Source organism: Kitasatospora sp. GAS204B (genome assembly GCF_029892155.1).
In the GTDB taxonomy this organism is placed as follows: Bacteria; Actinomycetota; Actinomycetes; order Streptomycetales; family Streptomycetaceae; genus Kitasatospora.
In genome coordinates this window covers 1-55287 of record NZ_JARZAG010000040.1, presented here as the reverse complement: position 1 = coordinate 55287, position 55287 = coordinate 1, and the positions used below count along the sequence as shown (strand labels likewise).

General features: G+C 73.5%; 50 protein-coding genes and 3 pseudogenes. 20 read left to right on the top strand and 33 right to left on the bottom strand.

What is annotated here, in order from left to right; all coding sequences use genetic code 11:
- Window positions 1-186: 186 nt before the first annotated feature.
- The 5 genes from P3T41_RS34095 to P3T41_RS34075 all read right to left on the bottom strand — a co-directional run bounded on the left by P3T41_RS34095 (window position 187) and on the right by P3T41_RS34075 (window position 4852).
- The gene (locus P3T41_RS34095) at window positions 187-1437 is read right to left on the bottom strand and encodes an MFS transporter (protein WP_280694507.1); all 1251 of its coding nucleotides are present in this window, start codon (window positions 1435-1437) and stop codon (window positions 187-189) included.
- Window positions 1438-1441: 4 nt separating this feature from the next.
- Window positions 1442-2488: a MerR family transcriptional regulator gene (locus tag P3T41_RS34090; protein WP_280694506.1), complete on the bottom strand. Its 1047-nt coding sequence runs from the start codon at window positions 2486-2488 to the stop codon at window positions 1442-1444.
- 80 nt (window positions 2489-2568) lie between these two features.
- Complete coding sequence (locus P3T41_RS34085) at window positions 2569-3444, bottom strand: biotin-dependent carboxyltransferase family protein (RefSeq protein ID WP_280694505.1); 876 nt, start codon at window positions 3442-3444, stop codon at window positions 2569-2571.
- Window positions 3432-4076 carry an allophanate hydrolase subunit 1 gene (locus tag P3T41_RS34080; protein WP_280694504.1) on the bottom strand — a complete coding sequence of 215 codons (645 nt, stop codon included), beginning with the start codon at window positions 4074-4076 and terminating at the stop codon, window positions 3432-3434. Before P3T41_RS34080 ends, P3T41_RS34085 begins: the two co-directional genes overlap by 13 nt.
- A complete protein-coding gene (locus tag P3T41_RS34075; protein WP_280694503.1) occupies window positions 4076-4852 on the bottom strand; it encodes a 5-oxoprolinase subunit PxpA in 777 nt (258 codons plus the stop codon). The genes P3T41_RS34080 and P3T41_RS34075 overlap by 1 nt, the downstream gene beginning before the upstream one ends.
- Before the next feature lie 143 nt (window positions 4853-4995).
- Between P3T41_RS34075 and P3T41_RS34070 the strand changes: the two genes are divergently transcribed.
- Window positions 4996-5787, top strand: coding sequence for an inositol monophosphatase (locus P3T41_RS34070; RefSeq protein WP_280694502.1), 792 nt, complete (start codon window positions 4996-4998; stop codon window positions 5785-5787).
- Here P3T41_RS34070 and P3T41_RS34065 read toward each other — a convergent pair.
- The gene (locus P3T41_RS34065) at window positions 5770-6291 is read right to left on the bottom strand and encodes a hypothetical protein (RefSeq protein WP_280694501.1); all 522 of its coding nucleotides are present in this window, start codon (window positions 6289-6291) and stop codon (window positions 5770-5772) included. The two genes, P3T41_RS34070 and P3T41_RS34065, sit on opposite strands and share 18 nt — an antisense overlap.
- A 172-nt stretch (window positions 6292-6463) precedes the next feature.
- On the opposite strand from P3T41_RS34065, the gene P3T41_RS34060 reads away from it, so the two are divergent.
- From P3T41_RS34060 to P3T41_RS34040, 5 genes are all read left to right on the top strand, one after another.
- On the top strand, window positions 6464-7987 hold the full coding sequence (locus P3T41_RS34060; RefSeq protein ID WP_280694511.1) for a hypothetical protein: 1524 nt from the start codon (window positions 6464-6466) through the stop codon (window positions 7985-7987).
- A 32-nt stretch (window positions 7988-8019) separates the two neighbouring features.
- The gene (locus P3T41_RS34055) at window positions 8020-8874 is read left to right on the top strand and encodes a hypothetical protein (protein WP_280694500.1); all 855 of its coding nucleotides are present in this window, start codon (window positions 8020-8022) and stop codon (window positions 8872-8874) included.
- A gap of 21 nt (window positions 8875-8895) precedes the next feature.
- Window positions 8896-13461 (top strand): hypothetical protein, encoded by a 4566-nt coding sequence (locus tag P3T41_RS34050; RefSeq protein ID WP_280694499.1) that lies wholly within the window; start codon window positions 8896-8898, stop codon window positions 13459-13461.
- Between the two features lie 62 nt (window positions 13462-13523).
- Entirely contained in the window at window positions 13524-14300 is a 777-nt protein-coding gene (locus P3T41_RS34045) for an antibiotic biosynthesis monooxygenase (protein WP_280694498.1), read from the top strand.
- 91 nt (window positions 14301-14391) lie between these two features.
- Complete coding sequence (locus P3T41_RS34040) at window positions 14392-15246, top strand: hypothetical protein (RefSeq protein ID WP_280694497.1); 855 nt, start codon at window positions 14392-14394, stop codon at window positions 15244-15246.
- Between the two features lie 7 nt (window positions 15247-15253).
- Here the strand turns inward: P3T41_RS34040 and P3T41_RS34035 are convergent, their stop codons facing one another.
- Together P3T41_RS34035 and P3T41_RS34030 are read right to left on the bottom strand one after the other, a co-directional pair.
- Window positions 15254-15799, bottom strand: coding sequence for a HEAT repeat domain-containing protein (locus P3T41_RS34035; protein WP_280694496.1), 546 nt, complete (start codon window positions 15797-15799; stop codon window positions 15254-15256).
- 179 nt (window positions 15800-15978) lie between these two features.
- Window positions 15979-16746 carry an alpha/beta hydrolase gene (locus tag P3T41_RS34030; protein WP_280694495.1) on the bottom strand — a complete coding sequence of 256 codons (768 nt, stop codon included), beginning with the start codon at window positions 16744-16746 and terminating at the stop codon, window positions 15979-15981.
- A gap of 246 nt (window positions 16747-16992) precedes the next feature.
- On the opposite strand from P3T41_RS34030, the gene P3T41_RS34025 reads away from it, so the two are divergent.
- Window positions 16993-18057 carry a HEAT repeat domain-containing protein gene (locus P3T41_RS34025; protein ID WP_280694494.1) on the top strand — a complete coding sequence of 355 codons (1065 nt, stop codon included), beginning with the start codon at window positions 16993-16995 and terminating at the stop codon, window positions 18055-18057.
- On the opposite strand, the gene P3T41_RS34020 is transcribed toward P3T41_RS34025, so the two are convergent.
- The 4 genes and pseudogenes from P3T41_RS34020 to P3T41_RS34005 form a co-directional block, all read right to left on the bottom strand.
- The gene (locus P3T41_RS34020) at window positions 18029-19471 is read right to left on the bottom strand and encodes a M1 family metallopeptidase (protein ID WP_280694493.1); all 1443 of its coding nucleotides are present in this window, start codon (window positions 19469-19471) and stop codon (window positions 18029-18031) included. The two genes, P3T41_RS34025 and P3T41_RS34020, sit on opposite strands and share 29 nt — an antisense overlap.
- A gap of 51 nt (window positions 19472-19522) precedes the next feature.
- Window positions 19523-23440, bottom strand: a complete 3918-nt coding sequence (locus P3T41_RS34015) for a Pls/PosA family non-ribosomal peptide synthetase (RefSeq protein ID WP_280694492.1) — start codon at window positions 23438-23440, stop codon at window positions 19523-19525.
- A 371-nt stretch (window positions 23441-23811) separates the two neighbouring features.
- The gene (locus P3T41_RS34010) at window positions 23812-24207 is read right to left on the bottom strand and encodes an SSI family serine proteinase inhibitor (protein ID WP_280694491.1); all 396 of its coding nucleotides are present in this window, start codon (window positions 24205-24207) and stop codon (window positions 23812-23814) included.
- A gap of 180 nt (window positions 24208-24387) precedes the next feature.
- Window positions 24388-24714 (bottom strand): annotated as a pseudogene (locus tag P3T41_RS34005) (metalloregulator ArsR/SmtB family transcription factor); the annotation flags it as partial.
- A gap of 109 nt (window positions 24715-24823) precedes the next feature.
- Here P3T41_RS34005 and P3T41_RS34000 point away from each other — a divergent pair.
- Window positions 24824-25930 (top strand): NADH:flavin oxidoreductase/NADH oxidase, encoded by a 1107-nt coding sequence (locus P3T41_RS34000; protein WP_280694510.1) that lies wholly within the window; start codon window positions 24824-24826, stop codon window positions 25928-25930.
- Between the two features lie 61 nt (window positions 25931-25991).
- On the opposite strand, the gene P3T41_RS33995 is transcribed toward P3T41_RS34000, so the two are convergent.
- Together P3T41_RS33995 and P3T41_RS33990 are read right to left on the bottom strand one after the other, a co-directional pair.
- Complete coding sequence (locus P3T41_RS33995; protein WP_280694490.1) at window positions 25992-26273, bottom strand: hypothetical protein; 282 nt, start codon at window positions 26271-26273, stop codon at window positions 25992-25994.
- A gap of 111 nt (window positions 26274-26384) precedes the next feature.
- The gene (locus P3T41_RS33990; RefSeq protein ID WP_280694489.1) at window positions 26385-27080 is read right to left on the bottom strand and encodes an FCD domain-containing protein; all 696 of its coding nucleotides are present in this window, start codon (window positions 27078-27080) and stop codon (window positions 26385-26387) included.
- Between the two features lie 167 nt (window positions 27081-27247).
- Between P3T41_RS33990 and P3T41_RS33985 the strand changes: the two genes are divergently transcribed.
- On the top strand, window positions 27248-27817 hold the full coding sequence (locus P3T41_RS33985) for a gluconokinase (protein ID WP_280694488.1): 570 nt from the start codon (window positions 27248-27250) through the stop codon (window positions 27815-27817).
- Window positions 27814-29190 carry a gluconate:H+ symporter gene (locus P3T41_RS33980; protein ID WP_280694487.1) on the top strand — a complete coding sequence of 459 codons (1377 nt, stop codon included), beginning with the start codon at window positions 27814-27816 and terminating at the stop codon, window positions 29188-29190. Before P3T41_RS33985 ends, P3T41_RS33980 begins: the two co-directional genes overlap by 4 nt.
- Window positions 29191-29219: 29 nt before the next feature.
- On the opposite strand, the gene P3T41_RS33975 is transcribed toward P3T41_RS33980, so the two are convergent.
- Window positions 29220-29543 (bottom strand): hypothetical protein, encoded by a 324-nt coding sequence (locus P3T41_RS33975; RefSeq protein WP_280694486.1) that lies wholly within the window; start codon window positions 29541-29543, stop codon window positions 29220-29222.
- 53 nt (window positions 29544-29596) lie between these two features.
- Window positions 29597-30001, bottom strand: coding sequence for an ATP-binding protein (locus P3T41_RS33970; protein ID WP_280694485.1), 405 nt, complete (start codon window positions 29999-30001; stop codon window positions 29597-29599).
- A gap of 268 nt (window positions 30002-30269) precedes the next feature.
- Between P3T41_RS33970 and P3T41_RS33965 the strand changes: the two genes are divergently transcribed.
- On the top strand, window positions 30270-30578 hold the full coding sequence (locus P3T41_RS33965) for a helix-turn-helix transcriptional regulator (protein ID WP_280694484.1): 309 nt from the start codon (window positions 30270-30272) through the stop codon (window positions 30576-30578).
- A 176-nt stretch (window positions 30579-30754) separates the two neighbouring features.
- Here P3T41_RS33965 and cutA read toward each other — a convergent pair whose 3' ends face one another.
- Window positions 30755-31087, bottom strand: a complete 333-nt coding sequence (gene cutA, locus P3T41_RS33960; RefSeq protein WP_280694483.1) for a divalent-cation tolerance protein CutA — start codon at window positions 31085-31087, stop codon at window positions 30755-30757.
- 59 nt (window positions 31088-31146) lie between these two features.
- On the opposite strand from cutA, the pseudogene P3T41_RS33955 reads away from it, so the two are divergent.
- Window positions 31147-31392 (top strand): annotated as a pseudogene (locus P3T41_RS33955) (creatininase family protein); the annotation flags it as partial.
- A gap of 20 nt (window positions 31393-31412) precedes the next feature.
- On the opposite strand, the gene P3T41_RS33950 reads toward P3T41_RS33955, so the two are convergent.
- The 3 genes from P3T41_RS33950 to P3T41_RS33940 all read right to left on the bottom strand — a co-directional run bounded on the left by P3T41_RS33950 (window position 31413) and on the right by P3T41_RS33940 (window position 33885).
- Window positions 31413-31793 (bottom strand): hypothetical protein, encoded by a 381-nt coding sequence (locus P3T41_RS33950; RefSeq protein WP_280694513.1) that lies wholly within the window; start codon window positions 31791-31793, stop codon window positions 31413-31415.
- Window positions 31794-32052: 259 nt separating this feature from the next.
- Entirely contained in the window at window positions 32053-33237 is a 1185-nt protein-coding gene (locus P3T41_RS33945) for an SGNH/GDSL hydrolase family protein (RefSeq protein ID WP_280694482.1), read from the bottom strand.
- Window positions 33238-33315: 78 nt separating this feature from the next.
- Window positions 33316-33885 (bottom strand): TetR/AcrR family transcriptional regulator, encoded by a 570-nt coding sequence (locus P3T41_RS33940; protein WP_280694481.1) that lies wholly within the window; start codon window positions 33883-33885, stop codon window positions 33316-33318.
- Between the two features lie 191 nt (window positions 33886-34076).
- Between P3T41_RS33940 and P3T41_RS33935 the strand changes: the two genes are divergently transcribed.
- Both P3T41_RS33935 and P3T41_RS33930 read left to right on the top strand, forming a co-directional pair.
- Window positions 34077-34817 (top strand): SDR family oxidoreductase, encoded by a 741-nt coding sequence (locus tag P3T41_RS33935; protein WP_280694480.1) that lies wholly within the window; start codon window positions 34077-34079, stop codon window positions 34815-34817.
- A gap of 61 nt (window positions 34818-34878) precedes the next feature.
- Window positions 34879-35841: an RNA polymerase subunit sigma-70 gene (locus tag P3T41_RS33930; RefSeq protein ID WP_280694479.1), complete on the top strand. Its 963-nt coding sequence runs from the start codon at window positions 34879-34881 to the stop codon at window positions 35839-35841.
- A 33-nt stretch (window positions 35842-35874) separates the two neighbouring features.
- Here P3T41_RS33930 and P3T41_RS33925 read toward each other — a convergent pair whose 3' ends face one another.
- From P3T41_RS33925 to P3T41_RS33910, 4 genes and pseudogenes are all read right to left on the bottom strand, one after another.
- Complete coding sequence (locus P3T41_RS33925) at window positions 35875-36300, bottom strand: cytidine deaminase (RefSeq protein ID WP_280694477.1); 426 nt, start codon at window positions 36298-36300, stop codon at window positions 35875-35877.
- On the bottom strand, window positions 36301-36588 hold the full coding sequence (locus tag P3T41_RS33920) for a hypothetical protein (RefSeq protein WP_280694476.1): 288 nt from the start codon (window positions 36586-36588) through the stop codon (window positions 36301-36303). It lies immediately after the preceding gene.
- A gap of 109 nt (window positions 36589-36697) precedes the next feature.
- Window positions 36698-37228: an alkyl sulfatase dimerization domain-containing protein gene (locus tag P3T41_RS33915; RefSeq protein ID WP_280694475.1), complete on the bottom strand. Its 531-nt coding sequence runs from the start codon at window positions 37226-37228 to the stop codon at window positions 36698-36700.
- A gap of 68 nt (window positions 37229-37296) precedes the next feature.
- Window positions 37297-37998, bottom strand: a pseudogene (locus P3T41_RS33910) (MBL fold metallo-hydrolase); the annotation flags it as partial.
- A gap of 143 nt (window positions 37999-38141) precedes the next feature.
- On the opposite strand from P3T41_RS33910, the gene P3T41_RS33905 reads away from it, so the two are divergent.
- The 3 genes from P3T41_RS33905 (at window position 38142) to P3T41_RS33895 (ending at window position 40487) form a co-directional block, all read left to right on the top strand.
- Window positions 38142-39392, top strand: coding sequence for a helix-turn-helix domain-containing protein (locus tag P3T41_RS33905; RefSeq protein WP_280694474.1), 1251 nt, complete (start codon window positions 38142-38144; stop codon window positions 39390-39392).
- 51 nt (window positions 39393-39443) lie between these two features.
- Window positions 39444-39905: a pyridoxamine 5'-phosphate oxidase family protein gene (locus P3T41_RS33900; protein WP_280694473.1), complete on the top strand. Its 462-nt coding sequence runs from the start codon at window positions 39444-39446 to the stop codon at window positions 39903-39905.
- 135 nt (window positions 39906-40040) lie between these two features.
- Window positions 40041-40487 (top strand): nitroreductase family deazaflavin-dependent oxidoreductase, encoded by a 447-nt coding sequence (locus P3T41_RS33895; protein WP_280694472.1) that lies wholly within the window; start codon window positions 40041-40043, stop codon window positions 40485-40487.
- 64 nt (window positions 40488-40551) lie between these two features.
- Here P3T41_RS33895 and P3T41_RS33890 read toward each other — a convergent pair whose 3' ends face one another.
- The 6 genes from P3T41_RS33890 to mmuM form a co-directional block, all read right to left on the bottom strand.
- Window positions 40552-41118 carry a YbhB/YbcL family Raf kinase inhibitor-like protein gene (locus P3T41_RS33890; RefSeq protein WP_280694509.1) on the bottom strand — a complete coding sequence of 189 codons (567 nt, stop codon included), beginning with the start codon at window positions 41116-41118 and terminating at the stop codon, window positions 40552-40554.
- Window positions 41119-41247: 129 nt separating this feature from the next.
- Window positions 41248-42843 carry a glycerol-3-phosphate dehydrogenase/oxidase gene (locus P3T41_RS33885; protein ID WP_280694471.1) on the bottom strand — a complete coding sequence of 532 codons (1596 nt, stop codon included), beginning with the start codon at window positions 42841-42843 and terminating at the stop codon, window positions 41248-41250.
- A 133-nt stretch (window positions 42844-42976) separates the two neighbouring features.
- Window positions 42977-44494, bottom strand: a complete 1518-nt coding sequence (gene glpK / locus P3T41_RS33880) for a glycerol kinase GlpK (protein WP_280694470.1) — start codon at window positions 44492-44494, stop codon at window positions 42977-42979.
- A gap of 61 nt (window positions 44495-44555) precedes the next feature.
- Window positions 44556-45275 (bottom strand): MIP/aquaporin family protein, encoded by a 720-nt coding sequence (locus P3T41_RS33875; protein WP_280694469.1) that lies wholly within the window; start codon window positions 45273-45275, stop codon window positions 44556-44558.
- A 421-nt stretch (window positions 45276-45696) separates the two neighbouring features.
- On the bottom strand, window positions 45697-46461 hold the full coding sequence (locus P3T41_RS33870) for an IclR family transcriptional regulator (protein ID WP_280694468.1): 765 nt from the start codon (window positions 46459-46461) through the stop codon (window positions 45697-45699).
- Between the two features lie 188 nt (window positions 46462-46649).
- Window positions 46650-47624, bottom strand: coding sequence for a homocysteine S-methyltransferase (gene mmuM, locus P3T41_RS33865; RefSeq protein ID WP_280694467.1), 975 nt, complete (start codon window positions 47622-47624; stop codon window positions 46650-46652).
- Between the two features lie 68 nt (window positions 47625-47692).
- Between mmuM and P3T41_RS33860 the strand changes: the two genes are divergently transcribed.
- Window positions 47693-48256, top strand: coding sequence for an NUDIX domain-containing protein (locus P3T41_RS33860; RefSeq protein WP_280694465.1), 564 nt, complete (start codon window positions 47693-47695; stop codon window positions 48254-48256).
- A 25-nt stretch (window positions 48257-48281) separates the two neighbouring features.
- On the opposite strand, the gene P3T41_RS33855 is transcribed toward P3T41_RS33860, so the two are convergent.
- Entirely contained in the window at window positions 48282-48923 is a 642-nt protein-coding gene (locus tag P3T41_RS33855; RefSeq protein ID WP_280694464.1) for a TIGR03085 family metal-binding protein, read from the bottom strand.
- Between the two features lie 147 nt (window positions 48924-49070).
- Here P3T41_RS33855 and P3T41_RS33850 point away from each other — a divergent pair, with 147 nt between their 5' ends.
- Window positions 49071-50270 carry a M20 family metallopeptidase gene (locus tag P3T41_RS33850; RefSeq protein WP_280694463.1) on the top strand — a complete coding sequence of 400 codons (1200 nt, stop codon included), beginning with the start codon at window positions 49071-49073 and terminating at the stop codon, window positions 50268-50270.
- A gap of 130 nt (window positions 50271-50400) precedes the next feature.
- On the top strand, window positions 50401-52443 hold the full coding sequence (locus tag P3T41_RS33845) for an acetoacetate--CoA ligase (RefSeq protein WP_280694462.1): 2043 nt from the start codon (window positions 50401-50403) through the stop codon (window positions 52441-52443).
- Window positions 52444-52500: 57 nt separating this feature from the next.
- Here the strand turns inward: P3T41_RS33845 and ptsP are convergent, their stop codons facing one another.
- Both ptsP and P3T41_RS33835 read right to left on the bottom strand, forming a co-directional pair.
- Window positions 52501-54171, bottom strand: a complete 1671-nt coding sequence (gene ptsP, locus P3T41_RS33840) for a phosphoenolpyruvate--protein phosphotransferase (protein WP_280694508.1) — start codon at window positions 54169-54171, stop codon at window positions 52501-52503.
- Window positions 54172-54257: 86 nt separating this feature from the next.
- The gene (locus P3T41_RS33835) at window positions 54258-54707 is read right to left on the bottom strand and encodes a PTS glucose transporter subunit IIA (protein WP_280694461.1); all 450 of its coding nucleotides are present in this window, start codon (window positions 54705-54707) and stop codon (window positions 54258-54260) included.
- Between the last annotated feature and the right edge of the window lie 580 nt (window positions 54708-55287).

Genomic DNA, 55287 nt, shown 5'->3' with positions numbered 1-55287 from the left:
AGCAACCCCGCCCCTTCGTCTGGACCAAGACCGCCGACGAGATCCTCGACAAGGTCGCCGCCTACTGCCGACGAATCTCCGACTCAGGTCACTAGGGCCTGCACGGCGGATCCTTCCGGGCCCGCGACGCCGGGCATCCGCCCCCAGCCTGGCGGCCGGGGGTAGCCGCGGCCTGATCCGACAAGGTCAGCCGGCCAGGGCCTGCGCCGGGGCGTAGCGCCAGAAGGCGGGGACCGCCGCGACGGTGCCGAGCATCACCAGCACCACCAGCACCCCGCCGCCGCTGATCGCCCAGCCGGTGCCGAAGGCGGCGCCCGCCGTCCCGTGCGCCAGCCCCGCGAGTCTGGGCCCGCCGGCCGCGATCACGGTGTCCGCGCCCTGCAGCCGACCGCGCATCGCGTCGGTGGCGGCGCCCTGGAGGATGGTCTTGCGGAACACGCTCAGCACCACGATCGCCGCCCCGCCGAGTGCGAGCAGCACCGCCGCCGGCCAGAGCGAGTGGACCAGGCCGAAGCCGGTGATCGCCAGGCCCCAGCCGCAGACCCCCAGGGTCACCAGCGCGCCGTGCCGCCGCAGCCGGGTGAAGCTGCCGGAGCAGGCGCCCGCGAGCAGCGCGCCCAGCGAGATCGCGGCCGAGAAGACCCCGATCGCCGGTGTCCCGAGGCCCTGCTGGGCCAGCTGCGGGAAGAGCGCGACGGGCATGCCGAAGAACATCGCGGTGAAGTCGGCCAGGTAGGCGACCAGCAGGATCCGTTGCCCCGTCAGATAGCGCAGGCCGGCCGCGATACCGCGCAGCGCCGAGCCGTCCGGCCCGCTGCCGGTCGCCCCGCCGCCGGTCGGCGGCAGCGCCGGCAGCCGGTGGGCGAGGATCAGCGCGGCGAGCAGCGCGAGACCGTCCAGCAGGTACAGCGGACCGAGGCCGGTGACCACGACCAGGGTGCCCGCCAGCAGCGGGCCGCCGATGCCGCCCAGCCAACTGACCGTGGACTGCAGCGCGTTGGCCGCCGGCAGCAGCTCGGCCGGCACCAGGCGGGGCACGATCGCGCCCCGGAGGGTGGAGTTGGCGCCGAAGCAGGCCTGCTGCCCGGCGATCAGGAGTAGCAGCACGGTGGCCGATCCCAGGCCCGCGGCCGCCTGGGTCCAGAGCAGCAGCGAGCAGAGCGCGATCCCGGCGTTGCCGAGCAGCAGCACCCGGCGCCGGTCCACGCGGTCGGCCACCGCCCCGCCCCAGAGCGCGGCGAGCACCATCGGCAGCAGGCCGGCCGCGCTGCCGAGCCCCACCCAGAGGGAGGAGCCGGTGAGCCGGTAGAGCTGGATCGGGACGGCGAACGCGGTGAGCTGGCCGCCGACGGCGGTGACCGCGGAGGAGAGGAAGAGCCGGCGGAACGCGGGCAGTCGAAGCGGGCGGACGTCGAGCAGGGCGAGGCGCGGCGGCACGGCGTCAGCCCTCGGTCACCACATCGGTCACCACATCGGCCACCGCGCAGGCGATGTTGTCCGGACCGCCCGCCCGGTTGGCGAGGCCGATCAGCTGCTGCACCGCCTGTTCGGGGGCGGCGACGGTGCCCAGCACCGTGTGCACGACGGCTTGTGGGACGACCGCGCTGAGCCCGTCCGAGCAGAGCAGGTAGCGGTCGCCGGGCCGGGCGGTGTGCAGCGAGACATCGGGCCGCGCCTCGGCGTCCGGGCCGGTGAGCGCGCGCAGCAGCATGCTGCGCTGCGGGTGCGAGGCGGCCTCGGCGGCGGTGATCCGGCCCTCGTCGACCATCGCCTGCACCAGCGTGTGGTCGTGGGTGATCTGGAACAGCTCGCCGTCCCGCAGCAGGTAGGCCCGCGAGTCCCCGATGTGCACCAGGGCCAGCCGCGAGCCGGACAGCAGCAGGGCGGTGAGCGTGGTCCCGGTTTCGTCCGGCGCTCCGTCGACCCCGGCCCGCACCGCCTCGGCCAGTGCGTTCAGCAGGTCGCCGGGGCCGACGGCGGCCGGGTCGAAGCGCTTGAGCGCCTCGACCGCGGCCCCGGCCGCCTCCGGTCCGCCGAAGCCGTCCGCGACGGCCAGCAGCCCGCCGTCCGCGTAGGCGGCGTCCTCGTTGCGGGCCCGGACCAGGCCCTGATCGGTGCGGGCCGCGTAGCGCAGCCCCAGTGTGGTGTTCATCCCCGTACTCCCGGTGAGGTGATCGAGGAGGAGGGTGACCAGGTCCTGCCGCGCGGCCGTGTCGGCCAGCACACCGTCCCAGTAGGCGCCGAGCTCGGCGGCCGCCTGACGGGGCGTCAGCTCGCAGAGCGGCTGGATCCGGGCCAGCGGCAGGCCGATCCGGCGCAGGTGGGCGACCAGCCGGGCGCGGTCCAACTGCTCGGGCGCGTAGAAGCGGTAGCCGGAGAGCGGGTCCACCTCGGCCGGGCGCAGCAGGCCCAGCTCGTCGTAGAGCCGCAGCGCTTTCGGCGTCAGCCCGCAGGCCCGGGCGAAGGCCCCGATGGTCAGCCGGTCCACCTGCTCGTCCCCCTCTTCCTCCCGGGCACCGTGCCCGGTACCGAGGATGCTGGGGCTTCCCCCTGGGGCAAGGTCAACCCTCAGGATCGCCGCCGGGTCGGGACGAACCGTACCGGTGTCCCCGGCCTGGCCTGCCCGGCGGCCGCCAGGTCGGCCTCCGGCACCACGCCGAGCACGGGGTAGCCGCCGGTGGTCGGATGGTCGGCGAGGAAGACCACCGGCTGCCCGTCCGGCGGCACCTGCACCGCGCCCAGCACCATGCCCTCGCTCGCCAGTTCCTGGTGCCGCCGCCGAATCAGCCCGGGACCCTCGGTGCGCAGCGCGACCCGGTTGCTGGCCGGCGCCACCCAGTAGCGGGCCTTGGCCAGCGCGACCAGCGAGTCCGGCAGGAACCAGTCGGCGCGCGGTCCCGGCAGCAGCCGCAGCACCAGTTCGCGCGGCATCTCGGGCAGCGGCAGCAGGTCGATGCCCGGCACCCCGGGCCCGCCGGCGGCCGCGCCGACCGGCAGCAGGTCGCCGACCCGCAGGGGGGCCGGCCCGAGCCCGGTCAGCAGATCCGCCGAGCGGCTGCCCAGCACCGGCGGCACCGCGATCCCGCCGCGCACCGCGAGGTAGCTGCGCACGCCGAAGTCGGCCGGTCCGACGTCCAGCGTCGCGCCCGCCGGCAGCCGCACGGCCGCGCCCCAGGCCACCGGATGCCCGTCGATCCGCACCGCGGCCGGCGCGCCGGTGACGGCGACCACCAGTGGGGCGTCCACCGCCCGCACCGCGAGGCCGCCGAGCGTGGTCTCCACGGCGGCGGCGCCGGGCGGGTTGCCGACCAGCCGGTTGGCCGCCGCGTACGCGGGCTGGTCCAGCGCCCCGGCCCGGGGCACCCCCTGGTGCGCGACGCCGAACCGGCCCAGGTCCTGCACCGTGCTCAGCGGCCCGGGGCGCAGCACGATCAACTCGGCCACGGACCGCCCCCGACCGGGACGAACCTGACCCGCACGCCCGGCGTCAGCAGCGCGGCCGGTTCGCGCGCGGTGTCCCAGAGCACCAGCCCGGTGCGGCCGAGCAGTTGCCAGCCGCCGGGGGAGGAGCGCGGGTACACCCCGGTGTACGGGCCCGCCAGCGCCACCGAACCGGCCGGGACGGCGGGGCGCGCGGTGGCCCGGCGCGGCACCTCGCGCTCGGGCGGCAGGCCGGTCAGGTAGCCGAAGCCCGGCACGAAGCCGCAGAACGCCACCCGGTACTCGATCCCGCTGTGCAGGGCCACCGCCTCGGCGGGCGTGACTCCCCAGTGCGCGGCGACCTCGGCCAGGTCGGCGCCGTCGTAGACGGTCGGCACCTCCAGCAGTGGCCCGGCGGGCGGGGCCGTCGCGGGCACCCGCCAGCCGGCCAGCAGCGCGGCCACCTCGGCCGGCCGCGGCAGCCCGTCCAGCAGCACCGTCCGCGCGGCGGGGACGATCTCCGTCACCGGGCCGAGCCCGCCCCGCTCCCGTTCGGCCAGCAGCCGCTGGTACAGCGCGGCCACCCGCTCGCCGCCGGCCACCTCCAGCAGCAGCGCGTGGCTGCCGACCTGATGGATCATCAGTTGATCAGTCATCAGGTGAACGCTTCCACCCGGATCCCCGCCGACGCCAGCGCTCCCCGCACCCGCCAGGCCAGTTGCGCCGCCCCGGGGGTGTCCCCGTGCACGCAGAGCGAGCGGGCGTCGACCGCCACCGGCTCGCCGCCGATCGCGGTGACCAGCCCGTCCCTGGCGATCCCCACCGCCCGCGCGATCACCGTCTCCGGATCGTGCACCACCGCGTCCGGCTCCCGGCGCGGCACCAGGGTGCCCGCCCAGGTGTAGGCGCGGTCGGCGAACGCCTCGGTCACCACCGGCAGTCCGACCCCCTCGGCGACCTGGAGCAGCTTGGAGCCCGGCAGTCCGAGCACCGGCAGCGGGCCGTCGCAGACGGCCCCGGCCCGGAGCACTCCGGCGACCACGGCCTCGGCCTGCTCGCTGTCCGCCACCACTTTGTTGTAGAGCGCGCCGTGCGACTTGACGTAGCTCACCCGGGATCCGGCGGCCCGGGCGAACACCTGCAACGCCCCGATCTGGTAGGCGATCTCGTCGGCCAACTCGTCCGGCGGCACCTCCATCGCCCGCCGCCCGAAGCCGGCCAGGTCCCGGTAGGACACCTGGGCGCCGATCCGCACCCCCCGTTCGGCCGCCAGCGCGCAGACCCGCCGCATCGTGGACGGGTCACCGGCATGGAACCCGCAGGCCACATTCGCGCTGGTCACCACCGAGAGCAGCGCTTCGTCGTCGGTCAGCGTCCAGCGTCCGAACCCCTCACCGAGATCCGCGTTGAGATCGATCACCCCATCGGTCACGAGCCACTGCCTCCCAGAGCTGCTGTGGATGCCTGAGGGGATGTTAGGGCTTCCCGGTTGGCCCGGTCCGCTCCGGTCACCCCGTTCGGCCGCACCCGGTTCGGCCGGGTGCCCGCCGACGCGTGCCGCCTATCATGCTCGGCATGATGGACCAGGTCACCCAGATCCTCCGCGAGGCGGCGGCCGTCGCGATCCTGCCCCGGTTCCAGGCGCTGGCCGAGGGGGAGGTGAGCGAGAAGAGCCCGGGCGAGGTGGTCACCGCCGCCGACCGGGAGGCCGAGCAACTGATCACCCGTCGGCTGCGCGAGGTGCTCGACGCGCCGGTGGTGGGGGAGGAGGCGAGCGCCGCCGACCCGGGCCTGCCGGCCGCGCTGCGCGCGGCGCCGACCGCCTGGTTGGTCGACCCGCTGGACGGCACCGCCAACTTCGTCGCGGGGCGGCCGCATTACGCGGTGATGGCGGCGCTGGTGCGGGCGGGCGAGGCGGTGGCCTGCTGGATCGTGCAGCCCGCGACCGGTCACGCCTATCTCGCGGAGCGGGGCGCGGGCGCCTGGCGCGACGGCGTGCGCCTGCGGCGCGCACCAGCGCCCGGCGCGCTCGACGAGCTCCGCGGGGCGGCGCTCAGCCGGTTCCTGGATCCGGCCGCGCGCGAGCGGGTGGCGCGGGCCGCCGAGCGGGTCGCCGAGTTGGGTTCCGGCACCGGCAGCGCCGGTGTGGACTATCCGGAACTGGCAACGGGGCGGCTCGACTTCCTGCGCTACCACCGCACCCTGCCCTGGGACCACGCGCCCGGCACGCTGCTGGTGCGCGAGACGGGCGGGGTGGCGCGGCGGCTGGACGGCGCCGAGTACGGGGTGGCCGACGAGCGCACCGGACTGCTGGTCGCGGCCGACCCGCACTGCTGGGACACGGTGCGCTCAGCCCTGGAGGACTGACCCGCACGGCGCCTGAGCCCGTTCCAGGCGCCGGATCGCCCGCAGCACCAGCAGCAGCGGGATCGCCCCGAAGACGCCGAACGACATGTCGATGAATCGCCAGAACACCGGGATCCCGCGCAGCGGCCCGCAGATCAGGGCGAGCGGCAGGATCGCGACGCAGGCCCCGAGTGCCCACTGCACGACCCAGACATTGCGCACCGGATCGCGCAGCGGCCCCCAGAACGCCCCCGCGATGACCAGATGGGCGAAGGCCAGCCAGTCCGTGCCGTAGGCGATGAACGGGTAGCGGGTGCCGGTGTCGGCCAGTCCGGCGCGGATCCGGTCCAGCCAGGCCAGCAGCGGCTCCGGGGTGGGCGCGTGGTGGGCCAGCCTGCCCAGCCAGTCGGTCTCGGTGCGCAGCGGGAACGCGGTCAGGCCGCTCAGCGCCAGGCAGACGATGAAGATCCAGAGCCAGCGGCGGACGGTGCGCAGCTCGGCGGCCCCGACAGCTTCGACGGGCATGAGATTCCCCCCTCGGGCCGGACCCGTTGTCCGGCGAGGCTGACTGTAGACCTGGATTTGAACACGTTCAACTCGTGCCGCGCCGGCTCGCCGGCTCGCGGACAAACCAGGATGACCACCCCATTTCAGGCCCTGTCGGTCCATGGCCCTAGGCTTGTCCACCGTGACCGTCATCGCTGATCAGCCCGCCGAGCGCGAGTTCCGCGCGCCCACCGGCGGCGCCCGCCCCGCGCCGGGCCCGGCCGCCGACGAGGGCCTGGCCCGGCGGCTCAAGGCGCTGGCCTGCACCGCACCGCTGCACGACCTGGACAACCGCAAGGTCAACCTGGCCGGTGAGTACGGCGGCTACGCGATGGCCGAGGTCGGCCTGGCGGCGATCGACCTGGTCACCCTGCACATGGACTTCGACACCGGCGCCGACCGCGAGATAGTGCTGGCCCGCCTGCTGCCCCGGGTCGCCGCCCAGCGCCCCGAGCGCCCCGGCGGCGAGCACCAGCGGGTGGCCCGCTGGGTGCTGGAGTCGCTGATCAACGTCGGCAGCGTCGACCGCGGGTTCCGCGCCGTCTACGGGACCTTCGGTGCGGACGGCGGCTACATCCGCCGGGACTACGACTTCAAGCTGATCGAGGAGGTCCCGGGCCCGGACGGCGGGGTCTACCTGCGCACCACCGACGAGGCGGTCAACGTCCTGGTCGGCGCGCTGGACACCGATGTGACCTCGGCGCAGATCGCCGCCGAGGTCAAGCTGGAGGTGCTGATCCGCCGCGGCCGCCTCGCCGACGCCCAACTCGCCGCCGAGCAGGCCCGCTACCGCACCGTCCAGTACGCCGAGACGCTGCGCCGCGCGCTGGACGCCACCCGGCGCAACGTGCGCGCGGTGGACTGGATGCAGGCCATCCCCGACCTGATCGACGAGGCGCTCGACCACATCGCCGACCGCTACCGGCACGAGAACGCGATCCTCACCAACATCCGCCGGGCCCGCGACGAGGCCGAGGGAGCGGACCACAAGCGGCAGGCCGCCGAGCTGGTCGACATCGTCAAGGACTGCATCCGTCGGCACACCCAGCTGCAGACCCGGCTGCTCGAAGCCGGCCCGCTGTTCCGCGCCGAGCAGGACCGCCAGGCCTTCGCCGCGCCCGCCGCCCGCTCCGGCGTCGACCTCTACGGCCAGCTGCTCGCGCCCGTGTTGCGGCTGCCGATAGAGCAGGCGCTCCGGCCCACCGACGCCTTCTTCGCCCGTGGCATCGGCCTGCGCACCCCCACCGCCGTGCGGCTGACCGACCTGGTCGATCTGCTGCTCACCCCGCCGGTCGAGCGCGAGCACCTGGGCGCCGAGCTGCCCGACCCCGACCTGGTCGCCACGCCCGACGACAGCCGGTTCTCCGAGGCCCAGCTGGAGGCCGCCCTGGTGCTGCTCGACCTGCCCGCCGACGCGCCCCGCCGGCTCTCCGGCCTGCTCGCCGACGCCCGCGACCAGGACCCCGAACTGCCCTACCTGGTCGCGCTGCTCGCCGTGCACGCCGCCAGCCCCCCGGTCGGCACCGCCTATCGCCAGGGCGAGGAGCGACTGCTCTTCGCGGTGGACGACGGCACCCAGCTGGCCGACCCCGAGTTCGGCGGCGCCGACCTGATCGTCGGCAGCGCGCTGCTGGACGCGGTGGGCATGGCGGCGGGTCGGCAGGACGCGCAGTGACGTTGCATCAGTACGACCGAGGAGCAAGCCACGTGACCACCCCTCAGGACGAGCTGCCGCGCGAGGCCGCGGTCACCCCCGCCGACGTCGCCGACGCCGCCCGGCTGGTCTCCTTCGGCTTGCAGGCCAAGCTGCTGCCGGCCCGGGACGCCGAGTACGCCGAGCTGGTCCGGCGCCACCGCGAGGACCCGCCGTTCGCCCGGCTGGCCGACGCGGTCGCCGCCGGGCTCGGCTTGGTGGTCCTGGAGGTCTCGGCCCGGGCCGGCATGGCGGTGGCGGCCGCCGAGGACTCGGTCTTCGCCGTCAAGATGGGCGACTACTCGCGCCGCGCCGCCTCCGAGACCGCCGACCGCTTCCTGCACGGCCTGGCCCACCTCGCGGTCGCCGCCCTCGCCTTCCCCCGCCCCGAGGACCTGGCCGACGACGGCTACCTCGGCCGGATCACCGTCAACGGCGTGGATGCTTTCGTGCGCCAGGCCTGCCGCCGCCTGGAGGAGCAGGCCGAGCAGGCCGGCGACAACACCGACCCGACCACGGACGCGCCCGGCCTGGAGGCCGCCTGGCGGGTCTGGGCCCGCCGCTCCACCACCGGTGCCACCAAGGACGCCCGCCGGCTCGCCGGCTCCACCATCGGCATCACCGGCAAGGCGGTGGCCTTCCTGGTCGACTCCGGCTTCCTGCAGAAGACCTCGGACGACGCCGGCGGCACCTACCGCACCACCGCCCGCTACCAGCTCCAGGTCCGCGACCTGGCCGGCAGCGCCGCGATGGCCGAGCTGCTCGACCTCGGCGTGGTCCCGGTCAGCGACGGCACGGCCACCCTGCTGCCCGCCGACCACTCCGAGGAACTGGTCGCCGACGCCGGCCTGCCGTTCCACTCCCTCTGAACCTGCTAAGGGCAAGACTTCATGTACGAGCTCAACCGGGTCCGCCTCTACTCCATCGGCCCGGCCGGCGCCCGCTACGCCGACACCGTCCTGGACCTGCGCGGTGTCGGCGAGCCGGTGGCCGACCCCGCCCCGCAGCAGCCGGGCCTGTTCGGCGAGGAGCCCGAGGGGCCGCAGCGCCGCCCGGCCCCGGCCGGCGTGCTCTTCCTGGAGAACGGCGGCGGCAAGTCGGTGCTGCTCAAGCTGATCTTCTCGGTGATGCTGCCCGGCCACCGCAACACCCTGGGCGGCGCCAGCTCCGGTGTGCTGCGCAAGTTCCTGCTCGCCGACGACTGCGGGCACGTCGCGCTGGAGTGGCAGCACACCGTCACCGGCGAGCTGATCGTGGTCGGCAAGGTCAGCGAGTGGCGCGGCCGTCAGGTCTCCTCCGACCCGCGCAAGTTCGCCGAGACCTGGTACTCCTTCCGCCCGGGCCCCGGCCTGACGCTGGACTCGCTGCCGGTCGCCGAACGCGCCACCCTCGGTGACCCGAACGCCCGCCCGCGCGGCCGGCGCCGCACCATGAAGGGCTTCCGCGACGCCCTGACCGAGGCCGGCAAGGCCTACCCGTACCTCGACCTCACCTTCGAGGACGGCCACGACCGCTGGACCGAGCACCTCGGCGAGCTCGGCCTGGACCCCGAACTCTTCCGCTACCAGCGCGAGATGAACGCCGACGAGGGCGAGGCGGCCGGCCTCTTCGCGGTCAAGCACGACGCCGACTTCACCGATCTGCTGCTGCGCGCCGTCACCGACACCAGGGACACCGACGGCCTGGCCGACCTGGTGCACGGCTTCGCCGCCAAGCTCGGCCGGCGCGCCGAGCTGACCGCCGAACGCGACTTCACCGGCGGTTCGTTGGAGCTGCTGGAGCGGATCGTGGCCGCCACCGGCGCGCGCGAGAGCGTGCGCGAGGCGCACCGCGTCGCCGAGCGCCGCACCCGCCGCCTGGCCCAGGCGCTAGCCGCCCGGGCCGGCGCCGAGCGCGAGCGGGCCCAGGACCTGGCGATCGAGGTGGCCGCCGCCGCGAGCGCGGTCACCGCCGCCGAGGCCGACCGCACCCGCCACGCGCTGATCACCGCCGAGCTGACCCACCGGCACGCCACCCTCTCGCTGGCCGCCGCCACCGCCGAGGCCGCCGGGCTGCGCCGCGAACTGCTCGACGCCCGCACCCTGCACGCCGCCTGGCAGGCTGCCGAGGCCGCGCTGCGCCACCGCGCCGCCGCCGACCGGGCGGCCCGGGTCGCCGCCGCGATCCGCGAGGCCGAGCTGGACGCGGCCCCGGCGCTCGCCGCCCGGGCCCAGGCCGCCGGCGCGCTCGCCCACGCGCTGGAGGCCGCCGCCGGCACCGCCGAGGAGCGCGCCGAGGCCGAGGAGACCCGCGCCGCCGAGCTCCAGCAGGACGGCGCGCGTGCCCAGGCCGACTCGGTGGCCGCCGCCACCGCCGGTCAGAAAGCCCGCTCCGACGCCGACCACCTGCGCCAGCGGCTGGCCGAGGTCGAGCAGGAGACCCAGGCAGCGGTGGCCGCCGGCTGGATCGACACCGCAGGAGACGTTGACCCCGCGCGCGCCGCGCTGCACGCCGCCGACGCCGAGAAGGCCGCCACCGCGGGCCTGGAGCAGGCCCGCGCCACCGCCGAGCAGGCCACCGCCCGCACCCGCGAGGCGGCCGCCGCCGAGGGCCGGGCCGAGCTGGCCGCCGCCCGCGCCAGCGACGCGCGCGCCGCCGCCCAGCGCGCGCTGGCCGCCGAGCGCCGCACTGCCGCGCAGCTGGCGGGGGAGCCGCGGCTGGCCGAACTGCTCGGGCTGGCCCCGTACTACGACGGTGACGCCGACGAGACCTCGGACGCCCTGACCCCCGACGTCCTGGACCGCGCCGCCGAGGACCTCACCGAGCTGCTCGAAGGCGCCGTCGCCACCGCCGAACGCACCCTCTTCGACCTGCGCACCACCGCCGCCGACGACTCCCGGATCCTGGCCGCCCTCGGCGACGGCGGCCTGCTGCCGCCGGGCCCCGACGTGCTCGCCACCGTCGAGTACCTCGGCGAGCAGGGCATCCCGGCGCTGCCCGGCTGGCGCTACCTGGCCCAGTCCGTCGACCCGTTGGACCACGAGGCGATCCTGGCCGCCCGTCCCGAGCTGGTCGACGGCGTGGTGGTCACCGACCCGTCCTCGCTGGACCGGGCCCGCGAGGCGCTGCAGGCCGCCGCGCTGCTGCCGCGCTCCACCGTCGCGGTGGGCACCGCCGCCGCGCTGATCGCCCCGATCACGGACGAGCCGGCCTTCTTTCTGGTGCCGCCGAACCCGGCCATGCACGACGAGTCCGCGGCCGACACCGAGCGCCGCGAGCTGCGCGCGCGGGCGGGCGCCCGCGACGAGCACATCCGCGAGCTGGCCGCCCGGCTCGGCGCCGACCGCGCGCTGGCCGCCCGGCTCGCGTCCTGGCAGGCCAGTTGCCCGCCCGGCACGCTGGCCGAGCTGACCGACGCGGTGTCGACCGCCGCCGAGCAGGCCGAGATCGCCACAGCCCAGCTGGCCGCCGCCCGTGCCGAGCACACCGAGGCCGAGGCCGACCGGGTGAGCGCGGTGAGCGTCCACGAGGAGCGCCGGGAGGCCGCCCAGCAGACCCGCCGCCGCGCCGACGCGCTGGCAGGGCTGGCGTTCCGGCTGCGCGAGCGGGCCAGCTGGACCAGGTCGCTGCGCGAACTCGCCGAGGACGCCGCCGAGTGCGAGCGCCGCCAGGCGGCCTGCGCCGAGCGGGCCCAGGCCTGCGACGAGGACCGCCGGGCCGCCCAGCGGGCCGCCGACGACGCCCGCCGCACCGCGCGCACGCTGCGCGCCGAGCGGGCCGAGCTGTCCGGCACCGTCGCGGTCAGCGACGAGCTGCCGACCGCCTCGCTGCCCGCGCTGCGCGAGGCCTACCGGGCCGCCGCCCAGCTCTACGAGAAGGTCGGCGTCGGGGCCGACCTGCGCGCCGAGCAGGCCCGTGCGGAGAGCGACGAGACCGCCGCCCGGGCCGAGTTGGACCGCCTGACCAACAAGGTCAGGACCCGCGCCGAGGAGTTGCTGAACAGCCCCGACGGCGCCGACGGCCCGGCCCGCCAGGCCGCCGCCGCCCGCGCCGAGGAGCTGGTCGCCACCATCGAGGCCCGCTCCGCCGCCGCCAGCGAGCAACTCGGCCGGCTGCGCGCCGAGGTGGAGCGCTCGGCGCCCGCCGCCGGCGAGGCGCACACCGAGCTGCCCGAAGAGCTCGTCCCCACCGACCCCGAGCACGCCCAGCAGCTGCTGCGCGTGGCCACCGGCGAACTCGCCGAGCGGCGCGAGGCGTTGGAGAGCACCCGGATCGAGCACAGCGAGCTGCTGCGCACCCTGCAGTCCGCGCAGTCCGCCGCCGCCGATTTCGACGAGGCGGCCGCCCAGCTGCGCGACGGCCTGCGCGACCACACCGCGGAGGACGGCGAGGCGAGTGCCGAGCCGTACCTGGACTCACTGGCCGAGGCCCGCACCGCCGCCACCGAGACCCGCCGCGCGCTGCGCACCGCCTCCGCCGAGCTGTCCGCCGCCGACCTCGCCGTCCGCGACGCCAGCGACGGGCTGGTCCGGCACGCCAACGCGGCCCGCTACGAGGCCGTCCGCACCCCCGCCCGCCAGCAGATCCGCGAGCTGCCGGCCGCCGCGCTGCCCGAGCACGCCGCCGCCTGGGCCGTCGCCTTCGCGCCCCGGCTGCGGGTGCTGACCGACGAGCTGACCCAGCTGGAGCGCAACCGCGGCTCGATCGTGGACCGGCTGCGCGGCCTGGTGGAGACCTCGCTCGCCACCCTGCGCGCCGCCCAGCGGCTCTCCCGGCTGCCCGAGGGCCTGGGCGAGTGGTCGGGCCAGGAGTTCCTGCGGATCCGCTTCGAGGACCCGGACCAGACGGTGCTCGCCGAGCGCCTCGGCGAGGTGATCGACGAGGCCACCCGCGCCGCCGTGCGGAAGAACTCCGACCTTCGCCGCGACGGCATGTCGCTGCTGCTGCGCGCGGTGGCGGCGGCGATCGGCCCCAAGGGCGTCTCGGTCGAGATCCTCAAGCCCGACGCGGTGCTGCGCGCCGAGCGGGTGAGCGTGGGGCAGATGTCGGACGTCTTCTCCGGCGGCCAGTTGCTCACCGCCGCCATCGCGCTCTACTGCACGATGGCCGCGCTGCGCGCCAACGACCGCGGCCAGTCGCAGCTGCGGCACGCCGGCACGCTCTTCCTGGACAACCCGATCGGGCGCGCCAACGCCACCTACCTGCTGGAGCTCCAGCGGGCGGTGGCCGACGCGCTCGGCGTCCAGCTGATCTACACCACCGGCCTCTTCGACACCACCGCGCTCGCCGAGTTCCCGCTGGTCATCCGGCTGCGCAACGACGCCGACCTGCGGGCCGGGCTCAAGTACATCTCCGTCGAGGAGCACCTGCGCCCCGGCCTGCCCGCCCCGCAGGACCCGGACGGCCCGGCGATCCACGGCGAGATCACCGCGACCCGGATGTTCAAGCGGCCGGCGGAGGTACCGGCGACGGAGTGACACGGCGCTTGCTGTCGGCCAGATCTGACGGACCGTCGGACCTGACGGTCCATCATGTCCGCATGACGACCATCGAGTACATCCGCTACCGGATCCCGGAGCCGCGGCGCGCGGAGTTCACGGCTGCCTACCGGCGGGCCGCCGTCCCGCTGGCCGCCTCGCCGTACTGCGTGGACTACGAGCTGACCGAGAGCATCGACGAGCCCGGCGCCTACATCCTGCGGATCCGCTGGACCTCGGTCCGGGACCACTTGGAGGGCTTTCGCGGCTCGCCGGAGTTCGCCGCCTTCTTCGCGGAGATCCAGCCGTACGTCGAGGCGATCGAGGAGATGCGGCACTACGCGGAGACCGGCGTGCGCGGCGCCGGACCGCAGCCGGCCGAGCCGCCGACCCTCTACGAGTACCTCGGCGGCGCTCCCGCGCTGACCCGCCTGACCAGTGCCTTCTACGCCCACGTCGTGACGGACGAGCTCCTCGCCCCGGTCTTCGCGGGCATGGACGACGAGCACCCGCAGCGCGTCGCGCTCTTCCTCGGCGAGGTCTTCGGCGGCCCGCCCGCCTACTCCGCCGAGCGCGGCGGCCACCCGCACATGGTCTCGCGCCACCTCGGCCGGAACCTGACCGAGCAGCAGCGCCGCCGCTGGGTGAGCCTGTTGCAGGACACCGCGGACGAGGTCGGACTGCCGGACGACCCCGAGTTCCGGGCGGCGTTCACCGGCTACCTGGAGTGGGGCACCCGGATGGCCAAGATGTTCTCCGCCCCCGGCGCGGAGCGCGTGGTCCAGACCCCGATGCCGCACTGGGGCTGGGGGCTGACCCCGCCGTACGTCCCCGCGTGACCCCTGGCCCCGGACCCCTGGCCCCGGACCCCGGCGGGCCGTCAGCCGCCACGCCCTGCTTGGATGGTCGCCTCTGACCGGGGGAGAGACCATGCCGACCGCCAAGCGCTTCCTGCCCACCGCCCTGCTCTGCGCCGCCCTCGCGGCCGGGGCCACCGCCTGCGGGACGGGCTCCGCCGGCCACCTGGCGGCCTCCCCCGGCGAGCGCGGGGTCAGCCCGGTCCCCGGCACGCCGCTTGCCGCGCCGAGCGTCAATGCCCTGCCCTCGCTCTCGCCGGACCACTACTTCGCCTCGCTCAGCCCCGACGAGATATCCCAGCAGATGCAGACCGCGATGGCCGCGGTGACCTCGCTCCGGATGACCGGGACGGTCACCACGAACGGTCAGACGGCCACCATGGACCTGGCCGCCAACCTCAATGGCGACTGCCAGGGCACCATCAGCACGGCCTCGTTGGGCCAGGTGGAGCTTCGGCACACCGCCGGGCAGACCTGGATGCAGCCCGACGCGACCTTCTGGAGGTCCATCGCCGCCAAGCAGGGCCACCCGCAGAACGGTGACCGGGCCGCCGAGCTGTTCAAGGGCCGCTACCTCACCGGTCCCGCGGACGACCCGAGCCTGAAGCAGATGGCCGCCGCCTGCGCCTTCGTCGGCACGCTCGCCCAGAGCCCCTCCGACAACCTGACGCTCGGCAAGGGGACGCTCAGCGTCATCGACGGCGTCAGCGTCATCAGCCTGGCCGGCGAGGACACCTCCGGCACCGCCACGGCGCTGTACGTCGCGGCCGTCGCCCCGCACCACCTGATCCGGATATCCGGCGAGGGCGGCGGCGATCCGCAAAGCGTCGACCTGAGCGACTTCGACAAGCCGGTCACCGTCCAGGCCCCGCCCGCCGACCAGGTCATCGACATCAGCCAGTTCCAGCAGCAGCTCAAGACCGCCTGACGAACAGTCAGCCATCGCCAGCCGCGCGGCGAGTCCATGCGTAGATGGTCCCGCCGGGAGCGAACCACCCCGCCTTCTTCCGCACGGCCGGGCTCGGGTCCCGAGCGTGGGACGCCGTCAGGGCCGCGACGGCGCGGGCGTCGGTGTGCACGAACTTGCCGACGAGCTCGGCGGCCCTCGTCCGGACCCCCGCGTCGGGGTCGGTGGCCAGGTGGCGCAGCGCCTGTTCGAGGACCTGGTCCGCGCCCGGCGCGCAGCTGTCGCCCTTGCAGCGGTCACAGGCCAGGGCATGGAACGCCGCGATCCTGACCTTGGCGTCCGGGTCCTCGGTCATGGCGATCAGCCGGCTCATGGACTCGGTGTCGACCAGGTGGTCCAGCAGGCGGCAGCAGCCTTCCCGGACAGCCGGGTTCTCGTGGTCCAGGCCGGCGCGAATGGCGCCGACCGCAGCATCCTTGCGGCGCAGCAGCTCCCGGTAGGCCGCCACGGTGCGTTGTGGATCGCCCAGGCAGGAGACGAGGGCTTCGTTGTCGGTCCTGACGAATCCGAGCATGCCCCCCAGTGTCGGGACGTTCGTCCGGCCCGGCAACGGGATTTCGCCGGCCCGTCCCCGAGCGGAGCCCGACCCCGGCATCCTCCAGCCGCCCGCGCTCCAACTTCCCACGCCCTACGGCCGGCACGCGGCGATGCCGCGGCGCCCGGTTGGCAGGCCGGACGCCGCAGCCGCGCACGTCACGCCGGCGAGGTGACCGCCGGGCCGAAGTGCCGGGCGAAGAACCGGACTGCGCTGTCCGCCTCGAACCTGGGCAGCTCCTTGTGCTTGCCCGCGTTGGCGTGCAACGTCTTCTCCGTCGAGGCGAAGGCGTCGAAGAGCGCGAGACCGGCCTCGCGCGGGATGTGCTCGTCGTCCCACTGCAGGTCGAACTCGATCGGGATGGTGATCTGCTTCGCCTGCTCGGCCAGGGTGTCGGGCCAGTGCTGGCCGAAGACCGCGGCGGTGATCCGGGGTTCGATCGCCACGAGCGGTAGGCCGATCGCGGTGCCCATGTTGATGCCCCAGAAGCCGACCGGCCCGTCGGTGCCGATCTCCGGGAGTTCCTGGAGGGCGTCCAGGGTCGCCTGGTACTCGGGCACGGCGAGCTTGGCCAGGTGGTCGTTGTAACGGACGACGATCGGGCCTTCCGGCTCGCCCGCCGCCCTCGCCCGGAACAGCTCGGCGATTTCCGCCTCGTCGTGCGCGGTGCGCGGCCGATCGCCGTGACCGGGCGCGTCGATGACGGCGACGTGGAAGCCACAGCCGGCCACGAGGCGCTGGGCGCGGCCGGACATCGCCGGGTGCTTCTTGTGGTTGCCGCCGCCGTGGGCCATCAGGATCAGCGGCGCGTGATCGGCCGCGTCGGAGGCCGGCGACCAGAGAACCCCGGGGACGTCGCCCACGGTGAAGTCGCGCTCGAGCACGCCGTTCGACGACGACTCGGTGGTGAACCGCAGAGAGTACATGGGTGTTGCCTTTCGGGAGTGCCTTGTTGTCGAGGCGCTCCCGGCGACACCTACGTCAATCGCCGGCCGTGACGGCAAGGGGGAGCACCCACATCGATGTAGCGTTCATGGGTCTCACCTCCTCGGGCGGTGTCACGGTCGAGTGAAAGCTAGCAGCCCGATGATCGCCCCTCAATCCCTTTTGACGGAGGAGGACGCCCGGGAAACCCCGCAGCGCTCCGCCCGTCCGGCTGCCAGGATGCCCTGATGAGCACGGACACGCACACCCTGGTCGACCAAGCCCTGGCAGCAGCACGCCGCGCGCTCGAGACGGACGACGACGACCGCTGGCACGACTACCACACGCTGCTGCACCAGGCGTCCGCCGAGCCGACGGTCGCGCTGCCGCTCGGCCTGGCGCTGCTCGGTGCGCCCGACCCGATCGACCGCGCGGCCGGCTGTGACCTGCTGAAGGACGTCTGCGACCGGCACGAAGCCGCCCGCCCCGAGGCGCTGACCGCGTTGCTCGCGCTCGCGCAGGGGGAGGCCGAGGGCCGGGTGCTGAGTTCGCTGGCCGGCGCGCTCGGCCGGACGCAGGACCGGCGAGCGGCCCCCGTGCTGGTCGGCCTCGCCCGGCACCCGGACGCCGAGGTGCGTTTCCACGTGGCCGTCAACTTCGCGGTGGCTCTCGGCGACCGGGCGGAGGGTCAGGAGCTCGAGGCCCTGCTGGCGCTGACCCGCGACGCCGACCCGGACGTCCGCAACTGGGCGACCTTCGAGCTGGGCTCCGTGGCCGAGCTCGACAGTCCCGAGATCCAGGCCGCGCTCTGGGAGCGGACCACGGACGAGTACCCCGACGCCCGCGCGGAGGGCGTCAACGGCCTGGCCCGGCGGCACGACCCGCGCGCTGTCCCGCTGTTGGCGGAGCTGCTCGCCGACCCGGCCGGCGAGCACACCCTCAGCCTCGGCGCGGCGGAGATCCTGGGTGCCCCCGAACTGCTGTCCGTGCTGCGGGAGTTCGAGCCCGGTGACTCGTGGGTCGAGGCCGCCGTGCGCTCCTGTGATCCCGAGCAGCGCGCTCAACTGGCTTGCCGCGCCTGGGAGCTGGTGGAGGCGCTGCACCGGCTGCGCCCCGAGCTGGACGCGGCCGTCAGCATGCCGCGCTTCGACTACGAGCTCCGTCTCACCGGCGCGCCGCCCGAACTCGCCTACGACATCGGGGCGCTGCTCGCCCGCGCCGACGGCGACCCGACCCGCGCCGCCGACCTGGTGATCGCCGACCTGGTCATCGCCGACCTGGCCGTCAGCGACCGGGGCGCAGCGGCCGCCTGAGCAGGCTCAGCGGACCACCGGCAGCGCGCGCCGCCGGCTCTGCCGCCACCCCCGGCAGCGGTGTCACCGAGGCGACGACCGCCGCCGGTGCCGCCGGCACCGGCAGTTCCGGCAGCGCCCCGTCGAAGAGCCAGGCGTCGAACAGCTCCACCAGCGAGCCGCCCACCGCCGCGTACCGCTGCGCGTGGGCCATGAAGTCGGCCGTGGTCACCACCCCGTGGCGGCGGCCAGTCGCCCAGTCGCGCAGCATCCGGAAGAAGGCCTCGTCACCGAGGGCGCAGCGCAGCGCGTGCACCGTCAGGCCGCCGCGCTCGTACAGCCGGTCGTCGAACATCTGCTTGCGACCGGGGTCGGCGATCCGCAGGTCCTGCGGGAGGGCGCTCAGCTGGCGGTGGGCGTCGGCGGCGTGGGCCTGGGCGTCGCGGCCGCCGGAGCGTTCCGCCCAGAGCCACTCCGAGTACTTCGCCAGGCCCTCGTTGAGCCAGATGTGCCGCCAGTCCGCGATGGTGACGCTGTTGCCGAACCACTGGTGGGCCAGCTCGTGCGCGACCAGGCGCTCGGAGCCGCGCACGCCGTCCACGTGGTTCGTGCCGAAGGACGACAGGCCCTGCGCCTCGACCGGGACGTCCAGCTCCTCGTCGGCCACCACCACCGCGTACTCGCCGAACGGGTAGGGGCCGTAGAGCTCCTCGAAGAGGCGCATCATCTGCGGCTGGCGGCCGAAGTCGCCGGCGAACCGCGGCACCAGCCGGGCCGGCACGTAGCCGGTCTGCGGGACCGCGCCTGGTTCGGCGTCGACCAGCAGCACCTTCTCGAAGGCGCTGATCGCGATCCCGACCAGGTAGCTGGAGGTGGGCGCGGCCTGCTCGTAGACCCAGGTGGTGCTGCTGGCCTTGGTGGTCCGGGTGAGCAGCCGACCACCCGTCACCACCGTGTAGGGGGAGGGGGTGGTGACCGATATCTGGTACGCGGCCTTGTCAGCGGGCCGGTCGTTGCACGGGAACCAGGACGGCGCGCCGACGGGCTGACTGGCCACCAGGGCACCGTCCGTCAGTTCCTCCCAGCCCAGGCCGCCCCACTGGCTGCGGACCGGCTTCGGGTTGCCGCTGTAGTGCACCTCGACGGTGAACGCGGCCCCCGAGGCGAGCGCCCTGGCCGGCTTGACCCGCAGCTTGCCGCCCCGGTGGGTGTAGTGCGCGGCCCTGCCGTCCACCAGGACCCGGCCGATCCGGAACTCGGCCAGGTCCAGGGCGAACTCGCGCAGCGGCTCCGGACCGGCCAGCGCGCTGATCCGGGCGGCGCCGGCCAGCCGGTTGGGCCCGGGACGGTAGTCGAGGGTCAGTTCGTAGCGGTGTACCCGGTAGCGGGTGTCGCCGTTGCCCGGAAAGTAGGGGTCGACCTGCTTGGGGCTCACCGCTGCGTCCACTCCCTGTGCCACACGGACCTCTGCCGTACCGAGCATCTGTTACGCCTGCCAGGCCTCGATCGGGTTGCCCAGCCAGCGGGTGTCCGCCGGGACCGACTCGGCCCCCATCACCAGCGAGGCCGGGCCCAGCGTGCTGCGCGCCCCGATGGTGCTGCCGGGCAGCACGATCCCGCCCGGGCCCAGGGTGGCGCCCTCGCGGAACACCACAGTATCCATGCGCATGATCCGGTCGTGGAAGAGGTGGGTCTGCAGCACGCAGCCCCGGTTGATGCTGACCCCGGCGCCGAGGGTGACCAGGTCGGCCTCGGGCAGCCAGTAGCTCTCGCACCACACGCCCCGCCCGATCCGGGCACCCAGGCCGCGCAGCCAGAGCGTCATCAGCGGGGTGCCGGGCACCGCGCCGATCAGCCACGGCACGGCCAGCACCTCGGTGAAGGTGTCGGCCAGCTCGTTGCGCCAGACGAACCCGCTCCACAGCGGGTGCTCGACCGCCTTGAACCGGCCGATCAGCAGCCACTTGGCGGCCAGCGAGACGACGCAGGCGACGGCGCCGGCGGCCAGCAGGACCAGGCCGGAGAGCAGCGCCGCGAGCAGCGGCGAGCCGGTCGCGGCCAGCGCGCAGAGCGCGGCGGCGGTCAGCAGGGCCAGTGCGGCCGAGCAGAGCACCGGAACCAGCCGGCAGACCTCGACCAGGCCGCGGGCCCAGAGCAGCCGGGTCGGCGGGTCGTAGGTCAGGCTCTGGTCGGCGACGTCGGCGGCGCGCGGCAGCTTCATCGGCGGCATGCCGAGGTAGGAGCTGCCCTTCTTGGCCTTCTTCGGGGTGGCCGAGAGCACCCCGACCAGGCCCCGGTCCGGCACGGCGCGCCCGGGCGCGGTCATCCCGGAGTTGCCGAGGAAGGCCCGGTCACCGATCTCGGCCCGGCCGATCCGCAGCCAGCCGCCGCCCAGCTCGTAGGGCGCGATCAGGGTGTCGTCGGCCAGGAAGGCGCCGTCGCCGACCGTGGTCAGGCTGGGCAGCGCCAGCACCGTGGAGACCTCGGCATTGCGGCCGACCTTCATCCCGAGCAGACGCAGCCAGATCGGGGTGGCCAGACCCGCGTAGAGCGGGAAGAGCGTCTCGCGGGCCAGGTCCATCAGCTGGCTGACCGTCCAGGCCTGCCAGCCGACCCGGCCGTGCAGCGGGTGGTAGCCGGTGCGCAGGCCCAGGCTGAGCAGCCGGACGGCGGCCAGCACCAGCAGCGCGTACGTGGTGCCGTAGGCCAGCGTGGCCGGCACGACGGCGAGCAGGGCGCCGCGCAGCGCCGCGCCGAGCCCGTCGCCGGGAGCGACGAACTGGACGGCCACCAGCAGCGCGGGCGCGGCGGCCAGCGCGGGCAGCACGCTCAGCCCGAAGCCGGTCACGCCGTACAGCGCGGACCAGCGGCGCAGGTGCGGCGGCCGCTGCTTGGGCCAGCCGTGTTCGGCCTTGCCGAGCTTGACGGCGGGCGCGCCGGCCCAGCGCTGGCCGGTCGGGATCTGCCCGGTCACGCCCGAACCGGGCGCCACCTCGGAGCGCTTGCCGACCCGGGAGCCGGGGAACAGCGCGCTGCGGGTGCCGATCACCGCGCCGGCGCCGACCCGGAGCTGGCCGATCTCCAGCCGGTCGCCGTCCAGCCAGTAGCCGGACAGGTCGACCTCGGCCTCGATCGCGCAGCCCTTGCCGAGCCGCAGCATGCCGGTGACCGGCGGCAGCGAGTGCAGGTCCACGTCGTCGGCGATCCGCGCGCCGAGCGCCCGGCCGTAGCGGTTCAGCCAGGAACCGGACAGCTCGGTGGCGCCGCTGGCCTCGGCCAGCCGCTCGGCCGCCCACAGCCGCAGGTGCACGCTCCCGCCGCGCGGGTGGCTGCCGGGCCGCACGCCGCGCAGCAGCAGGCGGGCGCCGCCGGCCGCGATCGCGAGCCGGCCCGGCGCGCTGAACAGCAGCAGGCCCGCCGAGGCCAGCAGCCACCACGAGGCGGTCGGCGCCCAGGTGTAGGCGCCGAACCAGTGCAGCACGTTGCCGAGCGCCAGCAGCGCGGTCGTCCAGCGCAGCCCGACCAGGGTGAACAGCGGGAGCATCAGCAGCAGCTGGACCAGCTTGGCCCGGGTCGGGGTGGGCGCGATCTCGCGCCTGGCGCCCTCGCCCTGCGCCGAGCGCTCCAGGTGGCGGGCCAGCTTGCGCAGCACCGGCTGCTGGTAGATGTCCAGCACGGCGGCGGCGGGGTAGCGGGTGCGCAGCAGCGTGGTCAGCCGGGCGGCGGCCAGGCTGCCGCCGCCGATCGCGAAGAAGTCGTCCTGCGCGCTGGTCACCGGGATGCCGAGGATCTCGCTCCACTGCTCGGCCAGCCAGGCTTCGGTGCCGTACAACTGCTCGACCGGTCCGCTCGGCGCCAGCTCCAGCGGCCAGGGCAGCGCGTTGCGGTCCACCTTGCCCGAGGTGCGGGTGGGCAGCTCGGCGACCGGCGCGAGCAGCGGCACCAGGGCGGCCGGCAGCTCGGCGCGCAGCTTCGTCACGGCCGCCTCGTGGTCCCAGCCGTCCTGGGTCACCAGGTAGCCGACCAGCAGCTGGTTGCCGCCGCGCGCGGTCCGCACGGCCGCCGCCGCGCCCGCCACGCCGGGCAGCGCCTGCAGCGCGGCGTCCACCTCGCCCAGTTCGATCCGGCGCCCGCCGAGCTTGATCTGCTCGTCCGCGCGGCCCAGGAAGATCAGGCCCTCGGGCTCGGCCCGGACCAGGTCACCGCTGCGGTAGGCCCGCTCCCAGCCGAGCGAGGGCAGCGGCGCGTACTTCTCGGCGTCCTTGGCCGGGTCCAGGTAGCGGGCCAGGCCGACGCCGCCGATCACCAGCTGACCGCTGTCGCCCATCGCGACCGGGCGGTCCTGCTCGTCGACCACGGCCAGCTCCCAGCCGTCCAGCGGCAGGCCGATCCTCACCTGGCCCTCGCCGGTCAGCAGCGCGCCGCAGGCGACCACGGTGGCCTCGGTCGGGCCGTAGGTGTTCCACACCTCGCGGCCCTCGGTGACCAGCCGCTCGACCAGCTCGGGCGGGCAGGCCTCGCCACCGAAGATCAGCAGCCGGACGTCGCCCAGCGACTCGGCGGGCCAGAGCGCGGCCAGCGTCGGGACGGTGGAGACCACCGTGATGTCCTGCTCGGCCAGCCACGGGCCCAGGTCGGCGCCGCTGCGCACCTGCGAGCGCGGCACCGGCACCAGGCAGGCGCCGTAGCGCCAGGCCAGCCACATCTCCTCGCAGGAGGCGTCGAAGGCGACCGAGAGCCCGGCCATCACGCGGTCGCCGGGGCCGATCGGCTCCTCCTGGAGGAACATCGCGGCCTCGGCGTCCACGAAGGCGGCGGCGTTGCGGTGGGTGACGGCCACGCCCTTGGGCTTGCCGGTGGAGCCGGAGGTGAAGATGATCCACGCGTCGTGGTCCGGGGTGGGTCGCCCGGCGCTGCCGCTGCCCGGGCGCAGTGCGGTCAGCTCGTGGCCGGCGCCGAGCACGGCGGTCACCTCGGCCTCGCCGAAGACCAGGTCGGCGCGCTCCTGCGGGTCCTCGGCGTCCACCGGCACGTAGGCCGCGCCGACCGCGAGGACGGCCAGGATCCCGATGTAGAGGTCGTTGGTGCCGGACGGGACGCGGATGCCCACCCGGTCGCCGAGCCCGACTCCGGCGGCGGCCAGCTTGCGGCGCAGCGCCTCGACCTCGGCGGCCAGCGCGCGGTAGCTGAGCTGGGTGCGCCCGTCGTCCAGCGCGGGCTCCTGGGGGTGGGCGTGCACGGCGGCGTCCAGCACGTCGACCAGCGTGCGGGCCACCGGGGCCGCGCCGGTGCCGAAGAGCGCGGGCACGGCGGGTGCCGGCACCTCGGGGGATTCGGGCACGCCAGGAGGCGTGGCCGGCCCCTGCCGGTCACCCTGTGTGCTGATCTGCGTCATGATAGCCATGCGATCCTCGTCCCTCGTCCCCCCACGGGGCCGCCACCGCACCGTCCCTGACCTGCGACGATTCGCGGCCCTTGGGCGGTCGGCCCCGACCCGGAGCACAACAACGTGATCGATGGTAGTCCGAGGTCGAGCTGAACCACGAGTGAACGAGAAGTGGCCTGGCGGCCAACTGGCCGGTTTCGGACGAAAACTGACTGATCATCAGCTTTTCTATTCGGGGCCTGCCAAGGGTCCTGACGGACCGTCAGTCGAATTGACGGTCCGTCAGGTGAAATCTGACGATGTGACTCAGGTAACAGAGCGTGGGCCGATCGGGCGCCTGCGTTGTGGCGTGGGCCGCATGCGGGGCGGGTTGGCGGCATCCGGTGGTGTCAGAAGTGGAAGACCGCATCCGTCTTGGTGTGCAGCCCGCACGGGTTGGCGAAGGCGTGCTGCCAGGCCACCGGCCGCCCCTGCCAGGCGCCTTGGGCGAAGGCGGTTACCGGCTGGTAGAGGTCGTTGCAGAGGACGCCGGGCCGCCCTTTCAGCAGGTCCAGGTCGCCGCCGGTGGGTTCGATCGCGGCGCAGGCGTCCTGTGGCTGCGGGTGGCTGCCGCCGGCCGGGTCGCAGTGCAGGTCGACGGCCCGGGCCGCGCCGGTGGTGTCGTCCTTGATGGTCAGTCGGAGGTAGGAGGCCGGGCCGGCGGGCTGGGCCTGGGCCGGCGTGGGCACGGTGAGGAAGGCGAGGGTGAGCGCGGCGAGTGCCGCGCGGATGCGCAGGGAGATCACGCCGACAGGGGTACCAGCGGGTCACGCGGCACGCCCAAGCCGTCACTCCATCGTGGGCGTGGCGGCTGCCGCGAAAGTCGACGGCGCGGCGGCGGTGGTCGCGTCGCCGGGCGCGGCGTCTCCCGGCGCGGCGGTCGTCGGTTCGGTGGCGGTCGGTTCGGTGGTGGTCGGGTCCCGCAGCGCCTCGGCCTCGGCGGCGGCCAGCAGGTGGTCCAGCAGCCCCGGGAAGAGCGCCGCCAGGTCCGCCTCGCGCAGCGTGCTCATCCGCGCGGTGCCGCGCCGCTGCTGACGGATCACGCCCGCCTCGCGCAGCACCCGGAAGTGGTGCGTGCTGGTCGACTTGCTGACCGGCAGGCCGAACGCGATGCAGGCCATCTCGGCATGACCGGCCGCCAGCTCGCGCGCGATCCGCAGGCGCAGCGGATCCGCCAGGGCGTGCAGCACCGCCGCCAGGCGGATCTGGTCGACCGGCGGCTCGGGCAGGCGGAGGCTGGTGTCTTCGGTCACGGCCCCAGTGTACGGCGTGGTACGGCAACAGTCGTACTTCGATGAGTTTCGTAGTACGGTGCTTCTCGTACCAATCGCCTAGCGCTCCGAGGAGCCTGCCGTGTCTGCCGTGTCTGCCTTGTTCGAGCCCATCACGCTGCGCGAACTGACCATCCCGAACCGGCTCTGGATGGCTCCTATGTGCATGTACTCGGCGGCCGGCGAAGGCCCGGACACCGGCGTGGCCACCGACTTCCACTTCACCCACCTGACCAGCCGGGCGGCCGGCGGCACGGGTCTGATCCTGGTCGAGGCGACCGCCGTCACCCCCGAGGGGCGGATCAGCCCCAACGACCTCGGCCTGTGGAACGAGCGCCAGCAGCAGGGCCTGGTCCGGGTGGCCGCCGGGATCAAGAGCTACGGCGCGGTGGCCGGCATCCAGCTGGCGCACGCGGGCCGCAAGGCCTCCACGGACTCGCCGTGGGTCGGCGGCCGGCCGATCCCCGAGGGGGAGGGCGGCTGGCGCACCGTCGGCCCGACCGCCGAGCCCTTCGGCGACCACCCGGACCCGGACGCGCTCACCGTCGCGCAGATCGGCGAGACCGTGCGGGCCTTCGCCGAAGCGGCGAAGCGGGCCCTGGCGGCCGGCTTCCAGGTGGTCGAGCTGCACGGTGCGCACGGCTACCTCATCCACTCCTTCCTCTCCCCGAACTCCAACCACCGCACCGACGCGTACGGCGGCTCGTTCGCGAACCGGACCCGCTTCGCCCTGGAGGTGGCCGCCGCCGTACGCGCCGTCTGGCCCGCCGAGCTGCCGGTCTTCTTCCGCACCTCGGCCACCGACTGGCTGGCCGAGAACCCGCAGGACGAGCGCGCCGGCTGGACCGGCGAGGACACCGTCCGGCTCGCCAAGGAGCTGCAGGCCGTCGGGATCGACCTGCTGGACGTCTCCACCGGCGGTCTGGTGCCCGACGCCCGGATCCCGGCCGGCCCGGGCTTCCAGGTGCCGTTCGCCGAGCGGGTCCGCGAGGCCACCGGGCTGCCGGTCGCCGCGGTGGGCCTGATCACCGAGCCCGCGCAGGCGGAGCAGATCGTCGCCGAGGGGCGCGCGGACGCCGTCCTGCTCGGGCGCGAGCTGCTGCGAAACCCGTACTTCGCCCAGCACGCCGCGCGCGAGCTGTCGGCCGAGCGGCGCTGGCCGAGCCAGTACGCCAAGGCGATCGGCGACCGCGGCTGAGCCGTCGGCACGCCGAGCTTCCGTTCCGCCCGGCTCCCGCTCCGCCCGGCCCGCAGACGATTCAGCGAGCCGGGCGGCTGCCCGTCAGCGGCCGGTCACGGCCGGGGCCGCGCCGCCGCTGGGCGGCGATCTGACGCGAGATCACGATCTCCAGCAGGCACCAGACGATCCCGAACACCCCGATCCCGCTGACCAGCATCATCAGCGTCAGCGCCTTCTTCGCGTGCGCGAACGAGGCCAGCGTGGCGACCGTCAGGCCGACCAGCGTGAAGGCTAGGAAGACCACGGTGCGTACGGCGGCCGCGCGCACCTCGTCCGGCATCCGTCTGCGTGCAGCGGCCATCGGCGCGAACCCCCACAGGACTGAGCGGGGCGGACCCTCACGCCCCCGCCCACTGCCTGCCCGCGCGCGCCGAGCGCAAACGCCGGGGCCCGCGTCCCGCCCCCCGACGCGCTACCCCAGCTCGGCGGCCAGCTCCTGCATGGCTCCCGTCACGATGGTCCGCATCGCCTGCTCGGCCCGCTCCGGCGCCCCCGCGCAGATCGCCTCCGCCACCTCCCGGTGCAACTGCACCGCGTACGCGCGCGGCTGATGCGGCATCAGCTTGTGCTCGGTGCGCCCGGTCAGCACCGCGCCCACCGTGTCGCCCAGGTGCGCGAACATCTCGTTCCCGGAGGCGCGCAGCACGGTGGCGTGGAAGGCGATGTCGTGCCGGAGGAACGCGGTGAGGTCGGCGGCCCGCGCCGTGACGGTCAACTCCACGGCCAGCGAGCTCAGTTCACGGCAATCGTCCGGGCTCGCGTACTGCGCGGCGAGCGCCGCCGCCGCCGGCTCGACGGCCACCCGCAGCGAGCCGAGCGAGCGCAGCTGGGCCGGCCGGTCGGCGCCGGCCAGCCGCCAGCGGATCACCAGCGGATCGAAGACGTCCCAGTCGCGGCGGGGCTGCACGGTGATCCCGACCCGCCGCTTGGACGCCACCAGCCGCATCGACTCCAGGATCCGTACCGCCTCCCGCACCACCGTGCGGGACACCCCGAAGCGCGTCTCCAACTCCTCGATCCGCAGCACCGCCCCCTCGGCGAGTTCCCCCGACGCGATGGCCGGTCCCAACTCGGCGAGCAGTTTGCCGGGCAGCCCCTGGATCTCCATCGGTCCAGCCTAGATGACCCGGCACCGGCCTCTGACTGCCCCAAGTCCTAGTCGACAAGTATGACGATTTGATGTCGCCGTCTTGAATAAGTCATACCTTTGGCGCGATAGTGGCGTCACCGCAGCCGGTGGCCGCGGCCGGCAGCGAAGTGTCAGGAGCAGAACCCATGGCTCTCAGCGACGAGAACCACCGCGACGGCAACCAGTCGAGCCGTCCCCGCCCGCTCATCGTGGTGATGGGCGTCTCGGGCGTCGGCAAGACCACGGTCGCGCAGCTGCTCGCCGACCGCCTGGGCCTCCCGTACGCGGAGGCAGACGACTTCCACCCCGCCGCCAACATCGCCAAGATGACCGCCGGCATCCCGCTGGACGACGCCGACCGCGCCCCCTGGCTGCGCGCCCTGGCCGCGTGGCTGCACGAACGCGGCGAGGCCGGCAGCGGGGGAGTGGTCACCTGCTCCGCCCTCAAGCGCCGCTACCGCGACACCCTGCGGGCGGGTTGCCCGGCCGCCTTCTTCCTGCACCTGGACGGCGGCCGACGCCTGGTCGCCGGCCGACTCGCCCTGCGCACCGGCCACTTCATGCCGTCCTCGCTGCTCGACTCCCAGTACGCGCTGCTCGAACCGCTCCAGCCGGACGAGCACGGCGCGGTCCTGGAAGTCGGCTCGCGCACCCCCCACGAACTCGTCGAGCTGGCCGTCACGCTGCTGCGGCCCGTCAATGGAGACCTCGATTGAACCCCCACCACCTCGCCGCAGCCCTTCCGCACGCCCACAGTGACGGGCGGCTGCTGCTCGCCACGCTGCTCAGCATCGGCGTCATCGTGCTGGCGATCAGCAAGCTGAAGCTGCACCCGTTCCTGGCGCTGACCGTCGGCTCCGGCCTGCTGGCGGCGCTCGCAGGCGCGCCCTTCGACCAGCTGACGACCAGTTTCGCCACCGGTTTCGGCGCCACCGTGACCAGCGTCGGCCTGCTGATCGGCCTGGGCGCGATGCTCGGCAAGCTGCTCGCCGACTCGGGCGGCGCGAACATCATCGCGGACACCGTGCTGGCCCGTTCCAGCAAGCGGCTGCTGCCCTGGGCGATGGCGCTGATCGCGGCGGTGCTGGGGCTGCCGCTCTTCTTCGAGATCGGCGTGGTGCTGCTGATCCCGATCGTGCTGCTGGTCGCCCGGCGCGGCAACATGAGCGTGATCCGGGTCGGCATACCGGCGCTGGCCGGTCTCTCGGTCCTGCACGGATTGATCCCGCCGCACCCCGGCCCGCTGGTCGCGGTCGACGCGCTGAAGGCGAACCTCGGCGTCACGCTGGCGCTGGGCCTGCTGATCGCGGTGCCCACCCTGATCATCGCCGGCCCGCTCTTCGCCCGGGTCGCCGAGCGCTGGGTCGGCCCGCTGACCGCGCCGCAGGTCGTCGCGGCCGAGCCCGAACGCTCCGGCCCGGCCCCGTCGTTCGGCGCGGTGCTCGCCACCATCCTGCTGCCGGTGGTGCTGATGCTCGCCAAGGCACTGGCGGACGTGGCGATCGACAACCCCAAGGACCACGCCCAGCGCATCCTCGACTTCATCGGCTCCCCGCTGATCGCCCTGCTGCTGGCCGTTCTGCTGGCGATGCTGACGCTGGGTCGGGCCGCCGGGTTCAGCAAGGCGCGGATCTCCGAGACCGTCGCGTCCTCGCTCGGCCCGATCGCCGGCATCGTCTTCATCGTCGGCGCGGGCGGCGGCTTCAAGCAGACCCTGGTCGACGTGGGCGTGGGCGACGCCGTCAGCCACTGGGCGGGCAAGCTGCACATCTCGGCGCTGCTGCTCGGCTGGCTGATCGCGGTCCTGATCCGGCTCGCCACCGGCTCGGCCACGGTGGCGACCATCACGGCAGCGGGCATCGTCGCGCCGCTGGCGGCGGGGATGAGCACCTCGCACACGGCGCTGCTGGTGCTGGCGGTGGGGGCGGGGTCGCTCTTCTTCTCGCACGTGAACGATGCGGGATTCTGGCTGGTGAAGGAGTACTTCGGGATGAGCGTGGGGCAGACGCTGAAGAGCTGGTCGGTGATGGAGACGATCATCTCGGTGGTGGCGATCGCGCTGATCCTGCCACTGAGCCTGATCATCTGACGATTGACGACCCGAAGGTACGCGGCCGCTCAGCCCAGCTGAGCGGCCGTCCGCGCGTCCAGGTCCGCCGGGCGGATCCGCACCTGGTGCATGGAGCCCGCAAACCTGAACAGCAGCGCCCTACCCCCATCACGCTTGAAGCCCTCAACCGCCAGAAGTTCCGCGTCGGGACTCGTCAACATGCACTCCAGCCAGATGCGCTCGAATCTGCTCAGTGGCAGCACCTTCACGGACTCCCAGGCAGCGGCCAGCGCATCCGGCACCCGCGCGAACGTCGCGGGCTCCGTGATGCCGGTCAGCTCCACTGCCACCGGCTCGTAGGCCGCCGCGAACCGTGTCTCGCCGCTCACCACGCCACTTCTCCAGGGCGCTTCGGGTGATTCTGATGAACCCCGGCCGACGCGCGTCAACCGCCACCCCGTTCCGCCACCACGATCTCCCATACGATCTTGCCGAAGCCGTACGGCCGGGAGCCGAACCCCCACTCTTGCGCCAGCGCCACGACCACACGCAGTCCTCGCCCGTGCTCCTCCAGCGCGTCAACCTCCCGCACGACAGGGCGCACCCTGCTGGCGTCATGGACGTCCATCCGCAGCCGCGCGGCGTTCACGTCCAGCCGAACGAACACCCGCTCCCCGCGCCGCGACCCGTGCTTGACCGCGTTCGACACCAACTCCGTCACGATCAGCGCGCCCGCCTCGGTGAACCGCTCGCCGCCCTCGGTCCGCCGCAGCAGCCCGAGGAGCCGCGCCCGCGCCTGCGTTGCCGAACTGTCGCTGCGCAGCAGCCAGAACGCGCTGACCCCGTCCAACACGGCCGGTCTCCCTGCGAGATCGGTACCGGAGATAGCCACACCTGTTCCCGCCACATCGGCCACCAGGCATCAGGTCCGTCTATGCCTGCGCCAAGAACGTTCCTCTGTGGGAGTTGGAAGTTCTTCCCCGGCGAGGGGGTACCCATGGTGGGTACACTCGCGGTCAGCAGCTCGCCACAGAACGTCATTTCAGCTCGCGGGGTCACGGATGACTGCCCAGGTCTCACCGGCAACACTGCCGGCACACGTACTGGAGCGCGCGGACATGCGCGCAGCTCTGGCAGCGCACGACTTCGGTGCCGTCTTCTCGCTGGCTCGCAAGTGGGCTGGCATCAGCTACTCGAAGATCGCCGAGTCCTGTGACATCAAGCCCGAGCGGGTTGGGAAGCTCGCGCGGGGTGACGGCAGCATCACCACCTACGACAAGATCACGCAGATCGCCGACGCCCTCCGCGTGCCCGGGCATTTGATCGGGCTCGCCCCTCGTCCATGGGAACCGGCCCTACCACCCCATCCAGCGCCAGCGATTCCCCTCGGATACTCTCTGGGTCTCACCCGCACCGCCCCTGCCTGACCGCTGGAGAAGTCGAGCAGGCCGCTGTGGTGACCAGCCGAGCACTGGAGCTTTCCATCGGCGTGGCGTCCATCCGCCCCCGCCAACGGATCAACTCCGTCATCCGGCGGCTCGAAGCGCACGCCGAGAATCCGGCAGTGGCCGAAGCCTTGGAAATGGCCCGAGGATGATCTGACTCAGCCGTTCTCCTTGTCGCTCGTGGCCTCGCGAAGCCAGCTCAGGCACGCCTGCGAGCCGGCCACGATCGGAACCGCCACGATCTCCGGGTTGTCCCAGGGGTGCTTCTCCAGCAGATGGGCCTCGAGCAGTGGGTACCTCTCGGCGCTCGTCTTGAGGAGCAACTGCCACTCCTCCCCTGTGCCGAACTCACCCAAGTGCCAGAATGCGGAACCCACCGGCCCGATGATCTGAGCACTGCCCGCGAACCGAGCCCGCACCGCAGATCGGGCCAGCGCCTCGGCCTCCTCACGAGTCGCCGTCGCGGTGGACACCTGGAGGTAGTCAGCCATGTCCTCGATGGTAGCCCTACCGATCTTCGCCCCGTCAACCCTCCACGCCCGCACTCCACTTGCGTCACCGGGCGTGCGAGTACGCGGCCTTGGAGAGCAGCGGTCAGGAGGACATGCACGGAGGCGAGTTGGCGGTATCCATCCTGCTGCACGGCGCGCCGGAGCTGGTCCGCGGCGGAGTCGCTCACGATGACCGCGTGGCAACCGACCGGCCGCACCTGCTGACTCTGGGCATGGCCGGCTACACCCGGAACGGCATCGTCGGACGGCCGTCACTGGGCACGGCAGCCAAGGGCAAGGCGATCCTTGACAGCCTCTCTCCCACTCAGACCTTCGGGGCGGTGTGCGCAAACGGCTGGCCTGCTGCCGGCTGCCCGGCTGGCTGCGGCGGCCTGGGAGCGGACAGTGCTCCGGCGAGCAGGAGCCCGAACCCGACCAGCTGGAACGGGAGGACGATCACGGTCAGCACGTTCGACACCATGAGGGGCCCGAGGCCGCGGATCAGGCTGCCGGACCACAGCGCCGGGCCGAACGTGGACAGGATCGGCTCCGGCAGCATGACCAGGCACCCCGCGAAGGCCAGGCGGGCGTTGCGCCCCCTGCGGCGGATGGCCAGGGCAGCCACGACGGCTCCCACCAGGGGCGCAAGGGTCTTGATGGCGAAGAGGAGCAGGCCGGTGAGGCCAGCGGCGAGCTGGTCGGTCAAGAGACTCCGTCCGGGGAATGTGTGCACGGGAAGCGCGTGCAGCGTGAAGATACCTGGGCCGGCGCAGGCGCGTACAGCTGACTACCGACAGGTGGCAGCCCGGGGCCGGCGGCCTGCAGGGATCTGCTGGGTGCTGGAGACGATCATCTCGGTGGTGGCGATCGCGCTGATCCTCCCGCTGAGCCTGATCATCTGACGATCCGAAGGCGGACGGCCGCTCAGCTGAGCGGCCGTCCGCGTGTCCGGTACGCCCGGGCGATCAGGCGCCGCCCTCCGCGAAGGGCCCGCCCCCACCGAAGGCCAGCTCGGCGAAGCGCTCGCCCATCCTGCGATGCGTGGCGGCGTCCGGGTGGAGCTCGTCGGGCAGCGGCAGCTCGGCGAAGTCGGCCTGACCGTAGAGCTCGCGCCCGTCGAGGTGGTGCAGCTGCGGGTCCTCGGCCGACCGCTGTGCCACGATCCGGGCCAGCTCGTCCCGGATGACGCCCAGGCTCAGCTTCCCGCTCGCGCGCTCCGCCGGGTCGCCGGCGGCCCGGAAGCGCAGCTGGCCGGCGCTGAGTGCGGCAGGGTCAGGGAGGCTGGGGCCGGGCGTGTCCTCGTGGATCGGGCAGAGGATCGGCGAGACGACCAGCAGCGGTGTGTCGGGATGGCCTTCGCGGACGGTGTCGAGGAAGCCGTGCACGGCGGGGGTGAAGGCGCGCAGGCGCATCAGGTCGGCGTTGACCAGGTTGATGCCGATCTTGACGCTGATCAGGTCCGCGGGAGTGTCCCGCAGGGCGCGCGCGGTGAACGGGTCGAGCAGGGCGCTGCCGCCGAGGCCCAGGTTGATCAGCTCCACGCCGCCGAGGCCGGCGGCGAGCGCGGGCCAGGTGGTGCTGGGGCTCGCGGCGTCGGAGCCGTGGCTGATCGAACTGCCGTGGTGCAGCCAGACCTTGCTGCCCCGGTCGGGTGCGGGCTCGATGGGGGCGTCGGTGCGCAGGGCGAGGAGTTCGGTGCGCTCGTTGTGCGGCAGCCAGATCTCGACGTGCTTCTCGCCCCCGGGCAGGCCGGTGAAGCGGACGGTGCTGGGCGGGCCGGCCTGGTGCTCGGCGCTCCCGGTGGCCATGTCGATGGTCAGGGTGTTGCCGCCGGCCACCGTGGCCTGGCCGGTCAGGCGCCCGTCGACGAGCAGGTCGTACACGCCGTCCGGGCGGGGCGGGACGCCCAGGTAGACCCGCTTGGTCGGCAGCGTGTCCAACTCGACGGCGGTGGCCCGGGTGCGGAAGGCCAGCCGCACGCCGGAGGGTTGAGCCTCCGCCATGGCGAGCTGTCCGTCGGCGCACTGCGCGCGGGCCCTGGCGGGCAGCCGGTGCGGCAGCAGCCCGTGCGCGGTCTGCTCGAGTTCGAGAGCGCCGCGCACGATGGCCGCGGTGACGGGAGTGGTGATCCAGTGGTGCTGAGTGGGCATCGTGGCAGCCTGCCGATCGGGGTGTGCGGATTGCGGCTCTGAGGACCTGCGGCTCTGAGGACCTGCGGCTCCGAGGACTTACGGCGCGGGCCAGTTCCGCAGCAGGGCGTCGAGGGCGTCGAGGGAGCGCGTCCAGGTCTCCTGGGTGTCGGGGGCGCTGTGACTGAACCCGCCCCCCAGCTCCAGGCTGACGTAGCCGTGGAAGACGCTGCCCAGCAACCGGACCGCGTGCGTCTGGTCCGGCTCGGTCAGGTCGTAGCCGCGCAGGATCGCCCGGGTCATCTGGGCGTGCCGGACGCCGGCGCTGGCGGCCGCGGTCTGCGGATCGAGTCTGAGCTGAGCCGCGGCGTAGCGGCCCGGATGCTCGCGGGCGTAGTCGCGGTAGACGTTCGCGAGGGCGGTCAGCGCGTCCTTGCCGGCCCGGCCGGCCAGCGCGTCGGCGGCCCGGTCGGCCATTTCCTCCAGCGCGAGCAGGGCGATCCTGGTCTTGAGGTCCTGGGAGTTCTTGAGGTGCGAGTACAGGCTCGCGACCTTGACGTCGAACCGCCTGGCCAGCGCCGAGACGGTCACCTGGTCGAATCCGACCTCGTCGGCCAGCTCCGCTCCCGCCTGGGTCAGGCGTTCCGTGGTCAGTCCTGCGCGTGCCATAGCCTCTCCCTCCTTCGACAGGACCGATTATGCATTTGCCTAAAACCTTTAGGCAAATCAGTAAGCCCCTCGTGATTCAGCCATGTGACTCAGATCACATGGAATCCTGCGGCGTCGGCGACGGATTCTCCGCCGCCGGCTGGTCTTGATGTCGACCGAACCTCCCGCCCACCAGCCCCACGGAGCCCCCGATGTCAGACCCCATCCAGACCGCAGTCGTCACCGGAGCCAGTCGCGGCTTCGGACGCGCGATCGCCGCCGCGCTCGTCGCGCGCGGCACCCACGTCGTCGGCATCGCTCGCGACGAGCGGGAACTGCGCACCGTGCGCGACGAACTCGGCGACCGCTTCACACCCGTCGCCGCCGACGCCACCGACGAAGCACTCGCCCAGCAGGTGATCCGCGAGCAGCGCCCCTGCCTGCTCGTCCTCAACGCCGGCGCCACGCCGCACGTGGCGCCCGTGCAGGAGCAGACCTGGGAGACCTTCAGCCGCAACTGGGAGGTCGACACCCGGCACGTGTTCACCTGGACCGGGGCGGCGCTGCGGGAGCCGCTGGCACCGGGCAGCCTGGTCCTGTCGATGTCCAGCGGGGCCGCTCTGGGTGGCTCCCCGCTCAGCGGCGGGTATGCCAGCGCCAAGGCTGCCGTCCGCTACCTGCGCCAGTACGGCGCGGAGGAGTCCGAGCGGGCCGGGTTGGGGATCCGGTTCGTCACGGTGCTGCCGAACATGACCCCGGTCGGCGGGGTGGGCGAGGCCGGGATCAAGGGCTACGCCGCGCGGGCGGGTGTCGATCGGGAGACGTTCATCGAGGGACGGCAGCCGATCCTCCACCTGGAGCAGGTCGGGAAGGCCGTCGTCGAACTCGCCGGGAACCGGGACAGCGGCGCGGAGTACCGGCTCGGCGGCGAGGGTCTGAGCCTGATCGGTTGAGCCGCCACCCGGCCCCACCGCCGCCTACAGTGGCCCCGCCGCACTCCGAGGAGGATCCGCGATGCCGTCGAACGCCGATTTCACCGCCCTGGCCGAGCCGTTCCGGCCGGAACTGCTCGCGCACTGCTACCGGATCCTCGGCTCGATCCACGACGCCGAGGACCTGGTGCAGGAGACCTACCTGCGGGCGTGGCGTGGGTTCGACGGCTTCGAGGGGCGCTCCTCGCTGCGGCGGTGGCTGTACCGGATCGCCACCATGGCCTGCCTGACGGCACTGGAGACGCGCAAGCGCAGGCCCCTGCCGTCGGGGTTGGGCGCGCCATCGGATGACCACCGGGTCGCGGTGGCTCCCCGCGAGCCGACGGTGGCGTGGCTCCAGCCGGCGCCGGACGCCGGGTTCGGCGCCGGCGACCCGGCGTCGGTCGTGGTTGCGCGGACGGGCGTGCGCCTCGCGTTCATCGCCGCGCTCCAGTACTTGTCCGCCCGCCAGCGCGCCGTGCTGACCCTGCGCGACGTGCTGGGGTTCCGGACGGCCGAGGTCGCCGAGATGCTGGACACGACCACTGCGGCCGTGGACAGCGCGCTCCGCCGCGCCCGCGCCCGCCTGGCCGACGCCGGACCGGTCGCGGACGAGCTGGCCGAGCCCGACGAGGGGATCCTGCGCGGCCTCCTCGAGGACTACGTCGACGCCTTCACCCGCGCCGACCCCGCCGCGCTGGTCGACCTGCTGCGGGCCGACGTGGAGCTGGAGATGCCGCCGACCCCGACCTGGTTCACCGGCCGCCGGGCCGTCCTCGGCTTCCTGTCCGCCCGCGTCCTGCGGCCGGACCTGTGGCGGATGACACCCACCCGCGCCAACGGCCAGCCTGCCTTCGTCGTCGACCGCCACGCGGGCGACGGCCGGTACGAGCCCTACGGCATCCACGTCCTGACCCTCAACGGCGCCCGGATCAGCCGCATCACGGCCTTCAACGACCCGAGCCTGGTGCCGACTTTCGGCCGCGCACCCGCGATCACGAACTGAACGGCCTGCTGGTGCGGCGAGTTGCCCGACCCTTCAGTACGGCCACTCCTCCTCCGGGAACACCCGCCCGAACCAGTGCGGTTGCACGTCCCGCAACCGCAACGACCGCCAGCGTCGTGGATCCGCGCCCGCCGGTACCCCGACCGCCACGTCGCGGCCGTAGGCGAAGAGCCGCTCCTGGCAGACCCCGCAGGGCGCCAGGATCCAGTAGCCGCGCGCCTGGTCGGCGAGCGTCACGCAGACCGAGGCCACCACCCGGCGCCCCAGCTTGAACGCCTCGCAGATGGCCCCGGTCTCGTGGCAGAGGCGTACCGCGTTGTTCGGGACCTCCGGTGCGGTGCTGGTGAGGATCGCACCGTCGTCGAGCCGCAGTGCCGCGGCTCCCGACCAGTCCTGCCCGGGAAACCGGGCACGTGCCAACTCGATCGCGGCATCCACCAGTTCTTGGTCAACGGCCATTCAGCGGATGTTACCGGCAGCCCGCCGGACCTGTCGGCGGTGGTAGACGGGCCCGCCGAAGGCGACCACGAGCGCGATGGCCGCCGCGATCGGCAGATCGGGGTGGGCCAGGTACCGGCCGAGCAGCGCGCCGGCCGCCAACGCCACGGCCATCAGCGCCAGTTTGGCCAGGACCAGCCGGCCGATCGGCACCCGGTGGGCCGGCGTCGCACCCGCGCGCCGCTCCCGCCGACGCCGCAGCGTGTGCGCCACCGGCGGGACGACCAGGACCAGCGCCGTGACCCGCACCAGGTGCTGCCACCACGGATCTCCGCTGCCCAGCGCCCAGATGCCGCCGAAGAGCAGCCCGCTCGCGGCATACCCGATCCGGAAGGCGACCCCCGAGCCGGGCCGCCGCCTACTGATTCCCCGTCCCCAGCAGCCCGGCCGCCGGGCCCTGTGCCGGGCCGTCCCCGCCCGACAGTCGGCGGGACTCGGCGGCGGCCCAGCTGAAGATGCCCCGAGCCATCAGCGAGGATTCGGCCTCGGCGCGGGCCTGGTTGATCTCCGCGCGCACCGCGTGCGGCGCGGTGTCCTGCGGTGCCGCCTGGACCGCCAACTCGGCCAGGTGGCCGGCCAGTCGCAACTCGCCGGCGTCCGCGTAACGCCGGGCGGCGTCCGTCAGCGACCGCGCCCCGCCCGCCAACTCGGCCAGCGCACAGGCGAGCTGGGCGTCGGGCGCGGGCTTGAGGTGAGCCGGGTTGCCGTCGTACCAGCCGGCGTAGCCCCGCCACGGTTGCGCACGATGAACTCCGGCTCGTCGTACTTGGCCTGGAGGTAGACCCGGTCGGCCAGGTGCGCGGGCGGGCGCACCGACTGGACCAGGTCGTCCAGCCGGGCACCGGAGTTGAGGCCGTCCAGGGTCTGCTCGATCAGGCTCTCCAGCCATTCGGCGGTCTCGGTGAGCGCCTGGCGGATCCGGTCGGCGCCGAAGACCGGGGCACCGTGCGAGGGCAGCATGATCTCCGCGCCCAGGCCCGCCATCCGGCGCAGCGCCACGGCCCACTCGCGCGGGTAGCGCTGGACCTTCTGCGGATTGCCGCAGTTGGGGGTGACCCAGATGAACATGTCGCCCGGGCACAGGATGCGCTGCTCGGGGATCCAGGCCACCGTCGCGTCGTCGGTCTCGCCCCGCACGTGGAACAGCTCGAAGGTCAACTCGCCCCGGGTGACGGTGATCGCGTCCCGGTAGGTCACCTCGGGCCTGCGGTACTCGGTCGGCCAGGTCAGGCTCGGCGCCTGGAACTGCCGCTGGTTGATCACCGCGTTGTAGCCGTTGGTCAGCAGGTACCGGTCGAACCGCTCGCCGATCCGCTCCTGGGCGATCACGGTCGGCCGGGGCGCGTCCTCGGCGTCGAAGCCGCCCATGCCGAAGACGTGGTCGATGTGCCCGTGCGAGAAGATCGCGGTGCTCACCGGGTCGCGGCTCCACGCGCGCACGGCCTGGTGCAGCGGTTCGGCGGCCAGCGGGTTGCCGGTGTCGAAGAGGACGATCTCACCACCGGTGCGGAAGGTGATCACGTTGCCGAAACCGGGGTACCAGCCGACGCCGTCGGTCACGTCGAGCACACCCGTGCCGGCCTGACCGGTGTGCGCGATGCTGTCGTCGACCGCGCCCTGCCAGACCTGGTCGGCGTATTCGGTGAGGGAGAAGCTCATGTCACTTCCTGTCGGAGAGTCCAGGCACCGCCGGCCTGGTGACAGCGCGAGACGAAGATCCGCTCGCTTTTCCCCACCCTCACTCGGCCGGGCGACCCGGACAACCGACCGGACGGACACCCTGAGCGGCCTATCGTTGTGACATGTCACAACGCGACGAGTCACCCCTGCTCGACGACCACGTACGCGAGCAGGCGATCCGGCTCGCCGCCCGTCTCGAACCGCAGGTCAACCAGCTGGCCAGGGAGATCGTCGAGCGCCAGTGGGCCGAGATCCCCGGCTTCGACCGGCTCCCGGGGGACATGCGGGACCTGGAGATCGCCGCGACCACCCGGCACGCCATCCGCGGCTTCCTCCGCTACATCCACCCACCGGTGCCGGACTCCAACTCCGGCACCCACGTCGATGCCGAACTCTTCCGGGAACGAGCGGCCCAGCGCGCCGAGGAGGGGCTCTCGCTGGCCAAGCTGCTCAGGTCCTACCACATCGGCGTCGAGCGGCTGATGGACGCGTTCGCCGCCGCCGCCCGCCCCGGCGAGGAGGCGGCCCTGTGCTGGCTGGCCCGGCGTCAGCTCTCGGCGCTCAACGCCACCGTCGAGATCGTCACCGAGGCCTACCTCGCCGCGCTGGCCGACCAGCAGGTGGCCGCCCGCGAGTTGGCCCGGGCGTTGATCCACGGCGAGGACCCCGAGCAGGTGGCCGCCCGCTACGGCCTCGTCCTCGAACCGGGCTACCTGGTGCTCAGCGTGCGCGCCCCGGGGCCCGAGGGAGTCCAAGGGCCGGTAGCGGTACGGAGGTTGCTCCGCCAGGTGGTGGCGCGGCTCGCCCCGCTGGCCGAGGGCCGCGCGCACAGCCTGCCGGACGAGCACGGCGGCCACCTGCTGCTGCCCGGCGAGACCCCGCACGCCGACCTCGCCCGGTGCCTGGCCACCGGCCTGCCGCAGGCCCCGATCGTCGGTGCCGCCCGGGCCGCGACGCCGGCGGACGTCCCGGCCGCCGCCGACCAGGCGCGCCGGGTCGCGGCCATCGCCCCCGCCCCCGGGCTGTACCGGCTCCAGGACCTGCTGCTCGACTACCACCTGGCCCAACCAGCGGACAGTGCGGCCGAGTTGACCGCCCTGCTCGAACCGCTGGAACAGCACGCCGGCCTGCTCTCGACACTCGCCACCTTCCTCGCCCGCGACCTCGACCGGCGCCGCACCGGCCAGGAGCTCCAGGTGCACCCCAACACCGTCGACAACCGCCTCGCCCGGATCACCCAGCTGACCGGCGTCGACCCGCACACCACCCACGGCGTACAGCTCTTCGGCGCCGCCCTCACCCTGCGCCGGCTCGCCGACGGCCCGGGCGGGTCAGATCGCCCGGCTCGGTCGGACCGCCCGGACGGCCCATAGCCCGGCCGCGCGAACCGGCCTGTTGTCAGTCCTCTCCGGCACACTTCCCGCATGGCTACCTGGCAGCAGTTCGCAACCGAAGCACCCGACCTGGCCGCCGTCATCCGGGCCCGCTTCGAGTCGGCCAAGACCCATGTGCTGGCCACCCTCCGCCAGGACGGCTCGCCCCGGGTATCGGGCTCGGAGGTCGAGTTCACCGGCGCCGACCTCACCTTCGGCTCGATGCTCGGGGCGGTCAAGGCCCGCGATCTCCAGCGCGACGGCCGCTGCGCGATCCACGCCCACCCGGGCGATCCCGAGCAGGAGGGCGACGCCAAGGTCTCCGGCGTGGCCGTCGAGGTGACCGACGCCGTCGAGAAGGCGGCCGCCGCCACCGGAGCGGAGCCGGCGGGCGGCTTCCACGCGTTCCGGCTCGACCTGCGCGAGGCCGTGCACACCGCGGTCGAGAACGATCAGCTCGTTATCCGGCTCTGGCGCCCCGGGTGCCCGGTGCAGGTGTTCCGACGCTCCTGAGCGCGCCGCGACCTCGTGGCCTCCCTCCGGGCCGCGGGTTCTGGTAATGATGGAGGCGGCAGATCCAACCGATGGCCTATGGCGGTTGACCTCGGGTCAGCCGCTGCGAGTCCTCAGCTACGGGACGGGAACAGCATGCCTCTTACCGGTGACTACCAGCCGAGTCCGGAGCAGTGGGTGCGCGACCAGGTGGCCGCGTACGAATCCTCCGGCGGCACCGAGGGGACGATGATGCGGGGCAAGCCCGTCATCATCCTCAGCAGCCTCGGAGCCAAGAGCGGCAAGATCCGCAAGAACCCGCTGATGCGGGTCGAACACGACGGCCGGTACGCCGTGGTGGCATCCCAGGGCGGTGCGCCCAAGCATCCGACCTGGTACTTCAACCTGGTCGCGCATCCGCGGGTCGAACTGCAGGACGGGCCGCAGCGCCAGGACATGACCGCCCGGGAGGCGACCGGCCAGGAGCGGGACCAGTGGTGGGCGCGCGCGGTCGAGGCCTGGCCGGACTACGCCGAATACCAGAAGAAGACCGACCGGGTGATCCCCGTCTTCGTGCTGGAGCCGGTGGCCGGCGGCAACTGACCCTGGTTTCCCGGCAGTTCCTGCAGCCGGGTGGGGACGCACGGCCCCCACCCGGCATCCGCCACTACTCGTTCTCGTAGGTCGCCGTGATCGTCGCCCGGCCGACCGCCTTGAAGCCGAGCGTGGCGCCGATCGCCGCCGCCGAGGCGTCCTCGTCCAACCCCAGCTTCGCGCTGCCCACCGCCGTCACCGAGAAGACGTAGCGGTGCGGGCCGTGCCCGGCCGGCGGCGCGGCACCGCCGAAGTCGTTCGTCCCGTAGTCGTTGCGCGCCTGTACCGCGCCGGCCGGCAGACCCACGAAGTCGCCGTTGCCCGCGCCGGTCGGCAGACCCACGAAGTCGCCGTTGCCCGCGCCGGTCGGCAGCGAGGTCACGGAGGCGGGGATGTCGAACACCACCCAGTGCCACCAGCCGCTGCCGCTCGGGGCGTCGGGGTCGAAGCAGGTGACCGCGAAACTCTCGGTCTCGGGCGGGAAGCCCGACCAGCTCAGCTGCGGGGAGATGTTGCCGCCGGCCAGCACGTGGGCCTCGGGCAACTCGCCGCCGTCGGTGAGGTCGGTGCTGGTCACGGTGAAGCTCGGGACGGGGCGCTGGAAGTCGTGCGGAAGCGGTGGCCTGGTCACGTCGGGGATGCCTCCTGAGGGTCGGGACAGGGTGCTCCGAGCTTAGAGGTCCGGCACAGACGACGGGCGGCCGACCCGGTGGGGTCGACCGCCCGTCAGCTGATCAGGCGTCAGCTCGGTCCGTCAGCTGACGTGACCTCAGCCCTGGTCCCGCTTGGCCAGGAACTCGGCCACCTGCTCCTGGATCTCCGGCGTGTCCAGCCCGCGCACCGTCATCGTGGTGCGGCGGCGCAGCACGTCGTCCGGCGTGTAGGCCCACTCGTTGTCGGCCGCGAAGGCGACCTGCGCCCACACGTCCGGGCCGTCCGGGTGGATCGGCTCGCCCAGCGCCGGGTCCTCGGCGATCATGCGGGCGATGTCGAAGGAGAGCGTGCCGTAGTGGCTGGCCAGGTGCTTGGCGACCAGCGGCTCCATCCGGGAGCCGGGCTCACGGTCGACCAGCAGGCGGTGCGCGACCGCGTTCGGCGCGCCGACGCCCGGCAGCGGGACGGTCGCGGCGATCGGCGAGATGTCCTCGGCGATGCCGGTGCCGCGCACGTGGGCGAGCTTCTCCAGCACGGTGCGGCCGATGTGCCGGTAGGTGGTCCACTTGCCGCCGGCCACCGACAGCATGCCGCCGCGGCCCTCGGTCACCACGGTCTCGCGCTTGGCGGAGGCGGTGTCGCCGGGGCCGCCGGGCAGCACCCGCAGGCCCGCGAAGGCGTAGGTGATCAGGTCGCGGTCGAGGTGCTCGTCCTTGATCGCGTGGCCGGCCTCGTCCATGATCTGGTTGATGTCGGCCTCGGTGGCCCGCACGTCGCGCGGGTCGCCGGTGTACTCCTCGTCCGTGGTGCCGAGCAGGACGTGGTCCTCCCACGGGATGGCGAAGGAGACGCGGTACTTGTCGATCGGGATGGTCAGCGCGGCGCGCCACGGGGCGCGGCGCTTGACCACCACGTGGGCGCCCTTGGACAGCCGGATCGACGGGGCGGCGCCCGCGTCCTCCATCGCGCGCAGGTGGTCGACCCAGGGGCCGGTGGCGTTCAGCACCAGGCGGGCGTTGACGCCGAACTCGGTGCCGTCCAGCCGGTCCTTCAGGTCCGCGCCGGTGACCCGGGTGCCGGTGAAGCGCAGGCCGGTCACCTCGGCGTGGTTGAGCACCACGGCGCCCGCGTCGACGGCGGCGCGCACCGTCATCACGGCGACCCGCGAGTCGTTCATCTGGTGGTCGCCGTAGACCGCGACCGAGCGCAGGCCCTCGGTCTTCAGCGCGGGCACCTGCTGGGCGGCGTGCGCGGCGGTGGAGACCCGGCCCATGCCGTCACGGAAGGCGGAGAGCGCGGAGTAGAGGAAGACGCCGGCGCCGAGCTTGGGGGCGCTGTGCGGGCCGCCCTTGTAGACCGGGACGAAGAAGGTCAGCGGGTTGACCAGGTGCGGGGCCACGTCGGTGGCCAGCGCCCGGCGCTCCTTGTGGTTCTCCGCGACCAGCTTGACCGCGCCGGTCTGCAGGTAGCGCAGACCGCCGTGGACCAGCTTGGAGGAGGCGCTCGACGTGGCGCCCGCGAAGTCGCCGGCGTCCACCATGGCGACCTTGAGGCCCGCCTGGGAGGCGGTCCAGGCGACGGCCGTGCCGAGGATGCCGCCCCCGATCACCAGCAGGTCGTAGGTGGCCTTGCCCAGCAGCTCACGGGTCTCGGCGCGGGAAGCGGTGCGGCCGGGGGTGCGCTCGGCGCCCAGGGTCGGGATGGTTGCCATGGTGTGTGTTCCGGGGCCGCGGTGCGGGCGGCGCCGGAGTCTCCTCTCACAGTGCGGTTCGGCCTCAACAGGGTTGGGGCCGGGGAAAACTCGCGAGCCGGCCGGGGCTGCGCTGCCCCGGCCGGCGGCTTGCTCAGCTCTCCTGGTCGTCCTCTTCCACCCAGCCCATGGTGCGCTCCACGGCCTTGAGCCACTTCTTGTACTCGCGCTCGCGCGTGGCCTCGTCCATCCGCGGCGTCCACTCGGCGGCGCGGTGCCAGTTGGCCCGCAGGGTGTCCAGGTCGTTCCAGAAGCCGACGGCCAGGCCGGCCGCGTAGGCCGCGCCGAGCGCGGTGGTCTCGGCCACGAACGGGCGCTCGACCGGGGCGTCCAGCACGTCGGCGATGTTCTGCATCAGCAGGTTGTTGGAGGTCATGCCGCCGTCCACCTTGAGGGCGGTCAGCGTGACGCCGGAGTCCTTCTCCATCGCGTCGACGACCTCGCGGGTCTGCCAGGCGGTGGCCTCCAGCACGGCGCGGGCCAGGTGGCCCTTGGTCACGTACCGGGTCAGACCGGCGATCACGCCGCGCGCGTCGGAGCGCCAGTAGGGGGCGAAGAGACCGGAGAAGGCCGGCACGAAGTAGGCGCCGCCGTTGTCCTCGACGGTGTTGGCCAGGGTCTCGATCTCGGCCGCGGTCGAGATGATGCCGAGTTGATCCCGCAGCCACTGCACCAGCGAGCCGGTGACCGCGATCGAGCCCTCCAGCGCGTAGACCGGGGCCTGGTCGCCGATCCGGTAGCCGACCGTGGTCAGCAGGCCGTTGTAGGAGTGGACCACCTTCTCGCCGGTGTTCAGCAGCAGGAAGGTGCCGGTGCCGTACGTGCTCTTGGCCTCGCCGACGTTGAAGCAGGTCTGGCCGAACAGCGCGGCCTGCTGGTCGCCGAGCGCGGAGGCGACGGGCACGCCCGCCAGGTCGCCGACGGCCTCACCGTAGACCTCGGCGGAGGAGTGGATCTCCGGCAGCACGGTGAGCGGGACGCCCATCGACTCGGCGATCTTCTCGTCCCAGGCCAGGGTCTGCAGGTTCATCAGCATGGTGCGGCTGGCGTTGGTGACATCGGTGATGTGCTTGCCGCCGTTGACGCCACCGGTGAGGTTCCAGATCACCCAGGTGTCCATGGTGCCGAACAGGATGTCGCCGGCCTCGGCACGCTCGCGCAGGCCCTCCACGTTGTCCAGCAGCCAGCGGATCTTCGGGCCGGCGAAGTAGCTGGCCAGCGGCAGGCCGGTCTCGCGGCGGAACCGGTCCTGGCCGACGTTGCGGCCCAGCTCCCGGCAGAGCGCCTCGGTGCGGGTGTCCTGCCAGACCAGCGCGTTGTGCACCGGCTCGCCGGTGTTCTTGTCCCACAGGACGGTGGTCTCGCGCTGGTTGGTGATGCCGATCGCGCGGATGTCGTCCTTGGTCAGGTTCGCCTTCTCCAGCGCGCCGCGGACCACGGACTGCACCCGGGTCCAGATCTCGGCGGCGTCGTGCTCGACGTAGCCGGGCTGCGGGAAGATCTGGCGGTGCTCCTGCTGGTCGACGGCGACGATCCGGCCGTCGGCGCCGAAGATGATGCAGCGGCTGGAGGTGGTGCCCTGGTCGATCGCGGCGATGTAATTGGCGGTCATATGACTCAAGTCCTCGGCTCTGAGGGGTGGGTGGGGGCGTGACGCTGTCAGCACGGTGCCGTTAGAACAGGCCCTTGTACAGCAGGCCGGAGAGCAGGCCGCCGATGACCGGGCCGGCGACCGGTATCCAGGCGTAGCTCCAGTCCGAGCCGCCCTTGTTCGGGATCGGCAGCAGCGAGTGCACGATGCGCGGGCCGAGGTCGCGGACCGGGTTGATGGCGTAGCCGGTCGGGCCGCCGAGCGAGAGGCCGATGCCGACCACGGTGAACGCGGTGATCAGCACGCCGATGCCGGACAGGCCGATGCCCTTGGTCAGGCCCTGGGTCAGGATCGCCATGCAGAGCACCATGGTCGCGATGATCTCGGTGAGCAGGTTCTGGATCGGGTTCCGGATCTCGGGACCGGTCGAGAAGATGCCCAGCGTGGGCTCCTCGTTGGCCTGGAACTGGCCGAGGTAGCTCAGCCAGACCAGGACGGCGCCGATCATCGCGCCGAGCAGCTGGGAGCCGAGGTAGAGCGGCACCTGGCTCCAGTCGCCGCTCTTGACGGCGAGGGCCAGCGTGACGGCCGGGTTCAGGTGGGCACCGGACTTCGGGGCGACCATGTACGCGGCGACCATGACCGCGAAGCCCCAGCCGAAGGTGATGGCCACCCAACCGGCGTTCAGGGCCTTGGACTTCTTCAGCGTGACGGCGGCGCAGACGCCACCGCCGAGGAGTATCAGCGCGGCCGTGCCGAGCGTTTCGCCGACGAAGACATCGCCGTTCGAGAAGGCGGACACAAAGACTCCTTTGTCCAAATGGCCGGTGCCTAGTGGGCCGAGCCCGTGGCAGGCAGGGTGGGGGAGAGTGCCACGGCGGGGGAGACCGTGGCGGGTTCGGGCTTCCCGTCGTTGGGAGGCGGCCCTGCGGTGGGGTGACGACCGGTGTGCGGCTGATCGGGCTGAGCTCGGATCTTCCGGCGGCCACCGTTCGACATTGTCGACCGCTATGCGGGAGTTTTCCCCTTGGCGGCGGTTACGTCAAGGCCGGGTGACCTCCCTGTGACCCTCCACTCGCCCGACCGGGCCCGCGGCCTCGCGAAGCTAGCAGTCGAATGGCTGAAAATGCGGACAAAACACCGAGGGTGGACAGGAATCCTGTCCACCCTCCGTAATCGTCCGACGGTCGTTCCGGTCCGGCGCCGGCTCGCGTCCGGCCCGCTCAGAACCGCCCGGCGCCCAGGTCGCGGGAGATCGCCCGGGCCGCGTCGCGCACCGAGGCGACCAGCTGCGGCCGCACGAAGCCGTCCTCGCAGACCCGCTCCACGGCCCCGCTCACGCAGACCGCGCCGACCGGGTTGCGCCGGCGGTCCTGGATCAGCGCGCCGATCGAGGCCACCCCCTCCCAGGTCTCCTCGATCGCGTCCGCCCAACCGCGCTCGCGGATCAGCGCGCACTCGGCGTCGATGTCCTCCAGCGAGGTGAGCGTCCGCGGGGTGTAGGCCTCCAGCGGTGCGTCACCCAGCTCGCCGCGGGCCACCGGGTCGTAGGCCAGCAGCACCTTGCCGAGCGCGGTGCTGTGCAGCGGGTGCATCGAGCCCACCTCCAGCACCTGGCGGGTGTCGTCGGGGCGGAAGACGTGATGCACGATCAGCACGCCGTGCTGGTGCAGCACCCCGAGGTAGACCGTCTCGCCGCCGGCCCTGGCCAGGTCGTCGGCCCAGACCAGGGCGCGGGCCCGCAGCTCGTGCACGTCCAGGTAGCTCTGGCCGAGCCGCAGCAGCTCGGCGCCCAGTTGGTACTTGCCGCTCTCCGGGTCCTGCTCGACGAAGCCCTCCTGCTGCAGGGTGCGCAGAATGCCGTGTGCGGTGCCCTTGGCGAGGTCGAGCGAGGTGGCCACCTCGGACAGGCCCAGCCGGCGCTCGCCGCCGGCCAGCAGGCGCATGATCGCGGCGGCCCGGGAGAGCGACTGGATCGGGCCGGGCATGGGGGACCTCCACTGGCAATTCTGGCAAACGGTTCGGGAGACAGTCTGGCGGGTGTTCGACAATGTCGCACAGTTCGTGGTCATGTCGACTGCGGGGGTATCGTCCTGAGTCTGCCAGGCGCGGCCGCTGATTCGCACGTCGCCTACCGGTTCTCGGCCGTTCTCTTCGCCGTCACCTGCCGGGGCCATCAGCGACGACGGCCGCGCCCGCCTGCTCGCCAACCGCCCAGCCGCTCCCGCAACTCGGCGATCCCCGCCGGGCCGACCCGGCAGCAACCGCCCACCAGCCGTGCCCCGTCCGCCACCCAGCCGGTGGCGAAGTCCGCCGGCCCGGTGGCCGCGCCCAACCAGCACCGGGTGGCGGGATCCCAGCGCTCACCGCTGTTCGGGTAGGCCACCACCGGCTTGCCGGTCACCCGCGCGGCGATCCGCACCGCCGGGCCCACCTCCTGCGGCGCGCAGCAGTTGACCCCGACCGCGACCACCTCCGGCGCGTCGAGTGCCACCGCGAAGGCTTCGGCCAGCGGCTGCCCGGCCCGGGTCCGGCCGTCGGCCACGGTATAGCTGAGCCAGGCCGGCACCCCGAGACCACGCACCGCGCGCACCAGCGCCCGGGCCTCGACCACGTCCGGCACCGTCTCCAGGGCCAGCACATCCGGCTCGGCCGCCACCAGCGCCTCGATCCGCCGCCGGTGGAAGCGCTCCAGCTCGGCCACGCTCAGCCCGTACCGCCCCCGGTACTCCGAGCCGTCCGCCAGCACCGCGCCGTACGGCCCCACCGAGGCCGCCACCCAGCGCCGCCGCCCACCGGCCGCGGCATCCTCAGCTCCGACACCGTCGGCCGCCACCCGGGCCAGCGTCACGCTCGACGCCAGCAGCCGCCGCGCCGCGTCCGGCCCGATCCCGCGCCGGGCGAACCCCTCGAAGCTCGCCTGGTAGCTGGCCGTGATCACCACCTCGGCGCCGGCCGCGTAGTACGCCCGATGCGCCGCCACCAGCGCCTCGGGCGCGTCCGCCAGCAGCCGCGCCGACCAGAGCGCCCCGTCCGCCAGGTCCTCGCCGGCAGCGGCCAACTGGTTCGACAACCCGCCGTCCAGCACCAGCACATCCGCCGCCAGCGCCTGCCCGAACTCCGACCGCCCGAACTCCGACCGCACCGCCATCACCTCTCCTGACACCTCTCATCCGCACCGTAGCCCCGCCGTCAGCCGTGCGGACTACCATCCACCCCATGACCATTCACCAGGCTGCTGCTCAGGGCCGTCCCGCCACCTTCGGCCCCTGGGCGCACTGCCACTGGTGCGGCGCCGCCTACCCGGCCGGCACCACCGACTGGCCGCGCACCTGCGTCGGTTGCGGCGAGATCAGCTACCGCAACCCGCTGCCCGTGACGGTCAGCCTGCTCCCGGTCAACCGCCCCGACGGCGGGCAGAGCCTGGCGGTGATCCGCCGCACCATCGAGCCGGGCTACGGCCTGCTGGCCCTGCCCGGCGGCTACGTCGACTTCGGCGAGAGCTGGCAGCAGGCCGCGGTGCGCGAACTGCGCGAGGAGACCGGCATCCACGCCGACGCCGCCGACGTCACCCTGGTCGCCACCGACTCGGACAGCGCGGGCGGCTTCCTCTGCCTCTTCGCGCTCCTCCCGGCCCAGGACCTGACCGCCCTGCCGCCCTCCGTGCCCACCGACGAGACCGAGGGCTGGCAGCTGATCGACGCCCCGATCCAGCTCGCCTTCCCCTTCCACACCAGGGTGGCCGCCGCCTGGTTCGCGGGGGAGTACCGGCCCCGGAGCTGACCCGCCACCGGCGCCACCCCCTCGCCTATTCCGCCGGCAGCGCCACCGCGTCCCGCAGCTGTGCCAGCTCCGCGGCCGGCCCCGTCACGCTCAGCCGCGCCTGCGCCCCGCGCCCGAACGCGAAGAGCAGCAGCTCGGCCGGCTCCCCGGTGACCCGCACCGAGCCGGGCCGCCGCTGACCCACCGTCAGATTGCGCCCGTCCGGCAGGCAGAGCAGCAACCGCACCGGCGTGCGCCGCCCCACCTCGAACCGGGCCGGCATCGGCAACCGGCGCCAGAGCAGCTCCGCCAACGCCGGATCCACCGCCCGCGGCTCCCACGGCACCGCCCGCCGGACGTCCTCGGCGTGTACGAAGTACTCCACCGCGTTGGCCAGCTCGTCCACCCCGGGCAGCGCGAACGGCGACAGCTGCGGCGGCCCGGCCCGGAACCGCGCGACCAACTCGGCGTACGGGCGCGCCGCGTACCCGGCCTGCACCCGCGCCGTCCAGCCCGCGAAGAGCGGCAGCTGGATCCCCGGCCCCGCGTCCGGACGGCCCTCGCGGACCAGCAGGTGCGCGGCCAGGTCCCGGGTCAGCCAGCCGGCGCAGAGCGTCGGCGCGTCCGGTCCCGCCGCCGCCAGCAGCTCCGCCAACCGCTGCCGCTCCCCACGCGCGTAGTTCGACATACCGTCAGGGTAGCGGCGGCGGCCGGTGGCAGATCCGTGCGCGCGGCAGCCCGTCACGGCGAGATCCGTGCGTCCGCCGCCGCCCTGCCGGCCGCCGAGGCAGCATGACCAGATCACGATCGCACCCGTCCCGCGAGGAGTACCGCCATGACCTCGACCCTGCGTGAATCCGCCGCCCTGCTGCAGCCCGAGCTGGTCGCCCTGCGCCGCGCGCTGCACCAGGACCCGGAGATCGGTCTCGAGCTGCCGCTGACCCAGGCCAAGGTGCTCGCCGCGCTGGCCGGCCTGCCGCTGGAGATCACCCTCGGCAAGCGCCTCAGCTCGGTCACCGCCGTGCTGCGCGGCGGCCGGCCTGGCCCGACCGTGCTGCTCCGCGCCGACCTGGACGCGCTGCCGGTCCAGGAGGCCACCGGGCTGCCCTTCGCCTCCACCATCCCCGGCGCCATGCACGCCTGCGGCCACGACCTGCACACCGCCGCCCTGGTCGGCGCCGCCAGACTGCTGGCCGAGCGGCAGGCCGAACTGCCCGGCGCGGTGATCCTGATGTTCCAGCCCGGTGAGGAGGGGGCCGGCGGCGCCCGGGTGATGATCGACGAGGGCGTGCTGACCGCCGCCGGCGAGCCGCCGGTGGCTGCGTACGCGCTGCACGTGGGGGCCGCCCAGCTGCCGTTCGGCCTGGTCGCCACCCGCCCCGGCCCGGTGCTGGCCGGCTCCGACACGCTCACCGTCACCGTGCACGGCCACGGCGGCCACGGCTCCAGCCCGCACCTGGCGCTCGACCCGGTCCCGGTCGCCTGCGAGGCCGTCCTGGCCCTGCAGACCCTGGCGACCCGACGGTTCGACGTCCAGGACCCGGTGGTGCTGACCGTCGGCAGCTTCCACGCCGGCACGGCCGCCAACGTGATCCCGGACCAGGCGGTCTTCTCCGCGACCATCCGCTCGTTCTCCCCGCAGGCCCGCGAGCGGGTGCTCGCCGAGGCGCCCCGCCTGGCCCGCGGCGTGGCGCAGGCGCACGGGCTGACCGCCGAAGCCGTCGTCGAGGAGGGCTACCCGGTCACCGTCAACCACCCGGCCGAGACCGAGTTCGCCGCCCGCACCGCCCGCGAACTGCTCGGCGCCGAACGGTTCTTCGAGCTTCCGCACCCGATCGCCGGCTCGGAGGACTTCGCCGTGGTCGCCGAGCACGTCCCCGCCGCCTACCTGATGGTCGGCGCCTGCCCACCCGGCACCGACCCGACCACGGCCGCCTACAACCACGCCCCGCAGGCCGTCTTCGACGACGCCGTACTCGGCGACACCGCCGCCCTGCTGGCCGCCCTCGCACTGGAGCGCCTCGGCCAGGCCTGAGGCCGACCGCCAGGTCGCCCCTGGCGCACCGGACGATCACGTGGCAGGGTCTGCACCGTCCGTACGCACGGGGAGGGGAACCGCCACCAGCGCCACCCCGCCCCCATCCTCCGGCCGGGAGACCACCACCGTGAGCACCCCACCCAAGGACCAGGCCCCCGCCGGAGCGGCGAGCGAGCCGCTCTGGCGCCCCACCCCCGAGGTGGCCGCAGCCACCCGCCTGGTCGCCTTCCAGGCCTGGGCCGCCGAGCACCACGGCGCCCCCGCCGCCCCGCTCGCCCCCGTCCCGGACGACGCCACCGCCGCCGCCCGCTACGCCGACCTGCACGCCTGGTCCACCGATGACCTCAGCCGGTTCTGGACCGCGGTCACCGAGTACTTCGACGTCCGCTTCGGCACGCCGCCGCAGGCCGTGCTCGCCGACCCGGCGATGCCCGGCGCCCGCTGGTTCCCCGGCGCCACCCTCAACTACGCCGAGCACGCGCTGCGCTTCGGCGCCGACCCGGCCCACGCCGAGCTCCCCGCGATCCTGCACCTGGACGAGACCACCGCCGAGCCGACCGCCCTCAGCTGGGCCGAACTGCGCCGCCAGGTCGGCTCGCTGGCCGCCGCGCTGCGCGCCCAGGGCGTCGGACCCGGCGACCGGGTCGGCGCCTACCTGCCCAACATCCCGCAGGCCATCGTCGCGCTGCTCGCCACCGCCTCGATCGGCGCGATCTGGACCTCCTGCGCCCCGGACTTCGGCGCCCGCAGCGTGCTCGACCGCCTCCAGCAGATCGAGCCGGTCGTCCTGTTCGCCGTCGACGGCTACCACTACGGCGGCAAGAACCACGACCGCACCGAGGTGGTCGCCGAGCTGCGCCGCGAACTGCCCACCCTGCGCGCGGTGGTGCACGTCCCGCTGCTCGGCACCCCGGCTCCCGAGGGCGCCTTGAACTGGGCCGAGCTCACCGCCGCCGACACCGCGCCGGTCTTCGAACAGCTCCCCTTCGACCACCCGCTCTGGGTGCTCTACTCCTCCGGCACCACCGGCCTGCCCAAGGCCATCGTGCAGAGCCAGGGCGGCATCCTGGTCGAGCACCTCAAGCAGGCCGCCCTGCACCTCGACCTCGGCCCGGACGACCGCTTCCTCTGGTACACCTCCACCGGCTGGATGATGTGGAACTTCCTGGTGGCCGGCCTGCTGGTCGGCGCCACCGTGGTCACCTACGACGGCAGCCCGGGCCACCCCACCACCGGCGCCCTGTGGGAGGTGGCCGCCCGCACCCGCGCCACCGTGCTCGGCACCTCCGCCGCCTACGTGATCGCCAGCCGCAAGGCCGACCTGCACCCGGGCCGCGACCTCGACCTGTCCGCCGTCCGCTGCATCGGCACCACCGGCTCCCCGCTGCCCCCCGACGGCTTCCGCTGGATCTACGACGAGGTCAAGCCGGACGTCTGGCTCGCCTCGGTCAGCGGCGGCACCGACGTCTGCAGCTGCTTCGTCGGCGGCGTCCCCACCCTCCCGGTCCACCTCGGCGAGATCCAGGCCCCCTGCCTGGGCGCCGCCGTCGAGTCCTGGGACGTCAACGGAAAGCCGCACACCGACGAGGTCGGCGAACTGGTGGTCACCAAGCCGATCCCGTCCATGCCCACCGGCTTCTGGAACGACCCCGAAGGCACCCGCTACCGGGACAGCTACTTCGAGATGTTCCCCGGCACCTGGCGCCACGGCGACTGGATCACCATCACCTCGCACGGCACCGTGGTCATCCACGGCCGCTCCGACTCCACCCTCAACCGCCAAGGCGTGCGGATGGGTTCCTCCGACATCTACGAGGTGGTCGAACGGCTGCCCGAGATCGCCGAGTCCCTGGTGATCGGCCTGGAGGAGGACGGCGGCGGTTACTGGATGCCGCTCTTCGTCGTCCTCGCCCCCGGCGCCGAGCTGAACGACGAGCTCCGCGGCCGGATCCGCACCGTGCTGCGCGAGCAGCTCTCCCCGCGCCACGTCCCCGACGAGGTGATCGCCGTCGACGGCCTGCCGCACACCCTCACCGGCAAGCGGATCGAGGTCCCGGTCAAGCGCCTGCTCGCCGGCACCCCGCTCGACCAGGCGGTCAACCCCGGTTCCGTCGACAACCTCGACCACCTGCGCTTCTTCGAGCGCCTCGGCCGCGAACGCCGCGGCTGACCACGACGAAGGGGCCCCCGCCACGGCGGGGGCCCCTTCGCTACGCCTGCCTCCGGCTCACTCGCCGGACAGCACCTGCTGCGCGGCGGTCCGCGCCTCCTCCGCGCTGTCCGCCGACCGAGCGGCCGCCGCGGCCCGCTGACACTGCGCCAGCGTGAAGGTCGCCAGCGAGGCCCGGACGTACGGGATCGAGGCCGAACCCATCGACAGGCTGGTCACGCCGAGACCGGTCAGCACGCAGGCCAGCACCGGGTCGGCGGCTGCCTCGCCACAGACCCCGCAGCTCTTCCCGGCCGCCTGCGCCGCCGAGGCGGCCGCCGCCACCAGATCCAGCAGCGCCGGCTGCCACGGGTCCTGCAGCCGAGCCAGCGCACCGACCTGACGGTCCGCCGCGAAGGTGTACTGCGCCAGGTCGTTGGTCCCCAACGAGAGGAACTCGACCTCCTCCAGGATCGAGCGCGCCCGCAGCGCGGCCGACGGGATCTCCACCATCGCGCCGAACTTCGCCTCCAGCCCCGCCTCCCGGCAGGCCAGCGCGAACGCCTTGGCATCCGCCCGGTCCGCCACCATCGGCGCCATCACCTCAAGGTGCACCGGCAGGCCCGCGGCCGCCGTCGCCAGCGCTCGCAGCTGGGTCCGCAGCACCTCCGGGTGTTCCAGCAGCGTGCGCAGACCGCGCACCCCGAGCGCCGGGTTCGGCTCGTCGGCCGGGGTCAGGAACTCCAGCGGCTTGTCAGCGCCCGCGTCCAGCACCCGGACCACCACCCGACCCTCCGGGAAGGCCTCCAGCACCTTGCGGTAGGCCTCGACCTGGGTCTCCTCGCTCGGCGCCCGCTTGGAGTCGTCGAGGAAGAGGAACTCGGTACGGAACAGCCCGACGCCTTCGGCACCGGCCTCCAGCGCCGCCGCCACGTCACCGGGACCGCCGACGTTCGCGAGCAGCGGCACCAGATGCCCGTCCGAGGTCCGCCCCGGACCCGAGGACGCCGCCAGCGCCGCCTTGCGCTCGGCGGCCAGCGCCCGCAGCTCGGCCTGCTCCGCCTCGCTCGGGCTGATCAGCACCTCGCCGCTGCTGCCGTCCACCGCCACCACGACGCCCTCGGCGATCCCGGTCGCCCCCGGCAACGCGACCACGGCCGGCACACCCAGGGCCCGCGCCAGGATCGCCGAGTGGCTGGTCGGCCCGCCCTCCTCGGTGACGAAGCCGAGCACCAGGGTCGGGTCGAGGAGCGCGGTGTCGGCCGGCGCCAGGTCCCGGGCGAGCAGCACATACGGCTCGTCGCTGTCCGGCACGCCCGGCATCGGCACGCCCAGCAGACGGGCCACGATCCGGTTGCGCACATCGTCCAGGTCCGCCACCCGGCCTGCCAGGTACTCACCGGCCGCCGCCAGCAGCGCCCGGTAGGCGGCGAACGCGTCGTAGACACCGCGCTCGGCGCTGCTGCCCACCGCGATCCGGCGCTCGACATCCGCCATCAGCTCGGGATCCTGCGCCATCAGCGCCTGCGCCTCGAGCACCGCCTGGGCCTCACCGCCCGCCAGGTTGCCGCGCGCGATCAGATCGGCGGCCACCGCGTCCACGGCCGCCTTGGCCCGCGCCTGCTCGCGCGGCGCGTCCTCGGTCGGGATCCGGGTGGTCGGGGGCTCCAGCACCGCGGTCCCCATGTGCCGCACCTGACCGATGGCGACCCCGTGGCTGACACCCACGCCGCGCAGCGTCTTCTCCATCTGCTTCATTTCCTCTCGCCCGCATCGCAGCCCCGCCCCACCAGACCACGAGGGACGGGGCACTGTCCGGCGTTCCGTAGGGTCCGTCAGTTCCAGGTGAAGAGCTCGCCGCCGGTGGCGACCTCGCCGGATTCGGCCACCGCGCCGAGCTGCTCCAGCGAGGCCTCCAGCGCCACGATCGGCGAGATCGGCGACTTGCCGGCAGCCTCCACCGCGGCCGGATTCCACGAGATCACCGGCTGCCCGCGCTTCACCTGGTCGCCCTTGCTGACCAGCAGCTCGAAGCCCTCCCCGTTCAACTGCACGGTGTCGATCCCCAGATGGGTCAGCACACCGTGGCCGTCCGCGTCCATCACCACGAACGCGTGCGGGTGCATGGAGACGACCAGCCCGTCCACCGGCGCAACCGCCGTAGTGGGTTCACGCACCGGGTCGATGGCGGTACCAGGACCCACCATCGCGCCCGAGAAGACGGGGTCGGGGACATTGGCGAGTCCAATGGCGCGGCCGGTCAGCGGCGACGTCACTGTGGTCATGGTGGAGCCTCCCAGGTGCGGAGTACGTACAGCGTGCTGCCGCGGCCAGCGGCGGGATGTGTCGGCTGAAGCCTAAATCATGTCAACTTCGGACAGACCGTCATATAAGGCATCACCCACCCAGGCAGTCCCGCGCGACCCGCCGCACTCACTCCGGCCACGGCCGCCGCCCGGATCCCGGGCCGGACAGGCCCTCAGGTGACACAAGTGGTCTAGTCCTCTTGGTCGACGCGCCGCACTCTACGGCATCCGAGTGAGTCCGACGATCGCTCCGGCGCGCCAGGTCGCGCGGTGCTGGCACTCGGTTGGCCCAAGGTGCACCATGCCCGATTAGGCGCACCGGCCCAGAGGGTCTATGGTTGGCCGAGTCGCCGCGAGGCGGTTGTAAATCCAGCGCCAACGCTGAGTGAATGTCCGGTGAAATCCGAACGAAACTCGCGTGATACGCTGAGGACACGAAAGAACGCAGTAACACTGAAACGAATGCCCGGAGAGCTTGCGAGAGCGGCTTGAAGGAAGTGTCCGTTCCTTGAGAACTCAACAGCGTGCCAAAAGTCAACGCCAGATATGTTGACATCCC

Excerpts from the sequence above, each read along its gene's own strand:
- P3T41_RS34080 (WP_280694504.1), bottom strand. The coding sequence starts at position 4,076 with ATGACTGATCAACTGATGATCCATCAGGTCGGCAGCCACGCGCTGCTG.
- P3T41_RS34070 (WP_280694502.1), top strand. The coding sequence starts at position 4,996 with ATGATGGACCAGGTCACCCAGATCCTCCGCGAGGCGGCGGCCGTCGCG.
- P3T41_RS34065 (WP_280694501.1), bottom strand. The coding sequence starts at position 6,291 with ATGCCCGTCGAAGCTGTCGGGGCCGCCGAGCTGCGCACCGTCCGCCGC.
- P3T41_RS34050 (WP_280694499.1), top strand. The coding sequence starts at position 8,896 with ATGTACGAGCTCAACCGGGTCCGCCTCTACTCCATCGGCCCGGCCGGC.
- P3T41_RS34045 (WP_280694498.1), top strand. The coding sequence starts at position 13,524 with ATGACGACCATCGAGTACATCCGCTACCGGATCCCGGAGCCGCGGCGC.
- P3T41_RS34040 (WP_280694497.1), top strand. The coding sequence starts at position 14,392 with ATGCCGACCGCCAAGCGCTTCCTGCCCACCGCCCTGCTCTGCGCCGCC.
- P3T41_RS34035 (WP_280694496.1), bottom strand. The coding sequence starts at position 15,799 with ATGCTCGGATTCGTCAGGACCGACAACGAAGCCCTCGTCTCCTGCCTG.
- P3T41_RS34030 (WP_280694495.1), bottom strand. The coding sequence starts at position 16,746 with ATGTACTCTCTGCGGTTCACCACCGAGTCGTCGTCGAACGGCGTGCTC.
- P3T41_RS34025 (WP_280694494.1), top strand. The coding sequence starts at position 16,993 with ATGAGCACGGACACGCACACCCTGGTCGACCAAGCCCTGGCAGCAGCA.
- P3T41_RS34015 (WP_280694492.1), bottom strand. The coding sequence starts at position 23,440 with ATGGCTATCATGACGCAGATCAGCACACAGGGTGACCGGCAGGGGCCG.
- P3T41_RS33995 (WP_280694490.1), bottom strand. The coding sequence starts at position 26,273 with ATGGCCGCTGCACGCAGACGGATGCCGGACGAGGTGCGCGCGGCCGCC.
- P3T41_RS33990 (WP_280694489.1), bottom strand. The coding sequence starts at position 27,080 with ATGGAGATCCAGGGGCTGCCCGGCAAACTGCTCGCCGAGTTGGGACCG.
- P3T41_RS33985 (WP_280694488.1), top strand. The coding sequence starts at position 27,248 with ATGGCTCTCAGCGACGAGAACCACCGCGACGGCAACCAGTCGAGCCGT.
- P3T41_RS33965 (WP_280694484.1), top strand. The coding sequence starts at position 30,270 with ATGCGCGCAGCTCTGGCAGCGCACGACTTCGGTGCCGTCTTCTCGCTG.
- cutA (WP_280694483.1), bottom strand. The coding sequence starts at position 31,087 with ATGGCTGACTACCTCCAGGTGTCCACCGCGACGGCGACTCGTGAGGAG.
- P3T41_RS33945 (WP_280694482.1), bottom strand. The coding sequence starts at position 33,237 with ATGCCCACTCAGCACCACTGGATCACCACTCCCGTCACCGCGGCCATC.
- P3T41_RS33940 (WP_280694481.1), bottom strand. The coding sequence starts at position 33,885 with ATGGCACGCGCAGGACTGACCACGGAACGCCTGACCCAGGCGGGAGCG.
- P3T41_RS33935 (WP_280694480.1), top strand. The coding sequence starts at position 34,077 with ATGTCAGACCCCATCCAGACCGCAGTCGTCACCGGAGCCAGTCGCGGC.
- P3T41_RS33930 (WP_280694479.1), top strand. The coding sequence starts at position 34,879 with ATGCCGTCGAACGCCGATTTCACCGCCCTGGCCGAGCCGTTCCGGCCG.
- P3T41_RS33925 (WP_280694477.1), bottom strand. The coding sequence starts at position 36,300 with ATGGCCGTTGACCAAGAACTGGTGGATGCCGCGATCGAGTTGGCACGT.
- P3T41_RS33915 (WP_280694475.1), bottom strand. The coding sequence starts at position 37,228 with ATGGCTGGAGAGCCTGATCGAGCAGACCCTGGACGGCCTCAACTCCGG.
- P3T41_RS33905 (WP_280694474.1), top strand. The coding sequence starts at position 38,142 with ATGTCACAACGCGACGAGTCACCCCTGCTCGACGACCACGTACGCGAG.
- P3T41_RS33900 (WP_280694473.1), top strand. The coding sequence starts at position 39,444 with ATGGCTACCTGGCAGCAGTTCGCAACCGAAGCACCCGACCTGGCCGCC.
- P3T41_RS33895 (WP_280694472.1), top strand. The coding sequence starts at position 40,041 with ATGCCTCTTACCGGTGACTACCAGCCGAGTCCGGAGCAGTGGGTGCGC.
- P3T41_RS33885 (WP_280694471.1), bottom strand. The coding sequence starts at position 42,843 with ATGGCAACCATCCCGACCCTGGGCGCCGAGCGCACCCCCGGCCGCACC.
- glpK (WP_280694470.1), bottom strand. The coding sequence starts at position 44,494 with ATGACCGCCAATTACATCGCCGCGATCGACCAGGGCACCACCTCCAGC.
- P3T41_RS33870 (WP_280694468.1), bottom strand. The coding sequence starts at position 46,461 with ATGCCCGGCCCGATCCAGTCGCTCTCCCGGGCCGCCGCGATCATGCGC.
- mmuM (WP_280694467.1), bottom strand. The coding sequence starts at position 47,624 with ATGGCGGTGCGGTCGGAGTTCGGGCGGTCGGAGTTCGGGCAGGCGCTG.
- P3T41_RS33860 (WP_280694465.1), top strand. The coding sequence starts at position 47,693 with ATGACCATTCACCAGGCTGCTGCTCAGGGCCGTCCCGCCACCTTCGGC.
- P3T41_RS33855 (WP_280694464.1), bottom strand. The coding sequence starts at position 48,923 with ATGTCGAACTACGCGCGTGGGGAGCGGCAGCGGTTGGCGGAGCTGCTG.
- P3T41_RS33850 (WP_280694463.1), top strand. The coding sequence starts at position 49,071 with ATGACCTCGACCCTGCGTGAATCCGCCGCCCTGCTGCAGCCCGAGCTG.
- ptsP (WP_280694508.1), bottom strand. The coding sequence starts at position 54,171 with ATGGAGAAGACGCTGCGCGGCGTGGGTGTCAGCCACGGGGTCGCCATC.
- P3T41_RS33835 (WP_280694461.1), bottom strand. The coding sequence starts at position 54,707 with ATGACCACAGTGACGTCGCCGCTGACCGGCCGCGCCATTGGACTCGCC.